This window comes from Paenibacillus typhae (assembly GCF_900099765.1).
GTDB classification, from domain to species: Bacteria; Bacillota; Bacilli; order Paenibacillales; family Paenibacillaceae; genus Paenibacillus_AQ; species Paenibacillus_AQ typhae.
Window position 1 is genome coordinate 57,672 of the sequence record NZ_FNDX01000001.1, and the last position, 57,671, is coordinate 115,342.

Annotated in this window: 57 protein-coding genes and 1 other RNA gene (2 of these 58 cut by a window edge); 44 read left to right on the forward strand and 14 right to left on the reverse strand. The window is 53.1% G+C overall.

Going from position 1 to position 57,671, the window contains the following annotated elements:
• The 7 genes from BLR64_RS00175 to BLR64_RS00205 form a co-directional block, all read left to right on the forward strand.
• On the forward strand, positions 1-339 hold the final stretch of the coding sequence (locus BLR64_RS00175) for a metal ABC transporter ATP-binding protein (protein ID WP_090711048.1). The gene continues 369 nt to the left of window position 1, outside the view; the window shows 339 of its 708 coding nt (coding positions 370-708); the start codon falls outside the window, past its left edge; it ends in the stop codon at positions 337-339.
• On the forward strand, positions 285-1,148 hold the full coding sequence (locus BLR64_RS00180; protein WP_090711049.1) for a metal ABC transporter permease: 864 nt from the start codon (positions 285-287) through the stop codon (positions 1,146-1,148). The genes BLR64_RS00175 and BLR64_RS00180 overlap by 55 nt, the downstream gene beginning before the upstream one ends.
• A gap of 36 nt (positions 1,149-1,184) precedes the next feature.
• A complete protein-coding gene (locus tag BLR64_RS00185; protein ID WP_090711051.1) occupies positions 1,185-2,417 on the forward strand; it encodes a metal ABC transporter solute-binding protein, Zn/Mn family in 1,233 nt (410 codons plus the stop codon).
• A gap of 39 nt (positions 2,418-2,456) precedes the next feature.
• Positions 2,457-2,726 carry a 30S ribosomal protein S14 gene (gene rpsN / locus BLR64_RS00190; RefSeq protein ID WP_090711053.1) on the forward strand — a complete coding sequence of 90 codons (270 nt, stop codon included), beginning with the start codon at positions 2,457-2,459 and terminating at the stop codon, positions 2,724-2,726.
• A gap of 157 nt (positions 2,727-2,883) precedes the next feature.
• Positions 2,884-3,303 (forward strand): DUF6157 family protein, encoded by a 420-nt coding sequence (locus tag BLR64_RS00195; protein WP_090711055.1) that lies wholly within the window; start codon positions 2,884-2,886, stop codon positions 3,301-3,303.
• A gap of 22 nt (positions 3,304-3,325) precedes the next feature.
• On the forward strand, positions 3,326-4,078 hold the full coding sequence (locus tag BLR64_RS00200) for a GNAT family N-acetyltransferase (protein WP_167360557.1): 753 nt from the start codon (positions 3,326-3,328) through the stop codon (positions 4,076-4,078).
• Between the two features lie 38 nt (positions 4,079-4,116).
• A complete protein-coding gene (locus BLR64_RS00205) occupies positions 4,117-4,743 on the forward strand; it encodes a class I SAM-dependent methyltransferase (protein WP_090711058.1) in 627 nt (208 codons plus the stop codon).
• 97 nt (positions 4,744-4,840) lie between these two features.
• Here the strand turns inward: BLR64_RS00205 and BLR64_RS00210 are convergent, their stop codons facing one another.
• The gene (locus BLR64_RS00210) at positions 4,841-5,425 is read right to left on the reverse strand and encodes a helix-turn-helix domain-containing protein (RefSeq protein ID WP_068725334.1); all 585 of its coding nucleotides are present in this window, start codon (positions 5,423-5,425) and stop codon (positions 4,841-4,843) included.
• A 164-nt stretch (positions 5,426-5,589) separates the two neighbouring features.
• On the opposite strand from BLR64_RS00210, the gene BLR64_RS00215 reads away from it, so the two are divergent.
• The 18 genes from BLR64_RS00215 to BLR64_RS00300 all read left to right on the forward strand — a co-directional run bounded on the left by BLR64_RS00215 (position 5,590) and on the right by BLR64_RS00300 (position 25,081).
• The gene (locus tag BLR64_RS00215; RefSeq protein WP_068725332.1) at positions 5,590-5,877 is read left to right on the forward strand and encodes a Dabb family protein; all 288 of its coding nucleotides are present in this window, start codon (positions 5,590-5,592) and stop codon (positions 5,875-5,877) included.
• 214 nt (positions 5,878-6,091) lie between these two features.
• On the forward strand, positions 6,092-6,532 hold the full coding sequence (locus BLR64_RS00220) for a DUF86 domain-containing protein (RefSeq protein WP_090711060.1): 441 nt from the start codon (positions 6,092-6,094) through the stop codon (positions 6,530-6,532).
• 73 nt (positions 6,533-6,605) lie between these two features.
• Positions 6,606-7,283, forward strand: a complete 678-nt coding sequence (locus BLR64_RS00225; protein WP_090711062.1) for a helix-turn-helix transcriptional regulator — start codon at positions 6,606-6,608, stop codon at positions 7,281-7,283.
• A gap of 100 nt (positions 7,284-7,383) precedes the next feature.
• Positions 7,384-7,848 carry a YtxH domain-containing protein gene (locus tag BLR64_RS00230; RefSeq protein WP_167360558.1) on the forward strand — a complete coding sequence of 155 codons (465 nt, stop codon included), beginning with the start codon at positions 7,384-7,386 and terminating at the stop codon, positions 7,846-7,848.
• 348 nt (positions 7,849-8,196) lie between these two features.
• Positions 8,197-9,003 carry a glutamate racemase gene (racE, locus tag BLR64_RS00235; RefSeq protein WP_090711066.1) on the forward strand — a complete coding sequence of 269 codons (807 nt, stop codon included), beginning with the start codon at positions 8,197-8,199 and terminating at the stop codon, positions 9,001-9,003.
• A 781-nt stretch (positions 9,004-9,784) separates the two neighbouring features.
• Positions 9,785-10,999: a M14 family metallopeptidase gene (locus tag BLR64_RS00240; RefSeq protein WP_090711068.1), complete on the forward strand. Its 1,215-nt coding sequence runs from the start codon at positions 9,785-9,787 to the stop codon at positions 10,997-10,999.
• A 313-nt stretch (positions 11,000-11,312) separates the two neighbouring features.
• On the forward strand, positions 11,313-12,689 hold the full coding sequence (locus BLR64_RS00245; protein WP_090711070.1) for an FAD-dependent oxidoreductase: 1,377 nt from the start codon (positions 11,313-11,315) through the stop codon (positions 12,687-12,689).
• Positions 12,686-13,624 (forward strand): carbohydrate ABC transporter permease, encoded by a 939-nt coding sequence (locus BLR64_RS00250; protein ID WP_090711072.1) that lies wholly within the window; start codon positions 12,686-12,688, stop codon positions 13,622-13,624. The genes BLR64_RS00245 and BLR64_RS00250 overlap by 4 nt, the downstream gene beginning before the upstream one ends.
• A 24-nt stretch (positions 13,625-13,648) precedes the next feature.
• On the forward strand, positions 13,649-14,485 hold the full coding sequence (locus BLR64_RS00255; protein WP_090711073.1) for a carbohydrate ABC transporter permease: 837 nt from the start codon (positions 13,649-13,651) through the stop codon (positions 14,483-14,485).
• Between the two features lie 103 nt (positions 14,486-14,588).
• Complete coding sequence (locus BLR64_RS00260) at positions 14,589-15,944, forward strand: ABC transporter substrate-binding protein (RefSeq protein ID WP_167360559.1); 1,356 nt, start codon at positions 14,589-14,591, stop codon at positions 15,942-15,944.
• Between the two features lie 80 nt (positions 15,945-16,024).
• Positions 16,025-17,770: a sensor histidine kinase gene (locus BLR64_RS00265; RefSeq protein ID WP_090711077.1), complete on the forward strand. Its 1,746-nt coding sequence runs from the start codon at positions 16,025-16,027 to the stop codon at positions 17,768-17,770.
• Positions 17,748-19,352: a response regulator gene (locus BLR64_RS00270; protein ID WP_090711078.1), complete on the forward strand. Its 1,605-nt coding sequence runs from the start codon at positions 17,748-17,750 to the stop codon at positions 19,350-19,352. The genes BLR64_RS00265 and BLR64_RS00270 overlap by 23 nt, the downstream gene beginning before the upstream one ends.
• A gap of 33 nt (positions 19,353-19,385) precedes the next feature.
• On the forward strand, positions 19,386-20,738 hold the full coding sequence (locus tag BLR64_RS00275; protein WP_415841031.1) for an FAD-dependent oxidoreductase: 1,353 nt from the start codon (positions 19,386-19,388) through the stop codon (positions 20,736-20,738).
• 23 nt (positions 20,739-20,761) lie between these two features.
• Positions 20,762-22,867, forward strand: a complete 2,106-nt coding sequence (locus BLR64_RS00280) for a 3-keto-alpha-glucoside-1,2-lyase-like domain-containing protein (RefSeq protein ID WP_090711083.1) — start codon at positions 20,762-20,764, stop codon at positions 22,865-22,867.
• Between the two features lie 126 nt (positions 22,868-22,993).
• Positions 22,994-23,245, forward strand: a complete 252-nt coding sequence (locus BLR64_RS00285) for a hypothetical protein (protein ID WP_090711085.1) — start codon at positions 22,994-22,996, stop codon at positions 23,243-23,245.
• A gap of 135 nt (positions 23,246-23,380) precedes the next feature.
• Positions 23,381-23,683, forward strand: a complete 303-nt coding sequence (locus tag BLR64_RS00290; RefSeq protein ID WP_090711087.1) for a HesB/IscA family protein — start codon at positions 23,381-23,383, stop codon at positions 23,681-23,683.
• A gap of 38 nt (positions 23,684-23,721) precedes the next feature.
• A complete protein-coding gene (locus BLR64_RS00295; RefSeq protein WP_039871963.1) occupies positions 23,722-23,964 on the forward strand; it encodes a YuzB family protein in 243 nt (80 codons plus the stop codon).
• A 292-nt stretch (positions 23,965-24,256) separates the two neighbouring features.
• The gene (locus BLR64_RS00300; protein ID WP_090711089.1) at positions 24,257-25,081 is read left to right on the forward strand and encodes an aldo/keto reductase; all 825 of its coding nucleotides are present in this window, start codon (positions 24,257-24,259) and stop codon (positions 25,079-25,081) included.
• A 107-nt stretch (positions 25,082-25,188) separates the two neighbouring features.
• Here BLR64_RS00300 and BLR64_RS00305 read toward each other — a convergent pair whose 3' ends face one another.
• A complete protein-coding gene (locus BLR64_RS00305; protein ID WP_068727920.1) occupies positions 25,189-26,328 on the reverse strand; it encodes a THUMP domain-containing class I SAM-dependent RNA methyltransferase in 1,140 nt (379 codons plus the stop codon).
• A gap of 191 nt (positions 26,329-26,519) precedes the next feature.
• On the opposite strand from BLR64_RS00305, the gene BLR64_RS00310 reads away from it, so the two are divergent.
• The gene (locus BLR64_RS00310; protein WP_090711091.1) at positions 26,520-27,149 is read left to right on the forward strand and encodes an O-methyltransferase; all 630 of its coding nucleotides are present in this window, start codon (positions 26,520-26,522) and stop codon (positions 27,147-27,149) included.
• A 16-nt stretch (positions 27,150-27,165) separates the two neighbouring features.
• On the opposite strand, the gene BLR64_RS00315 is transcribed toward BLR64_RS00310, so the two are convergent.
• Positions 27,166-28,386: an MFS transporter gene (locus BLR64_RS00315; protein WP_208607102.1), complete on the reverse strand. Its 1,221-nt coding sequence runs from the start codon at positions 28,384-28,386 to the stop codon at positions 27,166-27,168.
• Between the two features lie 239 nt (positions 28,387-28,625).
• On the opposite strand from BLR64_RS00315, the gene hemE reads away from it, so the two are divergent.
• The 10 genes from hemE to BLR64_RS00365 all read left to right on the forward strand — a co-directional run bounded on the left by hemE (position 28,626) and on the right by BLR64_RS00365 (position 39,211).
• Positions 28,626-29,687, forward strand: a complete 1,062-nt coding sequence (hemE, locus tag BLR64_RS00320) for a uroporphyrinogen decarboxylase (RefSeq protein WP_090711093.1) — start codon at positions 28,626-28,628, stop codon at positions 29,685-29,687.
• Positions 29,688-29,705: 18 nt separating this feature from the next.
• On the forward strand, positions 29,706-30,656 hold the full coding sequence (gene hemH / locus BLR64_RS00325) for a ferrochelatase (RefSeq protein WP_090711094.1): 951 nt from the start codon (positions 29,706-29,708) through the stop codon (positions 30,654-30,656).
• Entirely contained in the window at positions 30,653-32,104 is a 1,452-nt protein-coding gene (gene hemG / locus BLR64_RS00330) for a protoporphyrinogen oxidase (RefSeq protein WP_090711096.1), read from the forward strand. The genes hemH and hemG overlap by 4 nt, the downstream gene beginning before the upstream one ends.
• 344 nt (positions 32,105-32,448) lie before the next feature.
• A complete protein-coding gene (locus tag BLR64_RS00335) occupies positions 32,449-33,741 on the forward strand; it encodes a CapA family protein (protein ID WP_167360560.1) in 1,293 nt (430 codons plus the stop codon).
• Positions 33,742-33,830: 89 nt separating this feature from the next.
• The gene (locus tag BLR64_RS00340) at positions 33,831-34,562 is read left to right on the forward strand and encodes a glycerophosphodiester phosphodiesterase (protein ID WP_090711100.1); all 732 of its coding nucleotides are present in this window, start codon (positions 33,831-33,833) and stop codon (positions 34,560-34,562) included.
• A gap of 39 nt (positions 34,563-34,601) precedes the next feature.
• Entirely contained in the window at positions 34,602-35,225 is a 624-nt protein-coding gene (locus BLR64_RS00345; RefSeq protein ID WP_090711102.1) for a fumarylacetoacetate hydrolase family protein, read from the forward strand.
• An 18-nt stretch (positions 35,226-35,243) separates the two neighbouring features.
• Positions 35,244-36,044 (forward strand): DUF92 domain-containing protein, encoded by an 801-nt coding sequence (locus tag BLR64_RS00350; protein ID WP_090711529.1) that lies wholly within the window; start codon positions 35,244-35,246, stop codon positions 36,042-36,044.
• A gap of 60 nt (positions 36,045-36,104) precedes the next feature.
• A complete protein-coding gene (locus BLR64_RS00355; protein WP_090711104.1) occupies positions 36,105-36,704 on the forward strand; it encodes a TetR/AcrR family transcriptional regulator in 600 nt (199 codons plus the stop codon).
• A 48-nt stretch (positions 36,705-36,752) separates the two neighbouring features.
• The gene (locus BLR64_RS00360) at positions 36,753-38,663 is read left to right on the forward strand and encodes an ABC-F family ATP-binding cassette domain-containing protein (RefSeq protein WP_090711107.1); all 1,911 of its coding nucleotides are present in this window, start codon (positions 36,753-36,755) and stop codon (positions 38,661-38,663) included.
• 44 nt (positions 38,664-38,707) lie between these two features.
• Positions 38,708-39,211 carry a tetratricopeptide repeat protein gene (locus tag BLR64_RS00365; protein ID WP_090711109.1) on the forward strand — a complete coding sequence of 168 codons (504 nt, stop codon included), beginning with the start codon at positions 38,708-38,710 and terminating at the stop codon, positions 39,209-39,211.
• 629 nt (positions 39,212-39,840) lie between these two features.
• Here the strand turns inward: BLR64_RS00365 and BLR64_RS00370 are convergent.
• From BLR64_RS00370 to BLR64_RS00390, 5 genes are all read right to left on the reverse strand, one after another.
• Complete coding sequence (locus BLR64_RS00370; RefSeq protein ID WP_090711111.1) at positions 39,841-40,671, reverse strand: hypothetical protein; 831 nt, start codon at positions 40,669-40,671, stop codon at positions 39,841-39,843.
• Positions 40,655-41,698, reverse strand: a complete 1,044-nt coding sequence (locus BLR64_RS00375; protein ID WP_090711113.1) for a M42 family metallopeptidase — start codon at positions 41,696-41,698, stop codon at positions 40,655-40,657. Before BLR64_RS00375 ends, BLR64_RS00370 begins: the two co-directional genes overlap by 17 nt.
• A 48-nt stretch (positions 41,699-41,746) precedes the next feature.
• Entirely contained in the window at positions 41,747-42,046 is a 300-nt protein-coding gene (locus tag BLR64_RS00380; protein ID WP_090711114.1) for a LapA family protein, read from the reverse strand.
• A gap of 96 nt (positions 42,047-42,142) precedes the next feature.
• The gene (gene pepF, locus BLR64_RS00385) at positions 42,143-43,933 is read right to left on the reverse strand and encodes an oligoendopeptidase F (protein ID WP_090711116.1); all 1,791 of its coding nucleotides are present in this window, start codon (positions 43,931-43,933) and stop codon (positions 42,143-42,145) included.
• Between the two features lie 375 nt (positions 43,934-44,308).
• Entirely contained in the window at positions 44,309-44,542 is a 234-nt protein-coding gene (locus BLR64_RS00390) for a hypothetical protein (RefSeq protein ID WP_039872008.1), read from the reverse strand.
• 171 nt (positions 44,543-44,713) lie between these two features.
• Between BLR64_RS00390 and BLR64_RS00395 the strand changes: the two genes are divergently transcribed.
• Positions 44,714-44,911, forward strand: a complete 198-nt coding sequence (locus tag BLR64_RS00395) for a cold shock domain-containing protein (protein ID WP_039836470.1) — start codon at positions 44,714-44,716, stop codon at positions 44,909-44,911.
• Between the two features lie 171 nt (positions 44,912-45,082).
• Here BLR64_RS00395 and BLR64_RS00400 read toward each other — a convergent pair whose 3' ends face one another.
• Complete coding sequence (locus BLR64_RS00400) at positions 45,083-46,390, reverse strand: MFS transporter (protein WP_090711117.1); 1,308 nt, start codon at positions 46,388-46,390, stop codon at positions 45,083-45,085.
• A 203-nt stretch (positions 46,391-46,593) separates the two neighbouring features.
• On the opposite strand from BLR64_RS00400, the gene BLR64_RS00405 reads away from it, so the two are divergent.
• Both BLR64_RS00405 and pfkA read left to right on the forward strand, forming a co-directional pair.
• Positions 46,594-47,676, forward strand: coding sequence for a tetraprenyl-beta-curcumene synthase family protein (locus tag BLR64_RS00405; RefSeq protein WP_167360561.1), 1,083 nt, complete (start codon positions 46,594-46,596; stop codon positions 47,674-47,676).
• Between the two features lie 66 nt (positions 47,677-47,742).
• Positions 47,743-48,714, forward strand: coding sequence for a 6-phosphofructokinase (gene pfkA, locus BLR64_RS00410; RefSeq protein ID WP_068727881.1), 972 nt, complete (start codon positions 47,743-47,745; stop codon positions 48,712-48,714).
• Between the two features lie 134 nt (positions 48,715-48,848).
• Here the strand turns inward: pfkA and BLR64_RS00415 are convergent, their stop codons facing one another.
• The 4 genes from BLR64_RS00415 to BLR64_RS00430 form a co-directional block, all read right to left on the reverse strand.
• Positions 48,849-50,219: an MATE family efflux transporter gene (locus tag BLR64_RS00415; RefSeq protein WP_090711119.1), complete on the reverse strand. Its 1,371-nt coding sequence runs from the start codon at positions 50,217-50,219 to the stop codon at positions 48,849-48,851.
• Positions 50,220-50,338: 119 nt separating this feature from the next.
• Positions 50,339-51,565, reverse strand: coding sequence for a putative glycoside hydrolase (locus BLR64_RS00420; RefSeq protein ID WP_244157563.1), 1,227 nt, complete (start codon positions 51,563-51,565; stop codon positions 50,339-50,341).
• Positions 51,566-51,803: 238 nt separating this feature from the next.
• Positions 51,804-51,998: a hypothetical protein gene (locus tag BLR64_RS00425; RefSeq protein ID WP_068727877.1), complete on the reverse strand. Its 195-nt coding sequence runs from the start codon at positions 51,996-51,998 to the stop codon at positions 51,804-51,806.
• Positions 51,999-52,162: 164 nt separating this feature from the next.
• On the reverse strand, positions 52,163-52,996 hold the full coding sequence (locus BLR64_RS00430; protein ID WP_260509746.1) for a YitT family protein: 834 nt from the start codon (positions 52,994-52,996) through the stop codon (positions 52,163-52,165).
• 316 nt (positions 52,997-53,312) lie between these two features.
• On the opposite strand from BLR64_RS00430, the gene cshA reads away from it, so the two are divergent.
• The 5 genes from cshA to BLR64_RS00455 all read left to right on the forward strand — a co-directional run bounded on the left by cshA (position 53,313) and on the right by BLR64_RS00455 (position 57,499).
• Positions 53,313-54,959 (forward strand): degradosome RNA helicase CshA, encoded by a 1,647-nt coding sequence (cshA, locus tag BLR64_RS00435; protein ID WP_090711123.1) that lies wholly within the window; start codon positions 53,313-53,315, stop codon positions 54,957-54,959.
• 224 nt (positions 54,960-55,183) lie between these two features.
• Entirely contained in the window at positions 55,184-55,468 is a 285-nt protein-coding gene (locus tag BLR64_RS00440; RefSeq protein WP_090711125.1) for a hypothetical protein, read from the forward strand.
• A gap of 292 nt (positions 55,469-55,760) precedes the next feature.
• The gene (locus tag BLR64_RS00445) at positions 55,761-56,612 is read left to right on the forward strand and encodes a YesL family protein (RefSeq protein WP_090711127.1); all 852 of its coding nucleotides are present in this window, start codon (positions 55,761-55,763) and stop codon (positions 56,610-56,612) included.
• A 104-nt stretch (positions 56,613-56,716) separates the two neighbouring features.
• Positions 56,717-56,909: non-coding RNA, 6S RNA (gene ssrS / locus BLR64_RS00450), on the forward strand.
• Between the two features lie 200 nt (positions 56,910-57,109).
• Entirely contained in the window at positions 57,110-57,499 is a 390-nt protein-coding gene (locus BLR64_RS00455) for a DUF1499 domain-containing protein (RefSeq protein WP_068727867.1), read from the forward strand.
• A gap of 159 nt (positions 57,500-57,658) precedes the next feature.
• Here the strand turns inward: BLR64_RS00455 and tpx are convergent, their stop codons facing one another.
• Positions 57,659-57,671, reverse strand: partial view of a thiol peroxidase gene (gene tpx / locus BLR64_RS00460; protein WP_090711129.1) — the 3' end only. It continues 506 nt past the right edge of the window; 13 of the gene's 519 nt are visible here — the last part of the coding sequence; its start codon lies off the right edge, out of view; the stop codon is at positions 57,659-57,661.

Genomic DNA, 57,671 nt, shown 5'->3' on the forward strand with positions numbered 1-57,671 from the left:
CAGGTGGAGATGTGGGATTACCGGAACCGCAGGATCGGCGAGCTGTCCGGCGGACAAAAGCAGCGGATCTGCATCGCCCGGGCGCTGACCCAGCAGCCGCAGGTGCTGGTGCTGGATGAGCCGACAACCGGGATGGATGCGGCTAGCCGCACAGGCTTTTATAAGCTGATGCGCCATTATGTTAATGCGCATGGCCGGACTGTCATTATGGTCACACACGGTCTGGAGGAAGCGGGTGCCTATCTGGACAGTGTAATCAGTCTGGAGCGCAAGGAGAAGGAGGGCTGGACATGCTTGGTTACGAATTCATGCAGCGCGCATTTTGGGCCGGAGGACTGATCGGCATTATTGGCCCCTTGCTGGGGGTCTACCTGATGCTTCGCCGCCAGGTGCTGATGGCCGATACCCTGTCGCATGTGTCGCTTGCCGGAGTGGCCCTCGGCTCGGTGCTCCAGCTTAATCCCGCGCTCAGCGGCTTTGCCGTCGCGGTTGCCGGCGGACTGGTCATCGAGCAGCTCCGCCGTTCTTACCGTACATATAGTGAGCTCCCTGTGGCCATTATCATGACGACAGGGCTCGCACTGGCTGTTGTGCTGATGAGTCTGAAGCAGAATCTGAGCAAAAGCTTCAGCTCATACCTGTTCGGCTCCATTGTCGCCGTCAGTGATACCCAGCTGAGGCTTATCGCGGTTGTTGCGGCTGTTGGCCTGGCTTATTTCATTGTGCTGCGCCGGCCGCTCTATAGCCTGACTTTTGATGAAGAGACTGCCAGCATCAGCGGTGTCCGTACAGGACTGCTGTCCTTTTCGTTCGCGGTGCTTACAGGCATGACCGTTGCCGCTGCCATGCCTGTTGTTGGTGTGCTGCTGGTATCTGCGCTGATCGTTCTCCCGGCGTCTCTCGCCCTGCGCATTGCCTCGGGCTTCACCGCAGCCATTCTGATTGCGGTATCTGCCGGACTGCTCGGCGTGTTCAGCGGTCTGACTGCCTCCTACTATATAAATACGCCTCCCGGAGGCACGATTGCGCTCATTTTGCTGCTGTTCCTGCTGGCAGCCATTGCTGCACAAAGGCTGATCAGGCTGAAACGCCGCCACAGTAAATACCGGAATCCCCTGCACAGCGGGAAATCCGTTCAGGAAATATAGAAATCATATAAAAGAAAAGGAGTGTTAAACCTCATTATGCTAACGTTCAAAATCCGTCATCTTGCGGCCCTGTCCCTGTCGGCCCTGCTGATTGCCGCGGGTTGCGGCAGCAATAACAGTCCCACTGGCAATGCTGCTGCCACAAACGCCGGCGGTAACGCCAATACAGCCGCTGCTGATACGGGCGCAGCTCCCGCTGACAAGCTGGACATCAAAGTAAGCTTTTACCCGATGTATGAGTTCACCCGGCATGTTGCCGGCGATCTGGCCGATGTGGAACTTCTGGTACCGGCAGGTGTCGAGCCGCATGATTGGGAGCCGACAGCCCAGGACATGGCCCGGATTACAGACGCGGATATGCTTATCTATAACGGGGCCGGGATGGAAAGCTGGACCGCCCAGGTACTGGACAGTGCATCCGGCAGCAAGCTGATTGCTGTTGAGGCAAGCAAAGGGCTGGAGATTATGGAAAGCGCCGAAGGGGAAGAAGCCGGTCACGATCATGAGCACGCGGAAGAAGCTCACAGCACTGATGATCACGATCATGAGCACGCGGAAGAAGCTCATAGCACTGCTGATCACGATCATGAGCACGCGGGAGAAGCTCACGGCACTGATGATCACGATCATGAGCACGCGGAAGAAGCTCCAGGCACTGCTGATCACGATCATGAGCATACGGAAGAACCCCATGGCACTGATGATCACGACCATGCTGAGGCAAGCCATACTCATGATCATGGCGGACTCGATCCCCATGTCTGGCTGGCGCCTTCCCTGGCGATTCAGGAGGTGCGTACCATAGAAGCGGCGCTATCCGCAGCGGCCCCGGCGCATGCTGCTGCATTCAAAACGAATGCCGACAGCTATATTGCCGAGCTTGAGCAGCTGGATAAGGACTTCAAAGACGGGCTGGCGAGTACCAAGCGGAAGGATTTCATAACCCAGCATGCCGCCTTCGGCTACCTTGCCAAGGAATACGGCCTGACTCAGGTGCCGATTGCCGGCCTGTCTCCGGAGCAGGAGCCCTCCGCTGCCCAGATGGCTGAAATTGTTGAGTTTGCCAAGGCCAACGATGTCAAAACAATCTTTTTCGAAACTCTAGTGTCATCCAGTGTAGCCGAAACTATTGCCCAGGAAATTGGAGCGAAGACAGCCGTTCTGAACCCGATTGAGGGTCTTACAGATGAGGAACGCAGCAGCAATATGGATTATATATCCGTTATGCGCCAGAATCTTGAAGCGCTGAAGATAGCATTAAATGAATAGAGCAGCCGGGTTATCCGGAATAGAGAGGAGTTCATATGTATGGCAAAGAAATCCAAGGTGGTAAAAGAGCTTAAGCGCCAGGAGCTGGTCGCCAAATACGCGGACAAACGCAGAGAGCTGAAGGCAAAGGGAGATTATATGGCTCTGCAGAAGCTGCCGCGCGATTCCTCGCCGACACGCCGGAAGAACAGATGCGCTGTTACAGGCCGGCCAAGAGGGTACCTGAGCAAATTTAAGGTATCCCGGATAGTGTTCCGTGAGCTGGCGCTGAAGGGTCAGATTCCCGGCGTCACCAAATCCAGCTGGTAGTATGGCGGTACGTCAGCAGGCTTAAGACAAAACAGTATACCTGTTATGAGAAAAACAGCCATTTCCGGTATTTCCGGCAACGGCTGTTTTTACTGTATGTAAATTCCTTTACCTAAGCAGTCCTGTAAATTAAGATAGGAGAAAAGGAGGCGGGAAAATGAGCTATATCAATACGTTTATCCGTGTCGCCGCAGATTGTCCGGTTGAGACAGGCATCGTACCGGTCACCTCAAAACCGCAGCTGCCTGCACATATCATCCAGTATGAGCTGCTTGCAGAAGAACCCTACCGCTATACGCATGAGGAGCTGCTGTATGAGGTCCATGTGCGCCACAAGCAAATTCCCGAGGATGAGCGCATCTCCCGCCAAACTGAAATATGGGCAGAGCTTTTCTCCAGGAAGCATCCCTGCCTGCGCGCCTCCATGCTGCCCAAACGCTACGGCTGGGGTGTCCATTATGATGCAGAGGGCAGAATTGCCATCTATGCAATGGAATCGCCGGAATACGACCGCTATACTTCCGGGGAGGACAGCGGGCTGACCCTGCTGAATGCAATGCGGAGCAAACGGGGCTAGTGCCCGAAAGGAGAATACAGCTGTGTATAAAAATATTGAAGAGCTGACCCTGAACACCTGGCCGGCGGAACAAAGTGTGCTGCTTGAGGGCTGGATTCTGCGGTCAGCCTCGGGTTATACGAAACGGTCGAATTCTGTTAATCCCTTATACGGGCCATCAGAGACGGGGCATGGCCATGATGTGAAACAGAAAATCCTGCTATCTGAGCAGTATTATCAGCGGGCCGGGCTGCAGGCGGTTTTCAAAATCACCCCCTATATCCGCCCTGCCGGCCTGGATGATCTGCTGGAGGAGCTGGGCTACCGGATGGACAGCCCCTCATCCGTGCGGATTCTTGACCTGGAGCAGCTGCCGCCGCTGCAGAGCCGGCATACGCTCGTAATCAGCGGGCAACTGACAGAGGACTGGCTCGCGGCCTTCTCCCGCCAGGCGAAATTGACCGGCACAGAGCCGGATACCCTGTGCCGGATGCTGGCCGCATCCAGCCTGCAGCAGGGATTTGCGCTGCTGCTGAAGGACGGCGTGCCGGCAGCCTGCGGTCTTGGTGTAATACAGCATGGATATATCGGGCTGTACGATATCATTACAGCACCCGAATACCGGAGGCAGGGACTGGCAGAGGAGCTGATTCTCGGACTGCTGCACTGGGGGTGTTCGCAGGGTGCGTCAGCTTCATTTTTACAGGTGGTGCTGGCAAATGCCGGCGCTTCCGCATTATATGACAAGCTGGGCTATAAAGAAGTCTATCAATACTGGTACAGGATTAAAGACTAGATTCCAACAGCAAAATTCAGGCAGCAAAGGAGATAACCATGTCACAATATTGGAGCGGACGCTTTGCCCGGGAAGGCATGATATGGGGGAGTGAGCCCAGTCCGACGGCCTGGCAGGCGGAGAAGCTTTTTAGAGCGGAAGGTGTGGAATCGGTGCTGGTTCCGGGTGCGGGCTACGGACGCAATACCAAAGTGTTCTCGGCAGGGTTTACAACCTACGGGATTGAGATGAGTACGGAAGCCCTGGAGCTGGCGGCGGAGTGGGACCCGGAGACTACTTTTATTGCCGGATCGGCACTGGAGCCGCAGCTGAATGTACAAGTGGATGCTGTATACTGCTACGATGTGCTTCATTTATTTCTGGAGGCGGAACGCAGGCAGCTGATTGCCGCATGTCTTGCCCAGCTCAAGCCCGGCGGACTTCTGTATTTCACCAGTTTTTCTGATGAAGACACGAACAACGGCCGCGGCCGCAGGCTTGAACCGGGGACCTATGAGTACAAGGAAGCAAAGTACGCCCACTTCTTCAGTGATGCTGATTTGAGAGACCATTTTACCGGAACCGAAATAAGAGAGACCGGATCGTTCCCCGAGAGTCTGCACAGCAGCCAGGGCGGGTCCCATGAATACATACTGCGGTACATCATCGCACGCAAAACAGACTAGCCGCAAAAGACGCCAATAGGCCCTCCTTTTATAGAAAGAAGGGCCTTAAGTATAGTTGTCTCCAAGGTGTAAAAAGATCATCCGGGCGCTCAGTCCGCTATCTCAGCTCACAATCAGCGAATAAAATATGCCGCGGAATCCGGAAAAAGCTCTCGGCCTTTTCCTGCAGGGCCAGGGTTGGAAGATGGCATTGGTGCAGCCACTTGCGGAAGGTGCCCGGGTGAACGCCGATCCAGATGCTGACATCGGTTACAGAGAAGTCATACACCATGCACAGCCCTGTCAGAATGACGTTATTCTGCGGAGAATGGGCTAGCGTTCTTTTCATAAAGCGTGACGGGGTAGGCTGGCAGACAATCGGACTTTGCCGCAGAAGTGCTTCGTTGAACAGGATATGGGACGGATACCCCAGCAGACGGCAGACCTTGTCCAGATTGTTTCTGGAAGGGATGCGGCCCTCGTACACCCAGGCGCTTACACTGCGCGAGGAGACGGAGAGCTCTTCCGCAAGCTTGGATAATTTAATGTCCTTGGCCATCAGAACGGCCAGCAGCACCCGGTTGCGGATCTGGCTGCGCTTAGGTCTGCGGAACCGTTTTACACGTACGCCCTGTCCAAGATATTTGCGGTTGATCAGAGACCAGGCCTGAATTTTGTGAGGTTCTTGTTGATTCTTAGGCATACTTCCTCCGAATTTTTAACGTTATACTACAATACTTTCCGGTACGCTGCAATGGTTAATGCTGTAATTGCTGACATGGGGGTTAAGTTTCTTTCAGAAGTGTTACCGTTATGATATATTTTTAGTAATCAAATTTACAATACTCACAGCAGGGAGCGAAATAGATGATCAAGCATATCGTATTTTTCAAACTGAAAGACCGGTCTCCGGAGAGTGTGGCCACTACAGTCGGAGTACTCCGCAACATGGAAGGCAAAATTCCGCAGCTGCTATCCATTGAGGTTGGTGCCGATGTGATTCATTCGGAGCGGTCTTTTGATATCGCACTGGTGACCACTGTTGCTTCACTCGAGGATCTGCAGGCTTACCAGGTTCACCCGGCCCATAAGGAAGTTATCGCCCACATTAACGAGGTTAAAGAGCTTTCAGTCGCTGTGGACTACGAAATCTAAAGAGCTGCCGGCTGCGGCAGGGTTCCCATTTTATACCGGAAGCGGTGATGTAAATGCGTGAGCTTGAGTATCCGATGGAAGCATTGACGTACCTGGTCGTTTTTCTGGCCGCCTGCTTCATCATGCTGTTCTGGCTGAAACGCCGGGGCAGACGCGGCAAGTAAGTATAGCACATTAACATTCTTCCATACCACCTGACTTGGAGGGTTCAGCTGTGTACTATGTTAACCGGAAGCAAATTGAGAATATACTGGATCAGATTCCCGCGATCGGGGCCGGTCTGCGCAGTGCTGCGGATTCCTGGGATGGGGGCATTATGAACGGACTTGTGCAGGAGCGTTGTCTGCATCTGGGGATCGAGGTAGTGACGGATGTCGGAAGCTGCCTGATTGACGGCTTCATTATGCGCGATGCGGGAAGCTATGAGGATATCATTTCGATTATCAATGACGAAAAAGTGCTCGGGGACAGCGGAATCTACGATACCCTGATTGAACTGGTAGCGCTCCGCAAGCCGCTGGTGCAGGATTATTATGTCTGGGAACGGAGCAGGCTGCACCCGCTGACCGTGAAGATTCCGGATGTTCTGGACCGTTTCGCCCTGGAAGTGCGCCGGTATCTGGATCAGGAGCTGGGTGCTGAGCTGACGGTCTGAGCCGTATCCGTCGATGGAACGTCAGAGCCGGAATACACGGCTTACAAGCCGTAAGGAGAGGAGGTGCCTGAACATGAAAAAAGGGCAGGAGAGCGGTTCGACAAGACGCAATATAATGACGCTGCTCAAAATGAAGGGGCCGTTGACCATCGGCGCACTGGCCGAGGAGCTGGGGATTACCGAAATGGGGGTCCGGCGTCATGTTTTGCAGCTGGAGCAGGAATCATTGGCCAAAACCAGAGTCGTCCGCCAGGCAATGGGCAGGCCCCTGCATGTGTATTCGCTGACGGAGCGGGCCGAGGAGCATTTTCCCAAAACCTATCACAATCTGGCGCTGGAGCTGCTGCGGGAGCTGGATCATACGAGCGGGATTGAGGCGGTCAACGTGCTGTTTGAAGGCCGGCGCAGACGGATGCTTGCCCAGTACACGCCGATGATGGAAAACCGGAATCTGGAGGAACGGGTAGCTGAGCTGTCCTCGATCCAGAATTCCGGCGGATACATGGCCGAGTGGAGCAAGGAGGAGGACGGCAGCTTTGTGATGCGGGAGTATAATTGCCCGATCCGCCAGGTTGCATCCCAGTACCGCAAAGCCTGCCAGTGTGAACAGAGCCTGTTCGAGGAGCTGCTTGGGGCAAAGGTGACGCGCAGTGAATGTATGGCTGAAGGCGGCCAGTGCTGCCGGTATGCAATTACACCGGATCCCGGTCATCCGGCCAAACGGGACAAAACCTACGAAAAGTCTTCCTGAACCAGTCACAGGACAAACTCTCTATGCTTATGATATAGCAGAACTAGGCGAACGCCCGGGGGTGACGGGCAGAGGCACTTTGAATCCAAAGGAGAGATTGATGATGAAAAAGGATACCAAAAGCTTGCTGTGGGGAATTCTGGCAGGTAGTGTGGTCGGTTCAGTGACTGCGCTGCTGTTCGCCCCTAAACCGGGAAAAGAGCTGCGCCAGGACATTGTGGACGGAACGAACGGTGCCATTGATAAAGTGCAGGAAATTGCAGGTGCAGCAAGTGAAAAAAGCTCGGAGCTGTACGGGAAAGCCAAAGACGCAGTGGAATCTGTCGTCAGCGAAGTGAAGGAATGGAGCAAGCAGTATACCCAGATTGATGCGGAGGAAGAGATTGCCGTGGTTAGCGGTATTGTTGCCGAAGAAGCTGCCGTGAGCCTTGATGAAGCTGAAACCGCTGAAATTATTGCGGCTGCTGCTGAGGATGCCCAGGATACGGCTGACGCCGGAGACAGTGCGAATGCTGTGCTGGAAGACGGTTCTGCTGCAAAAGATGACAAGGACGGCGTTCTCTAATATCAGGGCAGAGCAGCCGGTGTATGGTTAACTCAGGGGGAACCGGTTGCTCCCTTTGCCGGAAAATAAGGCTGGCTGAGTATCAAATAAATAGGCTGAAGCCGGCCTCCGGCCGCTTGCCGCCGCTTCTCGCATATCTTGCGGGAGGCGGCTTTGTATGTTTCCGGGGTCCGGGTAAAGTAGCTGAGCCAGTTTCTTTCAAGACCCGCTTTGTGGGGTTATTTTTAATCCTTCCTTGAACTGGAGCCCTAAAAAGAGTATTATCTGCAATTGGGGCTCAAAGTCAGGTACACTTGTGTCTGACCTTACATAAGCTACACAAAACAAGTAAAAGGAAGCGGTGTGTTCGTGCAGCAGGCTATAGCTATACTAGACTCAGGTGTGGGGGGGCTTACGGTTGTCAAGGAAGTCATGAGACAGCTTCCCAGGGAAAAAATCATTTATTTCGGTGATACTGCCCGTGCCCCTTACGGACCCCGTTCGACAGAAGAAGTGAAATTGTTCACTGAACAAATCGTTGACTATTTAATTCAATTCAATCCCAAAATGATAGTAATTGCCTGCAATACTGCAACAGCAGCAGCGCTGGATTATATATCGGCGAAGGTGTCCATTCCGGTTATCGGTGTGATCCATCCCGGAGCCCGCGCCGCAATCAGCGCCACCAAAACGGGGCGGGTCGGTGTTATCGGGACGGTCGGTACGATCAAGAGCGGGGCGTATACCGCTGCGCTGAAGGAGCTGTCTCCATTCGTAGAGGTGGTCAGCCAGGCTTGTCCGGCGCTGGTGCCCTTTGTGGAGCAGGGCATGTTCCGTTCCGAGGAGAGCCATATTGCGGTAGCAGAGTCGCTGAACGGCATGAAATACGAGCCTATCGACACTATGATTCTCGGCTGCACTCATTATCCTTTTCTCGTAGAGCCGATTGGCAAAGTAATGGGTCCGGGAGTGAAGCTGATCAGCTCGGCGGATGAAACCGCGCGTGAGATCAGCACGATTCTCTATGACAAAGGCCAGCTGGCGCGGGGGGATGAAACCCCGATTCACCAGTTTTTCTGCAGCGGCGACGCCGAGATGTTCCAGCGGATCGCCCGTGACTGGCTCGGCGAGCAGCTCAAGCGGACGCCCGTAGTCTGGCAGGTGTCCTCTCTGTAAGCTTAGGTGTTTGGAATAGGGACAAACCTCTAAGCGCAGAAGTCATTAAACCGGGAGATGATCCCGGTTTTTTTGAATTTTAGGGGTGTTGGAGGAGAAAGAGTAAAGAGGCTTTGTTTCTAGCAGAAGCGGGCAAACGTGCAATATGAGAGGAATGAGAGGGAAACATCCCTTTGATTTCGATATCGCCGTTAGACAACGTCCCGTCGCCAGACTCATTCCACTTATCGAACCAACGCCTTCCAAACAGACCCATTCCAGTTAACCGAACCAACGTCCTACAAACAAACCTATTCCAGCCACTCGAACCAGTCCCTCAGAGTTACCGGTAATTATACCCCCGAATTGATATAAAACGAGTTAATATTGCCGAGAGGACAGTATCCAATTTAACGAACTTTCCGCCACAGACACCGTCTCAATAAACTACCGCTTCGCTATTTTTCACAACCTAGCTACTAACAGACCGTTCGCGACACCTTACAAACTAATCTATCTATGTTAATTACTGTATTTATTGTTTACTCCACCACAATCCGGCGCCTGTCCCCAGTTGATCCCGCAGCAATCCCCAAGACATCCCGCAGCAATCCCCCTGGCACCGCCTTGCTTTATTCCTTTCCGTCCTTTGAATGCGGTTACATTTTTTTGCCGTGGTCAGGCTAACCGGAGTGCTTTTCGTTCATGCCGGGTAATGGGGGCTGCATACAATAGAGAGAGGCTGTGTCCCTTAGACTTGGCAGGGATGACGGCAACCAGAGGGTCTGAGAGGATGAGGCATATGCAGCAATATATTGCCCGCAAGGGAGATACAGTCAGCCGGATTGCCGCCAGGCATGGACTTACGCCGGAGCATGTCATTCAGGGCAACCCGTGGGCCGGGAAGCAGCCCTACCTGTACCCGGGGCAGATCTTGTTTCTGCCTTCTGCACCGCGTAAACGCTACTCCGTACAGGTAGGCGACGATGCGGCATCCATCGCTGCCTTGTTCGGAGTGGATACAGCTGAGCTTGAGCGGCTGAATCCGGGGGTTACTACCGGACGCTATTGTAGTCCTGGAAAAGTGCTGGTTATTCCGCAATCCACATCAGGCAGTATAGTGGCGGTCAACGGTGAATATGGTCCCGTTCAGGCCGATGAGGATGTCAGGCTGCTGACGCAAAAATATCCCTTTATCACCTCCAGCAGCATTGGAAGAAGTGTGTTAGGCAAGCCCCTGCAACTGCTGCGGATCGGCAGCGGCCCCCGCCATTTGCATGTGAATGCCGCTCTGCATGCCAATGAATGGCTGACCTCCCCTTGTCTGATGTCGTTCATTGAGCAGTATGCGGAAGCCTATGCAACCGGCAGGGGCTGGAACGGGCATGATCCCGCGCTGTGGTACCGGGACTGGACGGTGCTGGCGGTGCCGATGGCCAACCCGGATGGTGTGGAGCTGGTGCAGGAAGGGGCACTGCCGGATCATCCCTATTACGCGGAGCTGATGAAATGGAACTGCGGCCGCCGCAGCTTCCGCCACTGGAAGGCCAACATCCGCGGGGTGGATCTCGGCGACCAGTTCCCCGCCCACTGGGAGGAGGAACGCCAGCGGCGGCAGATACCCGGCCCTGCACCGCGTGACTACAGCGGCCCTGCACCGCTGAGTGAGCCTGAAGCAGCGGCGCTTGCAAAACTTGCCGAGTGCTACCCTGGTGAAGCAGCCGTCTCTCTCCATAGCCAGGGAGCTGAGATCTACTGGAACTACCGGGGATATGAGCCTCCGGGAAGCAGGGAGCTGGCGGCGCGGCTGGCGGCGGCAAGCGGCTACAGGGCGGTAGAGCTTACCGGAAGCGATGCCGGTTACAAGGACTGGTTCATCCAGCAGTTCCGCAGGCCGGGCTTCACGGTTGAGCTTGGAACCGGCAAAAACCCGCTTCCGCTGGAGGATTTCGAAGACGCTGCCCTGGAAACGGGACTTATTATCGCGGAAATTCTTTCGAATTTGCATAAAGTTTGAAACAAAAGCTGCAAATTTGCGTAATATAACAGCAAAGGGTACGGCCGCAAATCTAATTTTGGGTTGCTTCGCGGCCGTGTCCTTTTCTATGTTTCTATTTCTAAAAGCCGGCTGTACACCCTTTAAAGGTGCACAGCCGGCTTTTTTGACGCTTTGGGGCAGAGCCGAGGTCAAAATATTGCACATTAACGCGTATGAAAGCTGTACCGTATTCTCAAAAGTCTCTTGCTAAAATGAGATTTATAGAAGAACGGCAGCCGGAGGATTCCAGTGGAGAACGGAGAAAGCCGGCTGCCGGGGAAGAGAGGACTGCATGATCAACGATACGTATACGCTGAATAGCAAAACATTACCGCTGAATTCCTCCTTTGACGTAATTGTCGTCGGAGGCGGTCCGGCGGGCTGCACCGCTGCAGCTGCGGCTGCGAGAGAAGGGGCGAGAACGCTGCTGGTGGAGGCGACCGGCAGTCTTGGCGGAATGGGAACCTCGGGTCTCGTGCCGGCCTGGTGCCCGTTCTCTGACAAGGAGAAGATGGTTTACAGGGGACTTGCAGCCCGGGTGTTCGACACTTTAAAAGCACAAATGCCCCATGTACAGAAGGAAGCTATGGATTGGGTGCCGATTGATCCGGAGAAGCTCAAGGTGGTTTTTGACGGTCTCGTAGCCGGAGCGGGCGCCAATATCCTTTTTCAGACGATGCTGGCCGGTGTCGAGAGGGATGAGGAGGGCAATATTACAGCGCTCCTCCTGTTGAACAAGGCCGGATTGCAGGCATTCCGCGCAGCTGTCTATGTGGACTGTACAGGCGATGGTGATGTGGCGGCCTGGGCAGGCGCCGAGTACGCCAAGGGGGATGAGGAGACCGGTGAGCTTCAGCCGGCCACACATTGCTTCATTCTCGGCAATGTGGATGATTATGCGTACCTTAATGGTCCGTTACTGCATGCCGAGAACCCGCACAGCCCTATACATGAGGCAGTCGCCTCCGGAAGCTATCCGGGTATTCCTGACACTCATATCTGCAACAACATGATAGCCCCGCGCGCCGTGGGCTTCAATGCCGGGCACCTCTGGGGAGTTGACAACACGGACCCGTTCTCGGTATCGGAGGCGCTGGTACAGGGCCGCAGGATGGCGGCCGCATACCGGAATATGCTTGCTGCTGTCCAGCCGGCTGCCTTTGGCAATTCGGTTGTGATGAGCACAGGCACACTGATTGGAACACGCGAATCCCGGCGGATTACCGGTGATTATATCCTCACGGCTGAGGATTACATGGCCCGCCGAAGCTTTGACGATGAAATCTGCCGCAACAGCTATTTCATTGACGTACACGGTACGCAGAAAGAGCAGCAGAGCGGTGAAGGATCAGGCCTGTCCATTACCCTCTACGGACCCGGAGAGTCGCACGGTATTCCTTACCGCTGCCTTACGCCGCGCGGATTGCGTAATGTGCTGGTGGCCGGCCGCTGCATCTCCAGTGACCGCCGGGTACTGGGCAGTGTCCGGGTCATGCCGGTCTGCCTGGCCATGGGGGAAGCGGCCGGGCTGGCTGCAGCGCTCGCTGTGAAGCACAACGGCGGCGATGTTCATGCAGTTGATGTAGGCCGGCTGCGCAAACGGCTCAGAGAAGAAGGCGGCTATTTACCGCCAACCGATGCTGAGAAGACAGAGGGGGGAATGCAATGAGCCAGCACGCGATCCTAACGGAGACAACCAAACCGCAGCCGAAAGTATTCTGGACACGCAAAAGACGCGAGCAGCTGGCCGGATGGCTCTTCATCGCCCCGGAAGTCATCGGGATGCTGGTCATCGCTGTGTTCCCCCTCGTGTTCAGCCTGATCCTTAGCCTGACGGAATGGAATCTGGTCGGCGGCTTGTCTGCGATCCACTTTGTGGGACTGGATAATTTCGTCGAATTATTCAGGGACAACCGTTTTTTGCAGGCGCTGAAGAACAATGTGCTGTTCACCCTCGGGACCGTACCGGTCACCATGCTGCTCGGGGTGGTGTTCTCTGCACTGATCCATAAGAAGCTGTACGCCAAGACCTATTTCAAAGTGGCTTTTTTCGTGCCCTATATCTGTTCTACGGTCGCAATAGCCGCCGTCTGGCAGGCGCTTTATCACCCGTCCAAGGGTCCGGTCAACCAGATTCTGATGCAGCTCGGGCTGTCTGATCCGCCGCGCTGGCTGGTGGATACCAGCTTTTCGCTGATTGCAATCATGATTATCTATATCTGGCAGCTGCTCGGCTATCAGATCATTATTTTTCTTGCCGGTATGACGAATATACCTGAAGAGCTATATGAGGCCGCGACAATTGACGGGGCAAGCGGGATCGGACAGTTCCGGCGCATAACACTGCCGCTGCTTGGACCGACCACCTTTTTCCTGGCGATCACTAGCACGATTTCATCATTCAAAATTTTCGATATGATCAAATTCCTGACCGACGGGGGACCCAATTATTCCAGTACGGTCATTGTGTACCAGATCTATGAGGAAGGCTTCGAGCGGTTCAAGATGGGGTACGCCTCGGCCATGTCCTGGGTACTGTTCCTGATCATCATGCTGGTCACGTCAATTACCTGGATAACCCAGAGCCGTAAAGTCCATTATTAGACGACAGGGAAAGGAACAAACGTTATGACCCAAAAAAAAGTAAAACCCGGCAATCTGCTCCTTACAGCCCTGTTCGCGGTTCTCTCCGCATTCTTTCTTATGCCGCTGGTATGGATGCTGTCCGCTGCTTCCAAGACGGAACGGGAGGTCTGGACCTTTCCGATTCAATGGATTCCGCAGGACTGGAACCTGATTGCAAACTTTAAGGCTGTGTGGATGGGCGATGTTGCATTTGGATTATTTTATATGAACTCTGTCAAAATCGCCCTGATATCCACTATAGCGACCATTGTGATTTCAGCCATGGCCGGATACGCGCTCGGGAAGCTTGATTTCAAGGGAAGATCGCTGATCTTTACCCTGATGCTTGCCTTTATGATGATTCCCGAGCAGGCGACGCTCGTTCCGCGCTATATTATGATTAAGGAGCTTGGACTATATGATTCCCACACTGCACTAATTCTGATGGGCATGTTCTCCAGCTATTTCACTTTTCTGCTGCGCCAGTTCATGGTCGGCATCCATAATGACATGCTCGAAGCAGCCGAACTGGACGGTGCCGGTTTCTTCCGGATTTTCTGGAGCGTAGTGCTGCCGCTTAGCCGGCCGATTCTGGCTACAGTTGGGATAATTAAGTTCATCTGGACCTGGAATGATTATCAGGGACCGCTGATCATGCTGAATTCAACGAAGCTGTACACCATTCCGCTGGGCATGCAATTTTTCAAGGAAGAGTTCGGAACCCGGATCTCGGTCATGATGATGGCTTCGGTAGCTGCGATTGTACCGCTGCTGGTGCTGTTTCTGGCGCTGCAGAAGCAGGTCATAGACGGGATTGCCATCGGCGGAGTCAAGGGCTAGAAGGTCAAAAAAGTGTACGCCAGAACCGCAAAGCTGTACACGGTATCAGCTTCTTTAAGATTGTATAATGAGCCTGCAGCAACCAAATCAAGGGGGAATTGCTTTGAAAAAACTATCATTAGCGCTAGCCAGTATGCTCCTTATGCTCTCCGTCACCGCGTGCGGCGACGGCAGCAGCAATTCATCTGCCGCAACCGATGCGCCTGCACCGGCTGCCGGCAGCGGCAGTACTGAACAGCCAGCGGGCAAGACAAAGATCAGATTCTACACATTCAAGGCAGATAAACCGGAGGAGCCTATCTATCAGGCGGTTCAGTCGTATAATGAATCCCAGGACAAGGTGGAAGTGGAGTATAAATCGCTGGTGCAGAACAGCGACAGCACCGAGTTCATGAAGAAGCTGGATATTCTGGTTGCCGGAGGCGAGGTCGTTGATGTATTTATGACCGGCAACGAGGATGAGCTGCTGGAACGCGCATCACGCGGTGTTGTGGAACCGCTTAACTCTTTCTTTGAGCAGGAGAACATCACTCCGGAGGATGAATATTCCAAGCTTTTGAAGCTGGATGATCAGGTATACGGCATTCTGCCGAGCTCCACGCAGTGGCTGACGGTATTCAATAAGGATCACCTGGAGGCTGCGGGCCTGACCCTGCCTGAAATGGGCTGGACCTGGGATGATTTCCGTGATTATGCCAAGAAGCTGACTACAGATGAACACTATGGGACTTATTTTCATACCTGGGGTGAATATCCGAACATCATCGCTTATACCGAACGGCCGCATCCGCAGCTGAACGCTGATTTGAAGCCGATTTTTGATGACCCGTCCTTCGAGTATTTCTTCAATCTCCGCCGCGTTATGGAGCAGGAAGACAAGAGTGTCGAGCCGTATGCGGATGTGCTGGCCTCCAACTATCATGTGCTGCAGCAGTTTTTTGCCGGAAATGCCAGTATGCTGGCTGTCCCGAGCTATGCGGTCAGAGCAGCATTGAATCTGGAGAAATTCCCGCATGAGTTCCAGACGATGTACGCTCCGCTGCCGCGGTCTGTTGATACGCAGGAGGTAGGCATGACCAATATTTCCGGCGGTGGGCTGGCGATGGGTGCCAAATCGGAGAACAAGGAAGCGGCCTATGATTTCATCCAGTGGATGGCCAAGGAATCCTATAAATTCACGAAGGAAATCCCGGCGTTCAAGGGTGTGGACGGAGCGGAATTAATCAAGGGCTTCTTCGGCGAAAATGAAGATCTGATCGATACTGCATCCTTGTCCAAAACGCTGTTTGATCCGAATATTAAAATGCCGGATACGTTTAATGTACCTTACGGCAACGAATTAAAGGCTATTGTCGAGAACGGCTTTGCCAGCTATATCCTGGATAACCGCAGCTTCGAAGACATTAAGAAAGAAATGACAGCGGAAGTGGAAAAGGTCGTTTCAGCCAATAAACAATAAAGAAATCATCAGAAGGCGGCAGCGGTTATGGATTATAATAGGAACGTTAAATCTACATCAGAGCACAAGGTGGAGACAATATGAAATGGTTAAGCCGTTTTTCCTTCCATCGCAGACTGCAGTTCACGTTCCTGGTCCTGATTCTGCTGCCTTTTATTGTAGTCACCTTCTGGTCTTACACCTCGGTAAGAGAAAACGTTAGTGATAAGATCACCCGCTCCAACGAAGAGACCCTGAAGGTAATCGCCAATCAGCTTGAAAAGACCGTGGATAACATTTCATTTGTCTCCGTCTATTTCTCCGAGGCCTATGATCCGGCGGTACTGGAAAGCCTGCGCTATCTTAAGGATGCCGGACATTTCGGCAGCTATGGGGTGTATACCCACTACAATAAGCTCAAAACTACGGCCAATATACTATCGGTGCAATCACTCGATGCCGAGCTGCAGATTATGCTGGTCAACCGGGACAACCGGATTCTGATCGGCAATCAGGATATCCCCGTATTTTCGGAGCTGCCGGAGCGTCTTCTGCAGGAAAGCAGCAAGCTGGATGAGCAGGAGAAAATCACGCTGCAGTGGTTTCCCTACGGCGGAGACCCTGCTGCACCCGACTATTATTATGCTGTGCGCTTTATAACCGACCCGCTTAATCAGGAGAAGCTTGCGACACTGTACGCGGGGATTCCAAGCCGCTATTTTGAGGAGCTGCTGGATACAGGCAACAGCGCAAATCTCATCTCACTCGTGGATCAGGCCGGCAGACCTATCGCGAGGCTGGGTTCAGCCGGAGCTGCGCAGGAGAAATCTTTTCTGGTCAGCGAGGTGCGTATTCCTAAGGTAGGCTGGCTGCTGTCCGGGCGGACACCGCGCAGCTCTGTTGACAGCCACATTAACAGGGAGTTTCTTATTTCCATTTCGGTTGTCGGCTTGTTCTTTTTGGCGTTTCTGATTCTGTCCATGCTGTGGGCGGGGCATATCAACAAACCGATCAGTCTGCTGCGTACAAGCGTGAAGCAATATGTCGGCGGCAACCGTGCAGTAAGAATACCGGTCAAGGGCAAGGATGAGGTGGCCGTATTATCAGCCGCCTTCAACCAGATGCTGGAGGATATGAATCAGCTTCTGCAGCAGGTGGAGAGTGAGCAGGAGGAGAAAAGACTGCTGGAGCTTCAGGCGCTGTCGGCACAGATCCGGCCGCATTTTCTGCTCAATACCCTCAATTCCATCAAGGTGGATCTTCTGCTCTCCGGTGACCAGTCTCACGGGGCGATGATCGATGCGCTGATGAAGCTGCTGCGCGTCTATGTTCATGTCGACAAGCCGCTGGAGCTGGCTGAGGAGTGCAAGGTGCTCGGGAGCTATGTCCAGGTAATGCAGATCCGCAACCGGCTTGACATCACCTTTGATTGTGTCCTTGATGACAGGGCTGGAGCAGTGCTGCTGCCAAGGCTGCTGCTGCAGCCTGTGGTCGAGAATGCAATCAGCCACGGCTTCTCTGCACGTCCGGACAATCCGGCAATCCGGCTTGAAGCCTCGCTGGAGCAGGACATGTTAACCATCAGTATAAGCGATAACGGCCGGGGCATGCCGGACGATAAGCTCCAGCGTCTGAACCGCAGGCTGCTTGGTGATGAGGAGGAGACGCTCTGGCCGGAAAAAGGGGTAGGGCTGATTAACACTGCACGGCGGCTGCAGGTATTATACGGGTACCGTTCGCGGCTGACGGCGCAGCTGCGCGCAGCAGGCGGCATGACCTTTACGTTTATGATCCCGGTTACAGCTGAGAAGGAGGCGGAAGCCCATGATGACCCTGATGTTGATTGATGACGATGTCCCGATGCTGGAATATGTGGAATTTCTGCTGGGCTCACTCGGCCTGGAGCTGCAGCTTGCAGCTTCCGCCTGCAGCAGTGAGGAAGCGCTGGAGCAGTTCCATACCGTTCTGCCTGATCTTGTCATTATTGATATCGGCCTGCCGGGGATGGACGGGCTGGAGCTTGCGGATGCATTCCGGATCACCAAGCCCGAAGTGAGGCTCATTTTTTTGACCTGCTATGAGGATTTTCATTACTCGAAACGGGCTATTCAGCTGGAAGCGGACGACTATCTTATCAAGGATGAACTGTCACCGGAGCAGCTGAAAACCAGCCTGGGCAAAGCGATGGGCCGCTTCCGGAGCCGCCAGGAGCTGCTGGAACGGTATTCTCTCCGCCAGGCTATTGAGCGCAACAAGGAAGTATTGAAACAGAACTTCCTGAAACAGCTGCTGTCCGGAACGGCAGACAGGGAGGATACGCTGCAGTTCGGCGAACGTCTGGGCATTTCATGGAAGCACCCTTTTCTGCGTCTGGGGTTTCTTCATATGGATGCCGCATCAGTAACTGAACGTTACCGGTACAAGGATTTCCCGCTGATTCACTTTGCAGTGAATAATATTGCGCTGGAGCTGTCTGCCGGAGATTCCTCCATAACTCCGGTTATGAGCCGGGATGCCGACATTTTTCTGCTGTGGAATGTTGCTGATCCTGCCTGTCCTGCAGACGGCATTACGAGATATATGGATTCACTGGTCTCAAAGGTGGAGCAGTACCTGAAGGTTACCGTCCGCGGCTTCTACTCTGCGGCTACCGGTTCAATCCGGCGATTTGAAACGCTGCATCTGGCGTTTACAGAGAGCCGGGATTACAACTTTTACAATGCGGTTACACCCGTGGCACTGCTCGGAGAGCATACGGGTTTCGGGCAGACGGCGGAATGGAGGGGCGACAAGGAGCGCGGTATGCTGTCACTGGCGCTGGAGGACCATAATGCCGCCTGGATTGATCTGGCGGTCAACCAATGGACTCATCACGTTTCGGAGCAGCGGCTGCTGCCCCGGCTGGTGAGGGAGTTATATGCCAATTTCGTACGCCAGATGGCCTTTGAGTCGGGAGGCCTTGCCGAGGAGGATTATTTCATTCAGCTGGAGCAGACGGTCCATGTCACTGAGGCGGCCCGCCTGACCAAACGGGAGCTGAGGAACCTGTGGAGACAGCATACGCTTGCGCCGGCGGCCGCTGAACAGAAGGATATCAGGCTGCAGGCGGTGGACAGCTTCCTTGAGGAGCATGCCGACAAAATGGTGACTTCCCTTGATATGGCGGAGCATCTGCATCTGAATCCAAGCTATTTCTCCAGATACTTCAAGAAGCTGTCCGGTGTTAATTTTACCGATTACGTCAATCAGTACAAAATGAATATGGCGATCACGATGCTCTCACGTCCTCACGAGACGGTAGAGAATGTTGCCTACCTCCTCGGCTTCTCCGACCGGGCCTATTTCTCCAAGGTTTTCAAGAAGTACAGCGGTAAGAACCCCAGTGAATTCAAGGTCCAGCCGCTTGATGCGGAAGGAACAGACAAATAAAGCAAACGGAATAAGCTTCGGGAGGGGAAAATATTGAACAGAACATCTTTTACATTACCGGCGGAAGAAGTCAGCATATCACAGGAAGTGGATGTGCTGGTGGCGGGCGGCGGTCCGGCGGGCATCGCTGCGGCAATGTCTGCAGCGAGAGCAGGCGCGCGGACACTGCTGATTGAACAGCGCGGCTTCCTGGGCGGAATGGGTACCGTTGCCCTGGTGCCGGCCTTCTGCCCGTATAGTGACGGGGAGAAAGCTGTCGTGCGCGGCATCGGACTGGAGCTGCTGGAACAGATGAAGGCAGCGTGTGAACCAGGCTTCCGGGAACACTATGGCACCGAGCTGGATTGGGTGCCTATCGATCCGGAGGTGCTTAAGCGGGTATATGACCATGCGGTTCTGGAGAGCGGGGCAGAGATCCTGCTGCACACCGTTGTGAGTCAGACTCTGAAGGATGAAACAGGGCGTAAGCTTGAAGGTGTGGTTATAGTCAATAAATCGGGCAGAAGTGTGATCCGGGCGAAGACGGTAATCGACACAACCGGTGATGCGGATCTGGCTGCCCTGGCGGGAGCCCCGTTTCATAAGGGCGGAGAAGCCGGTGAGCTTCAGGCTGCGACCATGTGCTACTTGCTGGCCAACGTTGACCGCCGGAGGTTTGAGCAATACAGGAATGAAAGCGGTGACACTGACCAGCTTCACCGGGCTGTACAACGGGCCCAGGCTGACGGTAACCTTCCCCCCGGCCGGGACTCCGTCTCCGGGCTGGCCTGGGTCGCGGATTATCTGGTCGGCGTGAATTTCGGCCATGTATTCGGCGTTGACGGTACGAGCGCGGAGGACTTGACCCGGGGGGCGGTGGAAGGGCGGAAGCTGGTCAGCCTCCAGCTGGATTTCTTCCGCAAGTATGTCCCCGGGTTTGAACATGCTCATCTGGTGTCCAGCGGGGAGCAAATCGGTATCCGTGAAACAAGGCGGATAGTGGGTGATTATATTCTGACCCAGGAGGATTTCATGAATAGGGTCTCCTTTCCGGATGATATTGCCCGCAACAGCTATTTCATTGATATCCATATGGCCCGCAGCAGCGGTGCCATGCATATCCACCATCTGCCGCCCGGCAAATCCCACGGTGTACCTTACCGCTGCATGCTGCCGGCCGGTCTGGACAATCTGTGGGTGGCGGGGCGTGCAGCCTCCTCTGACCGTGTAGTTCAGGGCTCGCTGAGGGTTATGCCCAACTGCTTTGCAATGGGGCAGGCGGCGGGTCTGGCAGCAGCTATAGCCAGCAGCACGGACGGCTTGAGCCGCGGGGTTAATATATCTGCTCTTCAGCACAGGCTGGTTCAAGAGGGGGCCTGGCTGGGTGAGGCGTTGTCGGCACACTGACTAATTACGGGAGAGTGATTAGAATGACAAGAAAAGGAACGTCCCGAAGGCTATCCTTGCTTACCCTTGCCGGAATTTTGCTGTTCAGTCTCCTAGCCGGTGCATCCGGACCGGTTGCTGCAGCCGCAGGGAACACTTATTACGTGGATTCAAGCCTGGGCAGTGACAGTGCTTCGGGTACAAGTGAAGCCGCTGCATGGAAAACGCTGGATAAAGTGAACAGCGTAACGTTCAGCCCGGGCGACCGGATACTGCTGAAGGCGGGTGGCGTATGGAATAACCAGTACCTTGATCTGAAGGGCTCAGGCTCTGAAGGGAATCCGATTACCGTAGACCGTTACGGCACTGGTGCCAAGCCGCTGATTCATTTCGGGAACACGGCCGTGAACGGGGAAGGGTTCGGGGTAAGGCTGCGCAATGTCTCCTACTGGGAAATCAGTAATCTGGAGATTACGAGCGGCCAGCAGCCGGCAGATATGAGAAGAAGCGGAGTTCTTGTTACGGGGGAAGGAACAGGCGCCGGAGCTTTCCGGCATATCTATATCCGCAATCTGGATATTCACGATATCTTCGGCACCGACCGCAGAACAGGCGGCATCAACTTCCATGCCCGGGGAGCCAATACGGCACCGGAAAGCACCTGGGACGGCGTTCTGATAGAGAATAACACCGTCATTAACGTGGCTGATACGGGGATTCAGACGATGACGGACGCTTTTTTCAACAGCTCATGGGTTCATAAATTCGACGCTTTCCGCAATGTGGTCATTAGAGGCAATGTCGTGGAAAAGATACACCGGGACGGGATCCTGGTCAGAGCAGGCGTCTCGCCGCTGATAGAGTACAATAAGACCAAATCCATCGGGGAAGCCTGCGACGTCAACACCGCGGTTGTATCCTACCTTGATAATATTGCTGTGGTGGCAGCCCAGTGGGCCTACTATACGACGGGGGCGGTGTTCCAGTACAATGAGGCCTCTGATACCCGGATGCTGGACGGGGACGGGCAGCCGTGGGATTTTGACATCGAAGTACATGACAGTATCTACCAGTACAACTACAGCTATAACAATGAGGGCGGTATACTGCTGGTCATGAACAATACAAATAATAATATTTTCCGCTACAACATCAGCCAGGATGATCTGGACGGCAACGGGGCGTTTCATCTGGTTAACGGCGGAGGGAATCTGCATGTCTATAACAATATTATTTACCGGTCAGGCACGCAGAACCGGGCGCTTACCCATGCCAGCAATACAGGAATGGCTTATTACAGGAACAATATCTTCTACAACGCTGCAAGCGGCCAATACACGAATAGTCCGAGAATGACTTATGACCACAATAGCTTCTACGGGCTTAATTCAAGTGTGCCGAATGATCCCCACAAAATGGTCGGAAATCCCGGTTTTGTCGCTCCGGGTACAGCAGCGGGGCGGGAATCGGCGGACGGGTATATGCTGGCGCCCTCCTCTCCTCTGATCAATGCCGGTGCAGTGGTTGCAGGCAACGGAGGGCAGGACTACTTCGGGAATGCGCTGTATAACGGTGTGCCGGATATCGGGGTATTCGAGTATCAGGGAGCGGTTCCGCAGCCGGCCATTTTGTTTCAGGATGATTTTGAAGACGGCAATTACAGCGGATGGACGACTTCCGGAGGAAGCTGGAGTGTGGACGATGACGGTACGAAGGCTTTGTCCCAGACGGGATCATCAGGTGAAGCACTGGCCTATTCCGGCGAGGCATCCTGGAGAGACTATACGTATTCTGCCAGAGTCAAGCTGCTGAATGCGTTTGCCAATGCGGGCCTGCTGTTCCGGTATGCAGACGCCGATCATTATTATATGTTCAGGCTGAATGATGCGGGTGATAAGGCTGAATTGTTCAAAAAAACAGCCGGAGTACTGACGATGGTCGGCAGTGCCGGTATAGCGGTAACGCCCGGCCAGTGGACTGAGCTGAAGGTGAAGGTCAGCGGCAATACGGTTACAGCCTCTGCCGGCGGTGCCCAGCTGATCCAGTGGACGGATACGGCAGCTCAGCCGGCCGGCGGAAAGATAGGCTTCCGGATGCACTCCAGCACCGCCCGGTTCGACGATGTTAAGGTTACCGAAATTTTTAATTAAAAGTGAAACGATATCTGCAAATTTGCGTAAATGAACAACAAAGGGTACAGCCGCAATCCTTCAACAGGTGCCAAAGCGGTTGTACCCTTTTCACTAGATGCAAATTAGCAGGGAGGAACTTAATCTATGAAACTAAGAAAACTGCTGTCACTGAAACAGTGGTCTCATATATTCAGCAATACCTGGAGGTACATCAGCTCGCCTGCAGTCTCAATAGGGGATAAGCTGCTTTTCACGATTCCCGTGCTGCTGTACTGGATTTTGCCGGATGTGATGCCCTTTATGCCGATTGATGATATAGGGGTGACGATGCTGGTGATGGGCTGGTTTGTCTCGCGTATGGACCGTAAATATCCGGCGCTGCGGAACGGAAGATGAAAGTTTAAAGAATTTTTGTCCGAATTCTGTCATAAGGCGCTCTTCTATTTGTCCGGGAAGGTTGCTTTTGCAGGCTACTTTCCTTAAAATGAATTATTGAGGTTTTGAAGCAGATGCAAAAGGAGATGGATGAGGATGAACGTCAAAATTACCCGCAACGCGGCTAAAGTGATAAAAAAAACCATGGAACTTGAAGGCAACAGCGAACTCAAGCTGCGCGTAGCGATTACGCATGCCCACGGCGACCACGCCCACTATGGTCTTGATTTGGACACGCCTAAGGAAAATGACATCGTGGTTTCCACTGATAAAGAAATCGATGTTATTCTTGATCCGAACCAGCCGCTGCTGGACGGTGTGAAGATTGACTACCTGTACTTCCCGGAAGAAGGCTTTGTCATCACTAATCCGTCCAAAGGTAATCACGGCGAGCACTAAACCGCCGCTGTAAATAAGGACAAAAGAAGGGTTGCTCCATGGCTAACGAAATACAGATTTGTGATCAGTGCAATCACACCAGAATGAAGACGATTATGCCCAAGCTGCGCAAGATGGCACCGGATGCAGAGATCAAAGTCGGCTGCAAGTCCTACTGCGGACCCTGCGGCAAACGGGCCTTTATCTATATTAACGGACGTTATGTAAGTGCTCCAACCGAGGATGAGGTGCTGGCAAAGGCGGAAGCTTTTGTAAAGAAGCCGGCGGCAGTAAAGGAATAAATTCAGATATCGGGCTGCCGGATGTGCCGGCTTGTCTGAGCAAGAAGTCTCCGCTTTTGGGCGGAGGCTTTTTGCTGCATATACAAACGCAATGATTTTGGGCCACGTCGCGGCCCGTGTTATAATGGACAGGTTGTTAAATGGATTTTTAAAATATAAGGATTTCAGGTTGCCCATCATAAATGATCCTTATATTTCTCGCAGAAACGGATACCGTCCCTTAAAGGACGGCAAAGCCGTTTCTACTTGCATAGGCGGCAGCCGCCAATATACGAGAAGGGAATGAAACGGTATGAAGCATCTTACGGACAGCACGGTTCTGAATAACGGGGTTCATATGCCCTGGTTTGGTCTTGGCACGTACAAAGCAGAGGGAGCCGAGGTGGCTAATGCGGTAACAACCGCACTTGAATTGGGATACCGGAGCATTGATACTGCAGCAGTATATGGCAATGAGGAAGAGGTAGGCCAGTCTATTGCATCGAGCGGAGTGGCGCGTGACAGCCTGTTCGTTACCACCAAAGTATGGAATTCCGATCAGGGCTATGACACTACGCTGAAGGCCTTTGACACCAGCTGCAAAAAGCTAGGTCTTGATATAATCGACCTGTACCTGATTCATTGGCCTGGCAAGGATAAATATAAAGATACCTGGCGCGCACTCGAACGCCTGTATGAAGAAGGCCGCGTGCGGGCAATCGGCGTCAGCAATTTCCAGATTCATCATCTGGAGGAGCTGCGCAAGGACAGCGGTATCGTGCCTGCCGTCAATCAGGTGGAGCTGCACCCGCGGTTTATCCAGAAGGAGCTGCATGACTATTGCGTACAGCACCAGATCCAGATTGAGGCCTGGGCGCCGCTGATGAAGGGCAGACTGCAGGATAACGAGCTGCTGCAGGATATTGCCGGTAAGCATGGCAAGACCGTGTCTCAGGTGATTTTGCGCTGGGGGCTGCAGAACCGGATCGTAATTATTCCGAAGTCGGTCACTCCGTCCCGGATCAGGGAGAACAGTGAAATCTTTGATTTCGAGCTGTCGGCTGAAGAAGTAAGTGCAATCAGCGCGCTGGATGCCGGTGAGCGGATCGGGACTGATCCTGACAAGCTGATGTTCTAGCAGGGAATCGAACCGAGTGAGCTTTGAAATACAACTAACATTTAGATTAAAAAGAGCCTTAGACCCGAACAGCAAAGCTGCGGTGGTCTAAGGCTCTTCTCTAATTCTTATTGCGGGTTGCGCGGCGGGAGCGGTCCCAGGTACTGATAGTACTGGCATTCGATCCGGCCGTTGTACAGCTTGCGGCGCTTGTCCGCTTTGCGGCCATAGTATTGCTCGAATTCCTTGTAGGGGCTGATCGCGAAGAAGGACCAGGTCGGCAGATACAGCATCATCTCGCCGAACTGGCGGGTCAGCTTCTCCACTTCCTTGTCGTTACTGATGCGCTCGCCGTATGGAGGATTCGTGATGATGCAGCCGTATTCGCCTTCAGGGCGGGCTTTGGCAGCGGCCATATGCTTGAACGTGATCTCTCCGGCCAGGCCGGCGCTCTTGGCAGCAGCTTCGGCAATTTCAATTGCAGCCGGATCAATGTCGGTACCGGTCAGCTGCAGCGGGTAATCGTCACGCACAGCATCAAAAGCCTCATCGCGGGCTTCTTCCCACAGGCGTTTCGGAATCTCCGGCCAGTGCTCGGACGGGAAGGAACGGCGCAGTCCGGGCGCGATGTTCCAGGCGATCATTGCCGCCTCGATGAGGATCGTGCCGGAGCCGCAGCACGGATCGTACAGCGGACGGTGGCCGTTCCAGCGGCTGAGCTGGATGAGGGCGGCCGCCATAGTCTCCTTCAGCGGCGCTTCGGTCGCCTGGCGGCGGTAGCCGCGCTTGTGCAGTGCAGGACCAGTGGTGTCCAGCGTAATTAACGCGATGTCATTCAGCAGAATGACTTCAACGACATAACGCGGCCCGTTCTCAGGGAACCACTCGGTGCGGTACGACTGCTTCAGCTTCTCGACAATCGCCTTCTTGACAATCCCCTGGCAGGCGGGTACGCTGGTAAGCTGGGATTTGTGTGAACGTCCCTCTACCGGGAACTCGCCGTTCTCCGGAATCCAGTCCTCCCAGTTAATAGCCTTGACGCCTTCGAACAGCTCGTCAAAGGTCCGTGCAGGGAACTGGCCCATTTTGATCAGAACCCGGTCAGAGGTCCGCAGCCATAAATTACAGCGGCAGATATCGATAAGATCCCCGCTGAACAACACCCGTCCGTTCTCGGTGGTGGTCTCATAACCCAATTCGTTTAATTCGCGTGCTACTACAGCCTCCAGCCCCATAGGGGCGGTGGCGATCAGTTGTAATTTACCCAAAATGCGCTCAACTCCGTTTAGCTTGTAGATGGTTGCACCCAGCCAGTACAATAAGAAAAGCAGATAAGCAAAGAGGTACCCTGTACCGTCTTTATCCCATACATGCATACGCTTAGTAAAGCTTGGCCTAGCCAATCCTTTTCAGTATAGGGGAATGAGCGGGACTTCACAACATGATAAGGAGAATACATATGCCAAATCAGGAAGAATACAGTGAACAGCTGTACACAGAAGATGAATTATTGCTGGAGGTAAAAGAAGCGATCGCCGCCAACGGGATGCCTGAGGTGTCCATCGCCCCCGGCTATGGCCGGCTGCTGACGATGCTGGTCAGCCTCTCACGGTCCACGCGCATCCTGGAAATCGGCGCACTGGGCGGATACAGCGGCATCTGCCTGTGCCGCGGCTTCGCCGGCGGCGGGCAGCTGACCTCGCTTGAGCTGAAGCCGGAGTATGCACAGCTGGCTAAGAGCCATTTGGCCAAGGCAGGCTTTGCTGATAACGCCGAATACAAAATCGGCCCCGCGCTGGACAGTCTCAAGCTGCTCGAAGCGGAGGGCCGGACCTTTGATTTCTTTTTCATCGATGCGGACAAGGAAAACTATCCGAACTATCTGGAGTATGCGATCCGGATGGCCTCACCGGGGGCGATCATCGCCGGGGATAACATTTTCCTGCGCGGACGCACACTGAATACGGACAAGAACGGGCCGGCAGTACAGGCAATGCGCCGGTTCAACGAGATGATGGCCAGCGACGAACGGCTGACCAGCACCCTGCTGCCTGCATATGACGGCCTGGCTCTTGCTATGGTGAAGTAAGCCCGACACCACAGCATTAGCGGAACAACTGGTGACGGCTCGGCTTGTACAGCTTGAACCTCACCCAGACTGTGTTGATCAGCAGAAAGCCGCCGGAAATGATAAACAAGCCTTCGATTCCGATATAACCCGATAAAAACCCGCCGATTACCGCACCAAGCATATTGCCCAGGGCCAGCGTGCTGCTGTTAAAGCCGAAGGCCCTGCTTTCCTTACCGTCAGGGGTATAGGAGCGGATCAGCGCATTCACACTCGGCAGCAGCCCTCCCATAAACACCCCCATCAGGAACCGGACCACAATCAGCTGCCATACACTGGTCACAAAAGCCTGCGGAATCAGGAACAGCGCCGCTCCAATCAGCGCATATGTCAGAATGCGTTGGGCCCCGACCTTATCACTTAGCTTACCCAATAGCGGTGACGCCAGCATGTTGGAGATCCCGGTTACCGCACTGACCATTCCCGCCCAGAAGGCAATATTAACAGCTGATCCGTGCAGCTTCTCCACATAGAGCGGCAGCAGCGACATCGGGCTGATCATTGCAAACTGCAGCAGAAAGGTCACACCGAACAGTGCAGGCAGCTGCGGGACCTTGGCCAGCTCCTTAAAGCCCTCAAGTACAGACACCTGCGGAACTTTGGCAGCCTCTACACGGTTGAATTTTTCTTTTACCAGGAATAAGGCGAGCAGTGAAGCAACGAACAGCAAGGCACCGACAACATAAAAAATCGGCCGGAAGCCGATCCAGTCAGCAAGCAAGCCCCCGATGAGCGGTCCCAGAATGGTCCCGGCCACCGAGCCGGACTGCATCAGGCCCATGGCGAAGCCCATGCGGTGCTTGGGTGTCGTTCCTGACACCAGGGCGATAGATGCCGGGTTGAACCCGGAGATTGTCCCGTTCAGCAGCCGGAGCAGCAGCAGCTGCATCGGGGTCTGGGCGAAGCCCATCAGCACAATGACAATGGCCATGCCGAAGCTGGAGCGCAGCAGCATGATTTTGCGGCCGTATTTATCGGCAAGCTTGCCCCACAGCGGCTGGAATATAAATGAGGTCAGGAAATTTGCGGCAAAAATAAGTCCGGCCCAGAGACCGATCTCCCTGTCACCCGTGACCCCCAAATCTTTCGCGAGATAAAGCGACAGGAAAGGGGTAATCATAGTCATACCGGCATTTACAAGAAACTGGCCAAACCAAAGCACCATGAGGTTGATTTTCCAGGTCTCCCAATTCTTCAAAGTGCTTTCACTTCCTTTCAGCAGATTCAGATTATTTGCAAAAAAATTCACAAAAAATTGACATTCTATCAGTATATCATATATTTTCCTCTTTCCGGTGCAACACTTGTCATAGTAATGTCATTGGATTGTCATTCTAGGGCGGCGAGAACGGTTGTTACCAACTTTTAAAAGGGGCATAATAAGTTATATGCGTGTGCAACTATTCTATCAAATCTAAATTCAATGGAGATCTTATCATGACCTACAATGACACTTTTATCCGCGCCTGCAGACGGCAGGAGACGGACCACGTTCCCGTATGGTACATGCGGCAAGCCGGCCGTTATGATCCCGAGTACCGTAAAATCAAGGAGAAATATTCGCTGCTCGAAATCTGCAGCCAGCCGGAGCTTGCGGCCGAAGTAACCTTGATGCCTGTGCGCAAGCTGGGTGTGGATGCGGCTATCCTGTATTCCGACATTATGAACCCGGTAGCTTCAATCGGTGTGAAGTTCGACATCGTGAAGAATATCGGCCCGGTCATCGAGAATCCCATTGCGACCGCTGCCGATGTCGACCGGCTGAAACCGATCGACGTAGAGGGTGATCTCGGCCATGTGCTGGAGACCATCGCTATCCTGGACAAGGAGCTGGATGTGCCGCTGATTACGTTTGCCGGCGCTCCGTTCACGATTGCCAGTTACCTGATTGAAGGCAGACCTTCCAAGAGCTATCACCGTACCAAGGAAATGATGTTCAGCCAGCCGCGCGTCTGGGAAAAGCTGATGGATAAGCTGGGCGATATGGTTATCGCTTACCTGCGGGCCCATGTAAAGAGCGGCGGCAAGGCATTCCAGCTGTTCGACAGCTGGGTCGGAGCGCTGGCCCCGCGTGATTTCGAGCGCTACGTGCTGCCGACGATTTCCCGTATTTTTGCCGAATGTTCGGATCTTGATGTACCGAAAATTTATTTTCCCGGCGTCAGCTCAGGAGAGCTCCTGCCAAGCCTTAAGGGTCTGCAGACCGATGTAATCGGACTGGACTGGCGTGTAAGCCTGACCGAGGGCAGACGCAGAATCGGAGAAGGCTTTGCTGTTCAGGGCAACCTCGATCCTTACCTGCTGACTGCACCGATGGAGCTGCTCAAGGAACGGGCGAAGGATCTGATCGACGAGGGCATTCAGCAGCCGGGATATATTTTTAACCTGGGGCACGGCTTATTTCCCGAGGCTTCGCTGGATACGCTAAGAGAGCTGACGGAATATATCCATGACTATTCGAAGCAGGCGCTGAAACAGGCGGCCAAGCCGCAAATCTAATACAAGGAGCTGGAAACCATGACTGCAAAAATTGGTGTACTAGTAATGTCCTACGGCACACCCGAGAGCCTGGACGGAGTAGAGGCTTATTACACCCATATCCGGCGCGGACATGCCCCTACTGCAGAACAGCTCAAGGAGCTGAAGGACCGCTATGAAGCGATTGTCGGTGGCGTATTCCCGCTGCGGGAAAATACGAACCGCCAGGTTGAAGCACTGCAGGAGGCGCTGAACAAAGCCGGCGGTGATGTAGAGTATGTGTGCTATCAGGGACTGAAGCATGCCAAGCCTTTTATCGAGGACGGCGTGGAGGAGATGGTGCGTGACGGTATTCATCATGCTGTTGGTGTAGTCCTGGCTCCGCATTATTCGGTTATGAGCGTGGGAACATACATTAAGCGGGCAAAAGAAAAAGCGGAAGCCTGCGGAATCACCATGGAATTCGTGGAAAGCTACCACCTGCATCCTGAGCTGGTTGATGTGCTCAGCCGCCGGGTATCAGCGAAGCTGGACCAGTTCGAAGAGACAGGAGCGGCCCGCGGGGATGTGCGGGTGCTGTTCAGCGCGCACAGTCTGCCTGAGCGGATTCTGGCCATGGGCGACCCTTACGTGGATCAGCTGCTTGCAACCTCGGAGGCCATTGCGGAGCAGACCGGTGTAACCAACTGGCAGTTTACATGGCAGAGCGCCGGCAGAACGGCAGAGCCGTGGCTTGGCCCGGATATTCTCGATACGATGCGCGAGCTGGCCAAGAGTGAAGTGAAATATGTTTTGTCGGCACCGATCGGATTCGTATCCGACCATCTCGAAGTGCTGTACGATCTGGATATAGAGGCCCAGGCGCTGGCTTCCGAGCTGGATCTGCGGCTCATGCGCATTGAGTCTTTGAACAGCGACCCGGCCTATATGTCTGTTCTCAGCGACGTGGTCCGTGCCAAAGCGGGACAATTAAAGGTGAACCAGCCATGACCGGTTCCCGACGCAAAGTCGTGATTATCGGCGGAGGCCTCAGCGGCCTCAGCGCCGCTTTTTATGTGCGCAAGTATTACCGGGAGGCGGGCGTACAACCCGACATCGTGCTCCTGGAAAAAGAAAACGTCCTGGGCGGCAAAATTGAGACGCTGCAGCGGGAGGGCTTCGTTATCGAGAAAGGCCCGGATTCCTTTCTGGCCCGCAAAACAGCCATGGTCGAGCTGGCCCAGGAGCTGAAGCTTGATCACGAGCTGGTGACTACCAACCCGAATGCCAAAAAGACGTACATACTGCAAAAGGGCAAGCTGCATCCGATGCCGGCAGGGCTGGTGCTCGGTATTCCGACCGAGCTGAAGCCGTTCCTGCAGAGCGGTCTTATCTCCTTCAGCGGCAAAATGCGGGCCATGCTGGACTTCGTGCTCCCTCCGCGCCGCAGCAAGGAGGATGAGTCGCTGGGCGAGCTGATCGAGCGCCGCCTGGGGACAGAGGTGCTGGAGAACATGACCGAGCCGCTGCTGGCCGGTATTTATGCCGGCGACATGCGCAAGATCAGCCTCCAGGCAACCTTCCCGCAATTCGGCGAGGTGGAGCGCAAGTACGGAAGCCTGATCCGGGGAATGACCACCGGCCGCAAGCCGGTGGAGACCCATACCGGAACCAAGAAAAGTGCCTTTCTTACCTTCCGGGGTGGATTGCAGAGTCTTGTGCAGGCGCTGATTCGTGAGCTGCACGATGTTGAGCAGCGGACCGGAACGGCTGCAGCGGCTATTAAAGAGAGCGGAATAACGGGAGCCTCGCGTTATTTGGTGCAGCTGGACAGCGGCGAAGTTCTGCAGGCGGATGATATTTTCGTTACGGTGCAGGATTTTGCTGCCGCAGGCCTGCTCCGTCCGCATGTAGATGTGGCACCGCTGGAGGATGTCAACTATGTCTCTGTAGCCAATGTAGTATTGGCCTTTGCCAAGAAGGACATTGTTACTGAATATGACGGCTCGGGCTTTCTGGTTCCCCGCAAAGAGGGACGGAATATAACAGCGTGTACCTGGACCTCGACCAAGTGGCTGCATACCAGCCCGGATGATAAGGTGCTGCTGCGCTGCTATGTCGGCCGCTCAGGGGACGAACAGAATGTGGAGCTGCCCGACAAGGCGCTGACGGAGCTGGTGCTGAAGGATTTGAGGGAAATCATGGGAATTACCGCCAAACCGCTATTCTCGGAGATTACCCGGCTCCGCCGTTCCATGCCGCAATATCCGGTCGGCCATCCGGCGCGGATAGCCGGCCTGCGCAGTGAGCTGGGGCAGAAGCTGCCCGGCGTTTATGCTTTTGGAGCAGGCTATGATGCCATCGGCCTGCCGGATTGCGTCAAGCAGGCGAAGGAGGCCGCCGTGGCCTCAGCTGCCGGTTTAAAAAACCGGCCTGAGCTTGAGCCGGCGGTCCGATAAGAAGAAACGGTGAAGCCTGGCTTCACCGTTTTTTTGTATTTCGCCCGGGGTATGGCCGGGTCAGATTAACGAAAAATCCCTTTGATTCACGCGCATGCGACGCTGTCCGTCCCAGAGCCACTCCTAGATATTATTTTACTAGATTATATACTGCGCTTGTGTGGTTTGGAGGGCTGTGTATCAGATATGCTATAATAGAAACACTTTATATATAAAGGAGATTATTTGTACCCATGTATCCACCGCGATCTCAGAGCCGGGAGAAAGATAAGCATAGCAGCAAACGCCGACGCAGAAGGGCTTGGGCATGGATCAATGTAAGTCTTTTATTGTTGATTACCGCTATGCTAACTTATTATTTTGCCAAGGATGGCGGCAATTCACCTGCAGCACAGCCTCCGCCGGCGGAGAGCACCGCCTCACCGCCGCCGTCAACAACGCCGGAGCTCCCGGCGGTTCAACCCTCACTAGCGGCTGATTTGCAGCCGGAAGCTACAGTCACGCCGGAGCCGGTGCAGACGCCGGTTTCCGCTGAGGAAGCGACACCGGCTCCATCTCCGTCCCCGGAGACGGCAGCAACGCCATCACCCCTGCCGTCACCGGATAACAGCAAGCCGGATGATGAGCAGGGGAGCGGCGCTGCTCAGGGCGGTGCAGCCTCGGGACTGCCTGAGGATGCCGGCGGACAGACCGTTACCCTCAATTTTGCCGGAGACGTGATCTTTGCCGGCAAAGTGGCTGAGCTGCTGCAGAAGCAGGGCTACAATTATTCCTACTCCGCACTGGACGGGATGTTCAAGAAGGATGACCTGACGGTTGTGAATCTGGAAACGCCGATTACAACCGGCGGAGTTGGCGCAGCAGATAAGCAGTTTGTGTTCAAGGGAGCCCCGGAGGCGCTGGATGCGCTGAAATCTGCCGGTGTGGATGCAGTCAATCTGGCCAACAACCATACGCTGGACCAAGGCGAACAGGGGCTGCTGGATACCTTGAATCACCTCAATACAAGGGGCATCCCTTATGTAGGTGCCGGCAAAAACAGCAAGGAAGCCTACACCGCCCAGTATTTTGAGCGAAATGGAATCAAAATTGCCCTGCTGGGCTTCACCCGGGTCATTCCGCGCAGTGACTGGGCAGCCGGTTCCGGCAAACCGGGCCTGGCCTCGGTTTATGACAGCACGGAAGCGCTCAAGACGATCGCAGCGGTGAAGCAAAAAGCCGACATCGTTGTGGTGATGGTCCACTGGGGGAAGGAGCGGGTGGAGCAGTATGATTCCACGCAACAGACGCTGGGACGCAGCTTCATAGATGCCGGAGCGGATCTGGTCATAGGCGGGCATCCGCATGTCCTTCAGGGAATTGAGCCGTACCAGGGCAAGTGGATTGCTTACAGTACAGGCAATTTTATTTTTACCCGTTCCGCAACACCTGCCACCTGGGAAACGGCGGTCTTTCAGGCAGAGTGCAGCATCAAGGGCCAGTGCTCGCTGACGCTGCATCCGATGTATGCCGAGCTGGGCCGGCCGGTGCCGATGAATGATGCTGACGGGCAGCTGCTGCTGAACAAGGTTCAATCCTTGTCTGCAGGCCTGATCAGAATCGGCAGTGACGGGCGTGTTTCCCAGGCGGGCAGATAAAATCGGCAGGTTCCTGCATGAGCTGCCGGCCTGACGGAACCTTTTCCGGTGACTGGTTCAGACTACATCTGCTGGAGGGATAAATACTTATGCAAAACATATGTGTAGCCCATCGCGGGTTTTCCGGCAAAGCACCGGAGAATACATTAGCAGCCGTACGCATGGCGCTCGCGCTGCCTTTTGTCAGCTGGATGGAAATCGATGTGCAGCTGACCAGGGACGGAGTGCCGGTCGTCATTCACGACTTCACGCTGGACCGGACGACCAACGGGCACGGCAAGGTAAAGAATATGGATTTTGAGCCGATGCGTCGTCTGGATGCGGGAAGCTGGAAGGGGCGTGCTTTTCGCGGAGAAAAGGTGCCCTCACTGGAAGAAGTGCTTGACCTGGCGTCCGGCAGGCTGAAGCTGAACATTGAACTGAAGACAAGCGGCGATATGTACCCCGGTCTGGAAAAGGCGGTTATCGACCTCGTCTCCTCCAAAGGCATGCGGGATGAGGTCGTTCTGACCTCGTTCGATGCCGGAGTCCTGAAACGGATTAAAGAGCAGGATCCCCGCTTCCACACCGGATTGATTTTCGATTCACGGCTGGGTGACCCGGCGCGCAAGGTGAAGGAGCTGGACTGCTCCTTTCTGTCGATCAGCTTTGCCAGGTTAAGCCCGGGGCTGGCCCGTCTGCTTGCCGAGCGGGGGATTAAAATGATGGCATGGACTGTGGATAAAGCCAAGGAAATGCACCGCCTGGCCGAGATGCATTCGGAGATTATGATCTGTACGAACCGTCCGGACGTCTGGGGCGACACTTTTCTGAAAGCCTGAACAGAATTCAAATTTAACGGGAAAAGAGCTGAAGCTATAATGTGCGCTGATATTAATAATGTATATTGCGTTGGACGGAACTACAGATTACACGCGGAGGAGCTGGGAAACAAAGTTCCTGCGGAGCCGCTGATTTTTCTAAAGCCTTCCCATGCTGCCGTGCCTCTGGATAAAGCCATTATCCATCTCCCTCAGAACGCCGGCCAGATCCATTATGAAGGTGAACTGGTTCTGCGCATTGCCCGTGATTATGTTCCCGGGATGAGTGTGGAGGAGCTGGTGGATGTTATGGCGCTTGGCCTGGACTTCACGCTGCGTGATGTACAGGAGGACCTGAAGAAGAAGGGGCTGCCCTGGACAGCGGCAAAAGGCTTCAAAAACGCTGCCCCGCTGACGCCGTACATCGCCCTGCCTGAACAGGAGGAGCTGGAGGCTACTGACTTTACTGTGCGTAAAAACGGGGTAGAGGTACAGCGCGGCAATGTGAGGGATATGATTTTCTCGCTGCAGAAGATTGTTGAATTTATAGCGTCCCGGTACGGGCTCGGCAAAAATGATCTGATCTTCACAGGGACACCGGCAGGGGTCGGCCCCGTTGTTTCCGGAGATTCCTTCGAGCTGTTCTGGGGCGAGCGGCTGCTTGGCACCTGCATCATCGGATAAAGGAGCTGGCAGGAAATGGTGTCTTGGATCATTGGCGCCCTCGGCGCTATGCTGGTGGCTGGCGCGGCTTACCGCAAACGGTCACTCAGCTTCTCAGGGATGATCGCAGCCTTTGTTATGGGGACCGTTTATTTCGGGGCGGGCAATGCGTTCTGGTTTGGAATTCTGCTGATTTTTTTCATCTCCTCCAGCCTGCTTTCGAAGCTTCACCATGAGAACAAGGCGGAGCTTGAGCTGACCTATGACAAAACGGGAACGAGGGATGCCGGGCAGGTGTTTGCCAACGGCGGGATGGGGATGCTGCTGGTTCTGTTGAACGCAGTGTATCCTCTGGAGCTGTGGGAGCTGCTGTTTATCGGCGTTATGGCTACTGTTACATCGGATACCTGGGCAACAGAGATCGGCACGCTGGCCGGGCGGCCGCCGCGGTCCGTGCTGACCGGCAGGGTGGTGCCGGCCGGCACCTCGGGCGGCGTCTCGCAGCCGGGCACGCTTGCCGCCGCAGCCGGCGGAGCCCTGATCGGCGCAGCCTCCTGGCTGCTGCGGGCGGTCTCCGGCATGGAGGAGCGCTCCTTCCTGCTGCTGACGCTGGCAGGCCTCCTGGGCGGGCTCGCCGGCGCGTTCTCCGACTCGCTCCTCGGGGCAACGGTGCAGCGGATGAACCGCTGCACCGAATGCGGCCGCGAAGTAGAAGCCTCGCGGCACTGCGGCCGGCCTACTGTGCACGCCAGAGGCTGGCGCTGGATGAACAATGATGCCGTCAACGCGCTCAGCACACTGGCCGGCGGCGCTGCCGCCCTGCTGGTCAGCCTGCTCTGACAAAGAGCCGGCAGAATGCTCCTCAAGGGGTACAGAGATTAAGATGTGGAGGTGAACTGGTTGAGCAGCTCAGTAAGTCACAAGCATACAGCCATTCTGGATGCCGCTTATGAACTTTTCGGTTCAGGGGGCTTTTACGAGACGAAGATGTCAGAAGTAGCTGAGAAGGCGGGTATCGCCAAAGGGACGGTCTATCTGTATTTTAAAAGCAAGGAAGAGCTGTTTCTCGCTGTCACTCGCCGTGATTGCGAAGGATTCCTCGAGCAGCTGGATGTGAAGCTCAAGGCATGCGGCAGCCTGCAGGAACAGCTTACGGTGATTGCCGGGCATCATTTGATGTACTATTATGAGCGCAAGCAGCACACGAAGCTCTTCTTCCGGGCCCCTAATAATCATTCCGAGCTGGTAGCTTACATGACGCAGTTTATGGAAGAATACATGCGGGCAGTTATGAGAGTGATGCAGGACAGCGGTGCTGCCGAGCCGGAGCTGCTGGCTGAGTCCTATATCGGCACGCTCGACAGACTCAAAATGGACATCATGCTGCGTCCCGGCTTCACAGAAGCGGATGCACGCAAACGGGCTGAATTTGCTGCAGGCCTGTTTATCCACGGTGCACTCGGCAGCCGCCAGGAACAGACCGCACCAGAACGGGATTAAGACGAAGCGTAAACTGCTATTAAACTATAAGGCAAGTGAGGACAGAGCATGAATATTATGACAGTAGAGCATCTCTCCAAAAGCTACGGGGAGAAGGTGCTGTTCCAGGATGCCTCGTTCGGCATGGATGAGCGGGACAAGATCGGTGTTATCGGTGTGAACGGAACCGGAAAATCAACCTTTTTGAAAATAATCGCAGGTCTTGATACCGCAGATGAAGGGCAGATTGCCATCGGCAATAATGTACGTGTCCAGTATCTGGCCCAGAATCCGCCCTATGAGCCGGACAATACCGTCCTGCAGCAGGTGTTTGCAGGCGATGACCCGGATCTGCAGACGATGCGTGAATATATGGAGCTTCTTTCCGGTCTTGAAAAAGACCCCGGAAATGCCGCTCTGGAAGCGGCCATGGTCCGGGTCGGCCAGAAAATAGACGCCGCCGGCATCTGGCATCTGGAGAGTGAAGCCAAAACCGTGCTGACCAAGCTGGGGATTACCCGGTTTGACGCACAGATGGGCACGCTGTCCGGCGGACAGCGCAAGCGTGTAGCACTTGCTGCTGCCCTGATTACCCCGTCAGAGCTGCTGATTCTGGATGAGCCTACCAACCATATTGATACCGACTCGGTAGCCTGGCTGGAGCAGTATCTGCAGAAGCGCCGCGGTGCGCTGCTGATGATTACGCATGACCGCTACTTCCTGGAGCGGGTAGCCAGTGTAATGCTCGAGCTGGATGGAGGCCGCCTGTTCCGCTATGAAGCCAACTATTCGCGGTTTCTGGAGCTGAAAGCTGAACGCGAGGAGCGTGAAGCGTCTGAGGAGCAGAAGCGCAAAAATCTGCTGCGAACCGAGCTGGCCTGGATCCGCCGCGGAGCCAAGGCGCGCACGACGAAGCAGAAAGCGAGAATCGACCGGTTCGAGAAGCTGAAGGACAGTGTAGGCGGCAGTTCCGCCGGTTCTATGGATATTTCGGTGGCCTCGACACGGCTGGGGCGCAAGATTATTGAAATGAAGGATCTGACCAAGGCGATGGACGGCCGGACCCTGATCAAGGACCTGACCTATATTGCCGTTCCGCAGGACCGGGTCGGGATTGTCGGCCCGAACGGCAGCGGCAAATCGACGCTGCTTAACCTGATTGCCGGGAAGCTGCAGCCGGACAGCGGCGAGGTACAGCTGGGGGCAACGGTCAAGCTGGGCTATTTCACCCAGGAGCATCAGGATATGGATGATACGATGCGTGTCATTGAATATGTAAAAGAAGAAGCGGAAATCGTCCGCACGGCTGACGGCAGCGTCATTACAGCCGGACAGATGCTGGAACGCTTCCTGTTCCCGCCTGCAATGCAGTGGACACCGATAGCCAAGCTGTCCGGCGGCGAAAAAAGACGGCTGTACCTGCTGCGTGTTCTCATGGGTGCCCCCAATGTGCTGCTGCTGGATGAGCCGACAAATGATCTGGACATCGGCACTTTGGCGATCCTCGAAGATTATCTGGATGAATTCCCGGGAGTAGTCTTCACGGTATCTCATGACCGCTATTTCCTCGACCGCACCATTGATAAGCTGATCGCGTTCGAGAATGGGACCATCCGGCTGCATGTCGGCGATTATACCGAATATGAGGAATGGCTGGCCAAGAATGTATCTGCCGGCAACGACGGGGCAGCCAAGAAAAGCGCAGTCCAGGAACCCGCTGCTGCAGCTGCACCTCCGGCGAGGGAAAAGGTTAAGTTCACCTTCAAGGAGCAGAAGGAATACGAGACCATCGACGAGATGATAGAGCAGGCCGAGCAGCATCTGGCTGAGCTTTCTGCGAAGATGGAGGCGGCTTTCGCCGATTCAGCAACACTGCAGGAGCTGGTTGAACAGCAGAAGCAGGGTGAGGCGGAGCTGGAGCGTCTGATGGAGCGCTGGACGTATCTCAACGAGCTGGCAGAGCGGATTGCCGGCAAATAAAATTCCGGTGCATGCAGCACTTTGCAGATCAGGAGGCAACAATTATGGATACCAGGATGCAGGAGGCCATAGCCTTGCGGGAGGCCGGTCGGGCAGAAGAGGCAAGGGTACTTCTGCTGGATTTACTTGCAGCAAACAGCAGGGATGCCGGCGCTGATACGGATGCCGAATTGCTGTACCAGCTGGCCTGGACGCATGATGTGCTGGGGCTTGAGCGGGAGGCGGTTCCTTATTACGAGCAAAGTCTTGCCGCAGGACTGCCGCCGGAGCAGCGGGCAGGCGCGTTACTTGGCCTGGGAAGCACATACCGGACATTAGGTGAATATCAGCGTGCCAGGACCGTGCTTCATCAGGGAGCCGAGGAGTATCCTGAGCGGGCAGAGTTCCCGGCTTTCCTGGCAATGGCGCTGTATAACCTGGGGGAGCATAGCGCAGGTATGGGGATCTTGCTGAAGCTGCTAGCTGATACCTCTGTTAATTCAGGCATACAAGAATACCGCAAGGCTATTTCTTTTTATGCAGACAAACTGGATAAGATATGGCCTTAACCTTTCGTTGGCAATCCAAAGAACAAGCTGAGACTGGAGCACCCGGAATTCAGCTTGTTTTTGCTGTCCGGAAATATCCGGTTTGGCAGGTCCTGCTAAAGGCAGCGGCAGCCACCAAAAGTCCATTGTCCTGCTAAGGACAAATCAATCACACTGTTCGTGAACTTCATTACACTGCTTCAGAATTGAACAATGTTGTAGGATGGTTTCGACGTATTAAGACGTATGATTAGGAAGGCTTCAGCGGGTTGCCAAAGACCTAACTAAGGTGGAAAAATGCCAACTATTCTTTGGATACGCGGCAGGTAAGAGAAGTTTAGGTGGAAAAAGGTAACTTAATATTGTTGTTTTACCCCCAAAAGGGGGTTTTGGACAAAATTAAGTGTCGATTTGATAACTAAACATTAGAAATCGCCAGAAACGGTGGAAATAGACGGCGAAAATCCACCTAATCAATAAGACGGCATTGTATCACCATAATTTGAAAAAACACGAAGGCTTCCTTCAATGTTACGTTACACAAGCGTAAGTATGGTTCACTAAATACTCCATATTTGAAGGCAAAAAAATGCAGGACCTGCAGCCATGCTGTCCGATCCTGCATTTTACAAATTCTCTATCTCACACCGCTATTCCCCGCCCGCCACCGCGATCATCTGCACGACCGGACGGGAATCGCCGGTCAGCACAGCCTCATCGGCGTTCAGCTGCGAGGAGCCGTCGCCGTCGAGGAAGATGCCTTCCCGGCCTTCACCGGGAACGGCGTCCAGCACAGCCAGGCGGAACTCCTCGGCCGTACAGAGCGTAGGTGTGACGATCAGCCACAGCTTCCCGTCCCTGTTGTAGACAAGCCCCGAGCGCATGCGCTGCTCCTCAGCAAAGGGCAGATGCTCGGCCGTGCTTGCGGCCTTCCACAGCTCCTCCTGCTGCAGGTTCATGCTGATTCCGCCCTGGGCCCAGTAGCGGCTGCGGTCTGTGACAGCCAGCTCATCCCCGGAGGAGACGGTCTGGACCGATAGCGTGCCGGCAGCGCCGTCCCAGATCAGCGTGCCGCGGGCATACTTGGCATTGAACCAGCCGGAGCCGTAGGCTCCCTTGTCCCCGTTAACAGGGACATCATTCATGATTGCCACAGACAGAAGGTCTGTGCCGTAGAAGAAGCCGCCGTTGATGCCGTAGGCGGCAATCTGGCGCAGCGGCAGGTTGGCTGTCCGCAGGATAACATCCTCTGGAGCCACAGCCAGCATATGCAGGCGCACCTTTCCCAGGCTCTCCGCTTCGAGATACTCATAGCTATGCGGGAGCCCGCTGAAAACCTCCTGCGGCTGCTTGTCCGGCTTATTGAGCAGAGCCGCCACAGCCAGAATCAGCAGCACCAGCAGGGTAGAGCCAAGCTGCCAGCGTCTGCGCTGCCACAGCTTCCGCCATTTACGGTCTGCTGGTTCAGTTGGTGCCGACATAGGCAGCCAGCAGCTTGGCTGTGTTCAGGACAGCCTGCTTGTGCGTGCGCTCCATGGAGTGGGAAGCATGAACGCCCGGGCCGATCAGCGCGCCGCGGATATTGTTGCCGCCGCGCAGTGCAGCCGAAGCGTCTGAGCCGTATTGCGGATAGATGTCTACCGCAAAGGGGATAGCCAGGCTGTTCGCCAGCTCAATCAGGCGCCCTGTCATCGCGTAGTCATAAGGTCCGGAGGAATCCTTGGCGCAAATGGAGACATCCGTTTCCTTACAGCTGAGGTCATCGCCCATGGCGCCCATGTCTACTGCGATAAATTCGCTGATGTCACCCGGAATCCAGGCCGTGCCGTGGCCGACCTCCTCATAGTTGGAGATCAGCAGGGCGAGGTTGTGCAGCGGCTTCCAGCCTTCGCGCTTAATGCTTTCCAGCAGTCCGAACAGGGCGGCTACGCTGGCTTTGTCGTCCAGATGGCGCGATTTGATGTACCCGCTTGGTGTAATAACCGCCCGCGCATCAAAGGAAATGAAGTCCCCGACAGCAATGCCGAGCTTAAGCACATCGTCTTTGGTCGACACCAGCTCGTCGATCCGGACCTCCATATTTTCTTCGGCACGCTTGAAATCACGTGCATCGGCGTAGACATGCACAGAAGGGTGGCTGGTCAGAATCGTTCCGGTGTAAGTCAGGCCGCTGCGGGTATGAATGACGCAATATTCATTTTCAATGCTGTTCATTGTAAAGCCGCCGACAGAGGTCAGACGCAGCGTTCCGTTTGGCTTGATCGAGCGGACCATGGCGCCAAGCGTGTCCACATGGGCGCTGATGCCGATGGTGCGGGAAGGGTCGAGTCCCGGTACGGTGAGGATGACGCCGCCTTTTTCATTCCAGCTGAGCGGAACGTTCAGAGCTGCGGCTTCCTCTGCCACCACCCGCATGACTTCTGCGGTAAAGCCGCTGGGGCTCGGGGTGTCGAGCAATTTTTTGAGCAGGGATAGAATGTAGTCTTCATTAGGCTGAATTGTAAGCATGGGTTAAAATCCTCCAATCATCATTTAGGATATGGTGGTAACAGGTAATCAGACAGTCTCATCCGGCAGCGGCGGCATGGAGTCAAGCGAATGATCCGCATCGCGCAGCTTGGACAACTCTGCATTAAGCGCCTTGATCTGTTTCTGCAGCTTGTACTGGCGGAAAATCCCGTAGGAACCGACGATAATGCCGCCGATCAGGGCACAGCCCAGTATGACGAGAATCAGCGGAATGCTGATCTGATCGAAGCCGAAATTAACCTGAACCGGATCGACATTAATGACTGCAAACACAGCTGTAATCAGTGCGAAAATCAGACCGAGAATAAGCGACCATTGAAATTTCATAATCTTTTTTACCCCCCATGGACGAGTATGACAATATAAATCCCCTGCCCGCAGAGGGCAAGGGATTACAGCAGAATTAAGCGGCTTGTTCAGGCTTTATTTGGTCAATTGCTCCATCTGCTCGATAACACTCTCGAATACACTCATTGCTTCGCGGATCGGCTCCGGAGAGGACATATCGACACCGGCCTTGGCCAGAATGTTGATGGAATAATCGCTTCCCCCGCTTTTCAGGAAGCCGAGGTAACGGTCTACTGCCGGCTTGCCTTCCTCCAGGATTTGCTTGGAGAAGCTGGTTGCTGCCGAGAAGCCTGTAGCATATTTGTAAACGTAGAAGCTGTTGTAGAAATGCGGAATCCGCGCCCACTCCATCTCAATGTCTTTATCTACAACCATATCCGCGCCGTAATACTTCACATTAAGATCGTAGTAGATGGCCGACAGATCCTGCGGAGTCAATGATTCTCCTTCCTCTGCACGCTGGTGAATAATTTTCTCGAATTCAGCGAACATCGTCTGGCGGAACACTGTGGTCCGGAACTGGTCGGCGTAGTAGGTCAGCAGGTACATTTTTTCCTTAGGATCAGTCGACTTGTTCAGCAGATAGTCCATCAGCAGCGCCTCATTGGTGGTAGAAGCCACTTCCGCAAGGAAAATGGTATATTGTGCATCCCGGTATTTCAGCGCATTGTCCGAATAGTACGAATGCAGGGCGTGGCCCATTTCGTGCGCCAGTGTGAACATGCTGTTAAGGTTGTCGTTATGGTTCAGAAGGACATAAGGGTGGGTGCCGTAAGCCCCCCAGCTGTATGCGCCGGTGCGTTTGTTCTCATTCTCGTAGATGTCGATCCAGCCGTTGTCGTATCCTTCCTGCAGCACGCTCAGATAATCATCGCCGAGCGGCTTCAGGCCTTCCTTGGTGATCTGCTTCGCTTCTTCAAAAGTAATATCCAGCTTATATTCGTCCACCAGCGGAGCGAACAGGTCGTACATATGTAGTTCATCAACGCCGAGCAGCTTCTGGCGCAGCTTCATGTAACGGTGCATTAGCGGCAGGCTTTCGTGAATGGTGTCAATCAGATTAGTGTATACTTCCTTCGGAATATTATCGCCGTACAGCGACATTTCCAGTACAGACGGATATTTGCGTACCCGTGAGTAAAAAACATTCTTGTTCACGTTCGCGCTGAGTGTAGCGGCAATCGTGTTCTTTTGCTTGGCATAGGTTTCATACACAGCTTTAAAGGCATTCTTACGCACTTCGCGGTCCGGGCTTTCCAGGAACTGAATATAGCTGCCGTGAGTCAGCTCGACTTCCTTGCCTTCCTCATTCTTGATCTTGGGGAATTTCAAGTCAGCATTGTTCAGCATGCCAAAAATATTCTGCGGCGCCTGCGAAATGTTTCCTACCTGGGCCAGCAGTGCTTCTTCAGCCTTGGAAAGGACATGGGCCTTTTCACGCTTCATCTCAGTCAGTGTAAAGGTGTAAGCGGAGAGGGTAGGGTCAGCAATGAACTGATCCAGCTTTTCTACCGGCAGGGACAGGATTTCCGGTGTTACAAAAGACAGTGCTTCTCCGGCTTCGACACTGAGCTTCTTGGCCTTTTGGGTAAGAGCCTGATAAGTAGGGGCTGCAGTATCCTCATCCTGGCGCATATGCGCGTATACATAGAGCCGCTCTGTCAGCTGCGAGAGCTCATCATCCAGCTCAAAGCAGGCTTTGAGCTCTTCTGCCGAATCCAGCTTGCCCTGAAAGGCGGAGGCTTTCTTGATCAGCGCTTTTGCTTCATTGTATTCCTTATCCCACTGTTCCTGTGATGCAAACATATCTTCCAGCTTCCAGCGGTTCTCGGCAGGCACTTCACTTCTCTTCAATAACTGTTCCATGGAAATCCTCCTTAAATGATGGGATGTAGCAGGCATAGAGTTCTGTGCAGCAGCGTTTGAGGAGCCGACCGGCAGCAGGCTCAGTGCTAGCAGAAGACGAAGAGATCTGGCGGTAAAGGACATTACTTAGGCCTCCTGGATCATAGAGTCGGCTTAGTATGCCCTGCCAGTTTCTGATTATGATCTTCTTAACAAGAGTTATGCCAGCAGGCTATAAATAATGAAGATAAAGGCGAGAGCAATCAGAATGACTGCAGTCAGAGCCATGCCGCGCTTCAGGCGCGGCGGCAGTTTGTCCTTACTCATAATAAGAACGGCTCCGAGGCAGAGGACCACAACGATATAAATAACCAGACTTTCGTTATTCATACCAGCCTATACCTGTTTAAACGCTGCGATAATATTTTTGTATTCTTCTTCGTTGTCTTTATAGGACTCTTTATTGAAGCGGTTGTTCACCCATTCCATCATGGCCGGACGGCTCATAAAGGTATGCGTTTCTTCTCCCCACTGGTCGGAAATTTCCCTGAGGATAATGTAGCGTCCCTGAACCTCGACGGTCATCATATTCCATTTGTCTGTTTTGTATATTTCGTGTTTTTTGATCATGTCATTACCACCCTGGCGATTTTTGGCTTTTGGGTCAATGATAACGCACCGAGGAAGTGAAAAGCAAATGAATTCAGTAATATAGGAAAATCGTGGATTGCTTTGCAGGAATAGTTGGGGTATAATGTAAGCATACGCCATATATGGCGGTATTTTTAGGAGGTTGTTCACTTGAAAGGTACAGTAAAATGGTTTAACGCAGAAAAAGGTTATGGTTTTCTTCAGGTAGAAGGCGGCGAAGATGTATTCGTTCACTTCTCAGCTATCCAGGGCGAAGGCTTCAAGACTTTGGATGAAGGCCAAGCGGTTGAATTCGACATCACTGACGGTAACCGTGGTCCTCAAGCAGCAAACGTAGTTAAATTATAAGAAACGGCTGGACAGTTTGCTGTCAGCTGCAATATATATTTGATTTATGGCAGGCACTTGCAAGAGTGGTAACCATCAACTTACAAAGTACACAGTTCTCTCGGGAACTGTGTTTTTTTGTGCCATAAAAGTCCTTGCCGCCGCTGGTGGACAGCAAGGACCGTGATATGTCTAAAGTGTTGCCTTTTGTGAAGGAAGAACTTCTGGCGGCGGTACGATGGCGGGCTCTGATTCCGGCGGTACTGCGGGAATGACTCTTTTGCGGAAGTGGCCGCGTGAAGGTCCTCCGATATCCAGCAGATGCTTGGTGAAAAAGCCAATGAATGCAAGCACAGAGAAAAAGGTTGCCACCAGATAGAAAATGCGGCGTCCGGCATCCTCGTAGATCAGACCTCCGAAAGTTCCGCTGAGCAGACCGGAAGCACTGGACCAGACTACGGTGAATAGCGCCAGGCCGGTTGCCCGGAGATGGTCGGGAATCACTCTTGTAATGTAGCGGACCGCTGTCACATAGAAAATGCCGAATGAAATGCTGTGCAGTGCCTGAATCGCAATGATGGCACCCGGGTGGACGGCAAGCGACATGAACAGAAAGCGCATTCCGTACATGAGACTGGCAAAAGCGAGCAGCGGCAGCTCCTTGAACCGTTCACCGTATTTACTGAGCAAAAAGAAGATGGGGATCTCACTCAGCGCAGATGCGAGCAGCGCCCAGCCGATTACGTCGTCGCCGGCGTTCATGCTCTTGAGGCTAAGAGTCAGAAAAGCTTCATTCATCCGGTGACCGAGGGCCAGAATAAAGACACAGCCGAAGAACCACAGCACTTCTTTTTGCAGCAAAATCTCCTTAAGGCCGTTGCTCTTTACAGCAGATTTAGGAGAAGGGCCTGTATTACCGTCCGCATCAGGAGAACGTTTGACATCCTTTAATCCAATGGATAAAAGCAGGGCTGCGATAATAATAACGATACATACGCCAATGCTGTAAGAGGAACCGAGCGCTCTCAGCACATACCCTATAGTCAGGGCAAAAAAAGAATAACCGAGTGAGCCGAACACGCGGATCGCTATAAAGTTCCTCCCATGCCGCTGGGCAACTTTTATCGCCATGGTGTCCGCCAGAGGGAAAACAGGGTAATAGAAGAAATAGAATAAGGATATTATAAGCATTACCATTGAAAAATCAGTAGCTTTCGCCAGCAAGATAGCGGTAACTAATTGTCCTGCCAGCAAAATGGCCATAATTTTTTTGATTGTTCCGAGCCGGTCGCTCATCATGCTCCAGAACAGATTGGACAGGATGGATATCAGCGGTCCGAGGGAATACAGCAGTCCCACCTGCGTGCTGCTGAAGCCGAGATGGGTGTAGAAAAGCGGAAAATAAGAGACCACCAGTACACTGGTGCCGAAAAGTGTGAAGATGAAGGAACGCAGCCAATTCTGATCGCTGTACTGGCTGCCGGTCCGTCCTGATTCCATGTGTTTGCACTCCTTGGGGTATCAAATACGCTCAGTATAGCATAAAGGCTGTACCTGATGTTTGTTAAAAGTTTGTTAAACTGTGGTGATTTCTGAATATTTCAAGGTTTTGCGAAAGTGATTTTGTTGTTTGTACAAAAACGTTCCGCATATTATAATAATGATGATTTGGATAAGGAGACAACAATGTGGAGGCACTGTCATTGAATGAATTTGAGCAAGGCCGTAACCTAAGTCCGCGGGGCCCGATAGGGCTTATGAGCCGGGTTTATAAGTACGTGCTGCCGGAAGTCCGGGAGTGTCTGCACTCCTGGCGTGAGGATGCAGAAGGGATTCCCGATCCCGAGCTCCGGAAACAAGCGCTTGCCAGCATTGAAACCAAACAGTTTCATTGTGAAGGCGGCGGAATTTATGCCGCCGGCAATTTGTCGATGAGACATATACTGATTCCGCTTATTGTCGCCTATCAAACGATCAGTGATTATCTGGATAATCTGTGTGACCGCAGCACCTCGCTTGATCCGGCCGATTTCAGGCTGCTGCATCAGTCGATGCTGGATGCAATCAGCCCGGATGCCGAACCCGTCAATTACTATGCGCTGCGCAGCGAGCAGAATGACGGGGGATACCTGCACAGGCTGGTCCGCAAGTGCCAGGAGATGACGGCGCTTTTACCGGGCTATGCTGCAGCTGTTGAAGAGATTTATGATCTCGCTGTGCTCTATACAGATCTGCAGGTGTACAAGCATATCCGCCCCGAGCTCAGGGAAGATGCCCTGAAGGAATGGTGGGCTGTGGAAGGCAAGCGTGCCCCCCATCTTCATTGGAATGAATTTGCGGCGGCAACCGGCTCTACGCTGGGGGTGTTTATGCTGTTTCTGTCTGCGTGCGACCCCCGGCTGGACAAGCCGAAAGCGGCTTCGATCCGCGCTGCTTACTTTCCGCATGTCTGCGGGCTGCACATTATGCTGGACTATCTCATTGATCAGGATGAAGACCGGGCCGGCGGTGACCTCAATTTCTGCAATTATTACGACAATACTGATACCATGCTGAATCGGATTGCTTCAATCGTGGAGTGGGCCCGCAAGGATGTCCGGAGTCTGCCTGAGAACTCAATGCATCGGATGGTTATCGAGGGGCTTCTGGCACTTTATTTATCCGATCCAAAAGTCAGCGAACAGCGGGAGGTTCGTTCGGTATCCAAGCGCTTGATGAGAAGAAGCCCGCTTACCAGATTGTTCTTTTTCGTCAACAGCCGCTGGATCCGCAAGCACATGTATTAAGGCTGCGGGGCTTAATTTCCGCTTAAGGGAACCATGCTTCGCACAATTTAAGGAGGAACTAAAAGGATGTCAAACGTAAAAAAAATCGCAGTACTTACCAGTGGTGGAGATTCACAAGGCATGAACGCGGCTGTCCGCGCGGTAGTGCGCAGCGCAATCTTTTATGGAATTGAAGTGTACGGGATTCAACGCGGCTACCAGGGCCTGCTGAACCGTGATATTTTCCCGATGGATCTGCGCAGTGTAGGCGACATTATTCAGCGCGGCGGTACGATTCTGCAGTCGGCACGCTGTCTGGAGTTCATTAAACCGGAAGGCCAGCAGAAGGGTGCGGATATCCTTAATGAAATGGGTATCGACGGTCTGGTTGTTATCGGCGGTGATGGTTCCTATCAAGGCGCCAACAAGCTCAGCAAGCTTGGTATCAAGACAATGGCTTTGCCGGGAACGATTGACAACGATATCTCCTTCACTGACTACACCATTGGCTTTGATACAGCGGTTGGCGTTGTTGTGGATGCCATTAACAAGCTCCGTGACACGATGTCCTCTCATGAGCGTTCTTCCATTGTCGAAGTTATGGGCCGCCACTGCGGAGATATTGCTCTGCACGCCGGTCTTGCTTCAGGTGCTGAAACCATTCTCGTACCGGAAATGCCGTATGATCTTAATGAAGTCGCAGACCGTATGAAGGACAACTTCGCCAGAGGCAAACGCCACAGTATCGTAATCGTTGCTGAAGGTGTAGGCAAAGGCGAAGATGTAGCCCAGGCGCTCAAAGACCGCCATGCTTCACTCGACGCCCGCGTAACGGTGCTGGGCCACATTCAGCGCGGCGGTACGCCTACTCCGGCTGATCGGAACCTGGCAAGCCGTCTCGGCGACTTTGCCGTACGTAAGCTGATTGAAGGCGAATCCGCCAAAGCTTGCGGAATCATTAAAGGTGAATTGACTATTACTGATATTGATACAGTAGTAAATACCAAGAAGGCTTTTGATACTGAATTGTACGAGCTGGCTTCCCGTCTGTCCCAATAACATCAGCATATGCCTTTTAAGCCGCCTAGTGATAGGCGGCTTTTTACATTTCGGAAACATAATGCAGAAGATGAATAAACGGCCCTGTCCTTCCCGGAGTCAGGAGGAGGACAGGGCTGCTTGCTAGAGTGCGGTCAGCCGTTATTTTGCTCAAGGATCCGGGCGGAAAAATTCCGCTGAACCTTAACGAGGCGGCCCAGCAGCAGGATGGCCCCGATGGCGAGACCGGCGATCAGCCCGATCCAGTAGCCGTATGCTCCCATGTCTGTATAGGTGGCCAGCAGATAACCTGTCGGAAGACCGATTACCCAATATGCAATAAAGCAGATGATGAAGGCCGGGTTTACATCTTTGTAGCCTCTGAGCACACCTTGGGTTGGTGTGGCTATTGCATCAGAAATCTGGAAGAAGATTGCATAGATCAGGAAATGCTGAATTAGGCCGATCACCTCGGACTCATCCGAATAAAGACCCGCTACGTGATTGCCGGCGAATAGCAGCACGAGTGCAGTCAGCAGGGACAGTGCAGCAGCGGAGCCGATACCCATAATGCTGTATTGGCGGGCATCCTTCAGCCGGCCGGACCCGCTCTCAAAGCCGACAAGAATGGTCAGGCTCATGCAGATGCTCAGCGGAATCATGTACAGGGTGGAGGCGAAATTAATGGCTGCCTGATGGGCAGCGATGGTTACGGTATCGAAGCGGCTCATCAGCAGGGTGACGGCTGAGAACACAGCTGTCTCAAAAAAGATGGAGAAGCCGATCGGCACGCCGATCTTGAGCAGTTCCTTGAAACTGCTTAATGAAAGCCCGTAGAACTTGCGGAACAGCTGCAGGCTCTTGAACGGCTCAAACCGGTAAATGAAATGCAGGGCTACTGCAAAGATAACCCAATAGGTAATTGCCGAGGCAACACCCGCCCCTACGCCGCCCAGCTCAGGGAAGCCGAACTTCCCGAAGATCAGCAGATAGTTCAGGCCGACATTGACCGGAAGTGCAATAAGGGTAATAAGCATCGAAATACGGGTCTGTCCAAGGGCATCAATGGTGCTGCGCAGTACGGTATACCCGAACAGGGGGATAATGCCGACAGAGATGGCGCAGAGAAAACGGAAGGCGATATCTCTTACCAGCGGCTCCAGATTCATAAAGTTCAGTACCGGGGACAGAGCAAGGCTGCCTGCGGCCAGCACAAGCAGTGAAATCAGCAGTGAAAGCCAGATGCCCTGGGTTACCTGATAAGCTACATCATTATTTTTCCGGCTGCCGATCAGGTGGGATACGATAGGGGTGATACCCATTAGAATCCCGCTGAGGCCGGTCTGGATAGGAATCCACAGGCTTGTGCCGATGGCTACGCCGGCAAGATCATCCGTGCCGTATTTGCCGGACATATTGGTGTCGAAGAAGGTAATGGCCGATAAAGCGATTTGGGTAATCAGAATGGGAAAGAGAATATGTAAGAACTGCCCGGCCTTTTGTCTGAGTGAATGCGTTTGTTTCATGGATAACTGCCTCATATCTGGATAAGATTTTTAAAGATTTTTTTCAGGAAAAGACCCGGCATATGCCGGGTCCGGAATCCGCTTAACAGCCGGATATAATGGATATGATAGCTTAAATCTTATTGCTCGTAATCAACATCTGAGGTATAGCGGTTATTGGCGTTCCAGAGCAGGAACTCATCCACGTTCTCGTCCTTCAGCGCACGGATCTGATCTTCAACCTGCTGCTTGCCGTACTTAATGAAATGACCGCTTCCCAGCCAGCTGGCGGTAAAGTCCTGAATCCACGGCCGGATTACCGGCTTGTAGCTGCCCAGCGGGTCAAGCTTCTTATGGGTGTCAACCATGGAGCCCTTGATTGTCGCGTATGGATCCTTATCGGGATCTTTAACATCGAACCAGCCGGTGGAGTAATGGCTCGGATATACCATCGGACTGATTACATCGACATTCTTGGAGATTTTGACGAAATCCTGGCCGATGCCTTCTGCTGCAGGGACTGATGCCGCATAACCGAAGATATCAACAGATACTCTGACGCCGAGCGGGGCAAGTTCAGCCTTGGCATATTTGACGAAATCAGCAATGATTTCGACGCGGGGCCGGTCGCTCTTGGTATATTTCAGCGCATCGGCGCGTTTTTCAAAGCCCTCGGGGAAGCGGACATAATCGAATTGGATCTCCTTGAACCCGAGCTTTACTGCTTCCTTGGCAATGTCCACATTGTATTTCCATACATTCTCATTATACGGGTTAACGAAGCTGTCGCCGCCTTTGTTCTTCCAGACGCTGCCGTCAGCATTGACGAAGGACAGCTCCGGATGCTTCTTGGCCAGCACGGAATCCTTGAACACAACAATACGGGCGATCGGATAGACGTCATGCTCCTTCAGCCGTGTCATCAGCTTGTTGATATCGCCGATAAAATTCTGGGGTGTGCCCATTTCCTGCAGCTCGGCATTGTCAGTCTTATATGTGATATATCCGGCGTCGTCCTTAATGTCGATGACCATCGAATTGAGCTCAGTCTTGTCAAGGAGAGCGAGGAGCTGCTCCATCCGGGACCCGCCTGCGCTGTAAGCAGTGACGTAGATGCCTTTGACCTTGGGTGCATCAGGCTGCGGATCCGTATGAAGAGCGCTGTCCGCTGCGGGTGTAGCACTTGGGGCAGGGGATGGTGATGCATTGCCGGCTGGTGTATTCGAAGAAGTGGAACCGGCCTGTTCTACCGTGACAGGTGGATTAACAGCCGACTTCAGGGCTGCGGAGACGTCGGATTCATGTCCGCCGGACTGGACGCCAACGCTGCCCAGAGCCATCATAAGTAATGCCCAGGTGATGTTCATTGTGTATTCTCTCCCTTTATGTACATTCCTTTAAAGTATAATGGAACGGCAGCATCCAAAAAGAACAGACTTGTAACAATCCGTGTAATTTTGGAAAGCCAGGATATTTACCGCCCTTTGAGTTTTTAAACGGACTGTACCGATTCTAAACCTCCATATTAAAAGTAAATGCCGCCCGGAGCGGCAATTGCTGGCTCCGGGCGGCAACAAATCAAAACTTGCCATCAAGCGGTCGTGCTTATTGAAGATACGCAGGGTTCTGATGCTCACAAATGCTGTAGTGGATGATATCCATGGCATCCGCCGGTTCCAGAATACTTAAACCGTCGCGCAGCACGATTACAGAATTCAATTCGTCCTGCTTGAGAAACGGCATCATATCGGGATACCACCTCATGACGATTGCTGACAGTTTTACCGTTTCCATTTCCATAAGAGTCACCCTTTCCTTTTTCGAATGGTACTGAACGGTTCATTCAGGGAACATCCGTAAAACGAAGTGCCTGGAAAAAAGAGGGGTAAAGCACAATCCTCATGAATTTATTAGGTCCTGCGTGAATCTAATATATCACAATTTTAAAATACGCGCATTTTCTTTCAGCTGGATCTTCTCCGGAAGGAGCCCATGACGCCTACGGTTTCCACAATATTGACAAAGGCCTGCGGATCGCTGGCTTTGATGATCCGTCTCAGCTCAGCCAGCTCATAGCGTGTGGTCACAGTCATTAGCATGTCCCGTTCGATATGAGAATAAGCGCCTTCGGTCTTTATTTTGGTTACGCCGCGCTGAAGCGGAAGGAGCTGCTCAAGCAGCTCTTCGGTACGGGTTGTTACAATATATACGGTAACTTTGATGTGGCTGACGTGAATCAGATCGACTACCTTGCCGGTTACATAAATGGAAACCATGGAGGCCAGCGCCAGGTTCCAATTATTGTCGAAATAGGCGGCGGCCAGAATGACTAATCCGTTAAGTCCAACGAGGATATTGCCGATTGGAAAGTCCCGATAACGGGTAATAATGGAACCGAGAATATCAAAGCCGCCTGAAGATCCGCCCATACGGAAGGAAATGCCGGCTCCTACGCCAACAAGCACTCCGCCGAATACGGACGCCAGCAGCATATCGGAAGCTACAGTAACTTCAGGTATCAAGGCCATGAGCCAGGTGGTGGAGACGACAGAAAGGATGCTGAGAATGATAAATCTCCGTCCCAGCTGAAACCAGCCGGCAACGAGCAGCGGCACGTTGAACAGCAGATACAGCAGGCTGATATTGAACGGGGTAAAGTAACCGACCAGCATGGCTAGACCTGAAACCCCTCCGCTGAGCAGCCTGTGCGGGATCAGAAACAGATTAAAGCCGCAGGCAATCATTGCTGAACCGAAGATTACAGCAAGGCAACTGCCGATTTGTCTTAGTTTTAACAAGCGTTTCACCTCTGACATGTAATGTAAGTAATGAAAGAAAGGAATACACTGGTATTCCTAAATAGGTTTGTGATATAATGTATAGGATATTCTTGAGTAGAACGTTACAATGGTATTTTTGCATTGCTTCGGATGTGAAGCTACAATTGTTCAGGCCGTTAACCAGACCTGATCTAAGGACATTTTTTTCGTCCCATACGCGTAAACCCATGCAGAGATTACGGCATGATTGGACAGCCTATAAAGGTGTTTACCGCTACTTAAGAATACAGATAAGCATGTGGAATGTCCACTGTATAGAAGGAGCATGAATAATTTGAAAACATTCGCAGAATTCGGCCTGGAGCCCAAAGTGCTTCAGGCAATCACAGAGCTAGGATTTGAGGAGTCAACACCGATTCAGGAGCAGGCGATTCCGATCGCACTGACAGGAGCGGATATGATCGGCCAAGCTCAGACAGGTACCGGTAAAACCGCTGCCTTCGGTATTCCTCTTATCTCCAAAATCTCCCGGGAAGACGAAAAAATCACGGCGCTTGTTATGACGCCTACCCGCGAGCTGGCTATTCAGGTTGCTGAAGAAATCGGCAAGCTGTCCCGCTTCAAGGGTCTCCGTTCCCTGGCTATCTACGGCGGACAAGACATCGGACGCCAAATCCGCGGATTGAAGAAAAAACCCCAGATTATTATCGGTACACCAGGCCGTCTCCTGGATCACATTAACCGCAAGACCATCCGCCTGGACGATGTTCAAACCATTGTACTGGATGAAGCTGATGAAATGCTGGATATGGGCTTCATGGAAGATATCCAGAGCATCCTCAAGCTTGTACCGGAAGAGCGCCAGACTATGCTGTTCTCGGCCACTATGCCTCCGAACATTCAGCGTCTTGCTCAGCAGTTCCTGAAGAATCCGCAGCACGTATCAGTAATTCCTAAGCAGATCAGCGCACCTCTGATCGACCAGGCTTACATTGAAGTTCCTGAGCGTCAGAAGTTTGAGGCCCTGAGCCGCCTGATCGATATGGAATCCCCTGAACTGGCTATCGTATTCGGCCGCACCAAGCGCCGTGTTGACGAGCTTGCTGAAGGCCTGCAGAAACGCGGATACTCCGCTGACGGACTGCACGGCGACCTTTCACAGAATCAGCGTGATGCAGTTATGCGCAAATTCCGTGACGGCAGCATTGACGTTCTGGTAGCTACTGACGTAGCTGCACGCGGACTCGACGTATCCGGTGTAACACATGTAATCAACTTTGACCTTCCGCAGGATCCGGAAAGCTATGTACACCGTATCGGCCGTACCGGCCGTGCCGGTAAAGAAGGTACAGCTTGGTCGTTCGTAACACCGCGCGAAATTGACCACCTGCACCTGATTGAGCGCGTTACGCGTCACCGCATCACCCGCAAGCCGCTGCCAACAATGGCAGAAGCGATTGAAGGCAAGCAACGCATTACAGCAGAACGTCTGCTGGCAATGGTTGAAACCGGAGATCAGCTGAACGAATACAAAGGTATTGCGATCCAGCTTCTGGAGCAGTATGATTCCGTACAGCTTTTGTCTGCAGCAATGAAGCTGCTGACTGGCGAATCCAAGGATGCGCAGGTTGAACTGACACCTGAGGATCCGATCCGTGCTAAACGCCGCGGCGGAAAGTACGACATCCGCAGCGGGCGCAAGCCAAACGGCGGATACGGCGGCAACCGTTCCGGCGGAAGCGGCGGCGGATACCGCGGTAACCGTGAAGGCGGAAGCTACGGCGGCGGTTACAAAGGTAACCGTGACAATGCCGGCGCTACAACACGCGGCGGTTACAGCAGCGGCTATGGCGGCAACAGCAGCAGCGGCGGCTACAAAGGCAACCGTGATGATGCCGGCCGCAGTTCCGAGCGTAAGCCGTACAACCGTCCGAGCGGTACCGGCACACGTCCGGCTAAGCGCGAAGACTTCGATAATTAAGCAGCAGCCGGAATTCCGGCAGTAAGAAGGCGAGAGACCGCACAGCGGTTTCTCGCTTTTTTTTGCTGAGCAAATATAAATTGATGTTTACCTAATTGCAATATTTGGCCTCTATCACTCAGGCATTTCTATTAAAATGTGTGAATCTTCTAAGACATTCGCACCTGCAATTATAGAATCACTGAATATAATATTCTATCCAACAACAGAAGGAGGTTATTAAGATGGCTGTCGTCTTGCCTATCCAATATTTCAATCTCGGTCCAAATGTAGGTAAATCTTATTATGAGAATCTGGCAGGCGGAATTAACGCAGCAGTAACTGTCAATAACAATTCCGCAAATCCGATTTCACTCGTTTTATCTCGGGTCAATGCTCCGTTAATCACTTACGAAATTCCTGCAGTGAACAGTCTTACCCTGGCAGTGGACTTGCTGTTGTATGCCGCTCTATTGACTGGTGCCGGTGCAGCATTTGGTACGATTGAGATTACAACTTCCGATTTCTAAGGTACGGCCAGAGTATCTGCCAATACCTGATCATCCCTCATCTATGAAAAGTCCCTGGCTGCTCGGCAGCCAGGGACTTTTTTAGCGCTGACTGCAGAAAAAACGTTACAAAGCGCCAGATTGAATATATAATTCAGTTCAATTCTAAGGTTGATTTTCTAATATATGGTCAATTCCTTCAGTCTGCATAGACCATAACCCGGATTCTTAAGAATGGGCGCTGGAAAAGTCCGGGTCAAATAGGTTATAGTTAAGGTATGCAGTATGCGCGAGACAGACAGGAGGAAGGGAATTGGAGTTTAAAGGAGCTATGGGCGGTTTATACCGCATCACGGAATGGATTTCTCGTATTGCTTTCAGTAATATACTATGGGGGCTGTGTTCGATTCCGTTTTTGTTTATCGCTGTGATGAAGATTATTATGCTGGGTTCAGCAGCAGGCGGGCCCAACGAACAGATTACGCTTAACTGGGCAATGGGAATTCTGGCACCGTTTACGGTATTCCCGGCTACGGCTGCACTGTTTACGGTGGTGCGCAAGTGGGTGATGGGCAACACCGATGTCAGCACGTTCCGCACTTTTTTTCAGGGATACAAAGAAAATTATCTCAAGAGCATGCTTGGGGGACTCATCTATACCGTGCTGTTTGTTGTAATGTACGTAGATGTGACCGTATACATGACTCAAATGGCCAATTTCAGAATCGTCGGTATTCTGATGCTGGTGCTGATGATCATTCTGTTTGTGTCGATGTTTAACTTTTTCTCAATTGTCGTTCATTACCAGATGACCTTTAAGGAAGTTATTAAGAACTCTGTCCTGCTGACCATCGCCCGGCCTATTCGTGTGTTCTCAACACTGATCGGTTCTGCGTTGCTTGTATATATAGGTCTGCAGTACCCAGTACTGTATGTAATCTGCATTCCTACATTGGTTGCTATGCTGGCCTTCTTTAACTTCTTTGCTACATACAACAAGCTGCAGCTGCAGGCTGAGAAAAAGCAGCAGCAGGAGCTGGAAGCACAGGAAGCTGCGGAAAAAGAAGCGGCAGAGCGGCTGCTTGCGGATGACGATGACGATGATGACGACGATGATGATGATTTCGATGATAAGGATAATTCCAGATCACCTAAACGGATTTAACATCTGCGTTACAATCTAAGGCCAAAAGGGACGAGAATTTTATTCCAGTGTTAATTAAAGCGCATACAGGTTTACATTTTCGTCAAAACGCAATATAATAGTTATAAATCCTGCGATGTACGTTACGGTTGCTCGTTGTTTTGAACCAATGATAATGTCTCGGGAGACTTAATACGGAGCGCGGCTGAACAGCCCTGTCTATACGACTTGGGGAATTCAAAAACGACTTCTGCGGTCACCCACCTGCTCTCGCAGGTTCAGAAGACACTGTAGCCGGACGGCATAGGCGGGTTTTCTGCTGATTTTGACAAGGTGCCCTGTATCCCGCAATTGCGGATTCAGGGTACCTTTTTGTTTGCTGCGCCTTTTTGGAAACGGTGTCTGCAGATGCCTTTCTTACATAGAGGTCCAGGAAAGTGAGCTATGCTCTTTTGTTCCTGGGTTAAGAATGTTACACTGATAATAATGAACTTGGGACTAAAAGAGGGGGAAATATTTTGTCGCTCAAAAGAACATTGGTCGGTATATTCCGTAGTCATGACGGAACTAGCGACCGTGCAAAGGATCCGGCATTAAAGACACGTTATTACACTCTTTCGAAAGACAAGGCATGGGATGAAGTATCTTCAACACTGAAGAAGATTCCCGGTTACAAGGTTCTGCATGAGGTGCAGTCCGTAGGAGAAATTACCCTGGAGAAAAGAACGGGGTTTGGACGTACGCTGGACATAACAGTATCCGTACTGAATACCTCGCCGGTACGCTGCGGTATCGATATATATTCCGCATCCAGAGGCTCGCTTGGAGACCTGGGTGCCAATTACCGTGTAATTCAGCGCCTGTATGAATCGCTGGACAAGAAGCTGGGCAAGTACAAGACAGACTAATGACCTGGCGGGCTTGCTGTCCGGTGATTGTATGCGGTTTCCGGAATAACCCGGCTATATAATAGGATGCGTTATCTATAGCAAAAAGCGGCGGAAGGAAAGCCTTCTGCCGCTTTTTTAACATATCGTATTTCTTTTATATCGTCCGGCTAGGTGGAACTACAGCAATTCC

What these genes read in the sequence shown, in the direction of transcription:
- BLR64_RS00185 (WP_090711051.1), top strand. Translation starts at nt 1,185, where the DNA reads ATGCTAACGTTCAAAATCCGTCATCTTGCGGCCCTGTCCCTGTCGGCC.
- BLR64_RS00335 (WP_167360560.1), top strand. Translation starts at nt 32,449, where the DNA reads ATGCTAACTTATTATTTTGCCAAGGATGGCGGCAATTCACCTGCAGCA.
- BLR64_RS00215 (WP_068725332.1), top strand. Translation starts at nt 5,590, where the DNA reads ATGATCAAGCATATCGTATTTTTCAAACTGAAAGACCGGTCTCCGGAG.
- BLR64_RS00245 (WP_090711070.1), top strand. Translation starts at nt 11,313, where the DNA reads ATGATCAACGATACGTATACGCTGAATAGCAAAACATTACCGCTGAAT.
- BLR64_RS00230 (WP_167360558.1), top strand. Translation starts at nt 7,384, where the DNA reads ATGATGAAAAAGGATACCAAAAGCTTGCTGTGGGGAATTCTGGCAGGT.
- BLR64_RS00300 (WP_090711089.1), top strand. Translation starts at nt 24,257, where the DNA reads ATGAAGCATCTTACGGACAGCACGGTTCTGAATAACGGGGTTCATATG.
- BLR64_RS00280 (WP_090711083.1), top strand. Translation starts at nt 20,762, where the DNA reads ATGACAAGAAAAGGAACGTCCCGAAGGCTATCCTTGCTTACCCTTGCC.
- BLR64_RS00265 (WP_090711077.1), top strand. Translation starts at nt 16,025, where the DNA reads ATGAAATGGTTAAGCCGTTTTTCCTTCCATCGCAGACTGCAGTTCACG.
- BLR64_RS00415 (WP_090711119.1), bottom strand. Translation starts at nt 50,219, where the DNA reads ATGAAACAAACGCATTCACTCAGACAAAAGGCCGGGCAGTTCTTACAT.
- hemG (WP_090711096.1), top strand. Translation starts at nt 30,653, where the DNA reads ATGACCGGTTCCCGACGCAAAGTCGTGATTATCGGCGGAGGCCTCAGC.
- BLR64_RS00290 (WP_090711087.1), top strand. Translation starts at nt 23,381, where the DNA reads ATGAACGTCAAAATTACCCGCAACGCGGCTAAAGTGATAAAAAAAACC.
- BLR64_RS00295 (WP_039871963.1), top strand. Translation starts at nt 23,722, where the DNA reads ATGGCTAACGAAATACAGATTTGTGATCAGTGCAATCACACCAGAATG.
- BLR64_RS00195 (WP_090711055.1), top strand. Translation starts at nt 2,884, where the DNA reads ATGAGCTATATCAATACGTTTATCCGTGTCGCCGCAGATTGTCCGGTT.
- BLR64_RS00205 (WP_090711058.1), top strand. Translation starts at nt 4,117, where the DNA reads ATGTCACAATATTGGAGCGGACGCTTTGCCCGGGAAGGCATGATATGG.
- BLR64_RS00340 (WP_090711100.1), top strand. Translation starts at nt 33,831, where the DNA reads ATGCAAAACATATGTGTAGCCCATCGCGGGTTTTCCGGCAAAGCACCG.
- BLR64_RS00375 (WP_090711113.1), bottom strand. Translation starts at nt 41,698, where the DNA reads ATGCTTACAATTCAGCCTAATGAAGACTACATTCTATCCCTGCTCAAA.
- BLR64_RS00210 (WP_068725334.1), bottom strand. Translation starts at nt 5,425, where the DNA reads ATGCCTAAGAATCAACAAGAACCTCACAAAATTCAGGCCTGGTCTCTG.
- BLR64_RS00285 (WP_090711085.1), top strand. Translation starts at nt 22,994, where the DNA reads ATGAAACTAAGAAAACTGCTGTCACTGAAACAGTGGTCTCATATATTC.
- BLR64_RS00400 (WP_090711117.1), bottom strand. Translation starts at nt 46,390, where the DNA reads ATGGAATCAGGACGGACCGGCAGCCAGTACAGCGATCAGAATTGGCTG.
- BLR64_RS00370 (WP_090711111.1), bottom strand. Translation starts at nt 40,671, where the DNA reads ATGTCGGCACCAACTGAACCAGCAGACCGTAAATGGCGGAAGCTGTGG.
- BLR64_RS00270 (WP_090711078.1), top strand. Translation starts at nt 17,748, where the DNA reads ATGATGACCCTGATGTTGATTGATGACGATGTCCCGATGCTGGAATAT.
- BLR64_RS00365 (WP_090711109.1), top strand. Translation starts at nt 38,708, where the DNA reads ATGGATACCAGGATGCAGGAGGCCATAGCCTTGCGGGAGGCCGGTCGG.
- BLR64_RS00425 (WP_068727877.1), bottom strand. Translation starts at nt 51,998, where the DNA reads ATGGAAATGGAAACGGTAAAACTGTCAGCAATCGTCATGAGGTGGTAT.
- pfkA (WP_068727881.1), top strand. Translation starts at nt 47,743, where the DNA reads ATGTCAAACGTAAAAAAAATCGCAGTACTTACCAGTGGTGGAGATTCA.
- BLR64_RS00240 (WP_090711068.1), top strand. Translation starts at nt 9,785, where the DNA reads ATGCAGCAATATATTGCCCGCAAGGGAGATACAGTCAGCCGGATTGCC.
- BLR64_RS00380 (WP_090711114.1), bottom strand. Translation starts at nt 42,046, where the DNA reads ATGAAATTTCAATGGTCGCTTATTCTCGGTCTGATTTTCGCACTGATT.
- BLR64_RS00440 (WP_090711125.1), top strand. Translation starts at nt 55,184, where the DNA reads ATGGCTGTCGTCTTGCCTATCCAATATTTCAATCTCGGTCCAAATGTA.
- BLR64_RS00250 (WP_090711072.1), top strand. Translation starts at nt 12,686, where the DNA reads ATGAGCCAGCACGCGATCCTAACGGAGACAACCAAACCGCAGCCGAAA.
- hemH (WP_090711094.1), top strand. Translation starts at nt 29,706, where the DNA reads ATGACTGCAAAAATTGGTGTACTAGTAATGTCCTACGGCACACCCGAG.
- pepF (WP_090711116.1), bottom strand. Translation starts at nt 43,933, where the DNA reads ATGGAACAGTTATTGAAGAGAAGTGAAGTGCCTGCCGAGAACCGCTGG.
- BLR64_RS00345 (WP_090711102.1), top strand. Translation starts at nt 34,602, where the DNA reads ATGTGCGCTGATATTAATAATGTATATTGCGTTGGACGGAACTACAGA.
- BLR64_RS00225 (WP_090711062.1), top strand. Translation starts at nt 6,606, where the DNA reads ATGAAAAAAGGGCAGGAGAGCGGTTCGACAAGACGCAATATAATGACG.
- BLR64_RS00420 (WP_244157563.1), bottom strand. Translation starts at nt 51,565, where the DNA reads ATGAACATCACCTGGGCATTACTTATGATGGCTCTGGGCAGCGTTGGC.
- hemE (WP_090711093.1), top strand. Translation starts at nt 28,626, where the DNA reads ATGACCTACAATGACACTTTTATCCGCGCCTGCAGACGGCAGGAGACG.
- BLR64_RS00390 (WP_039872008.1), bottom strand. Translation starts at nt 44,542, where the DNA reads ATGATCAAAAAACACGAAATATACAAAACAGACAAATGGAATATGATG.
- BLR64_RS00360 (WP_090711107.1), top strand. Translation starts at nt 36,753, where the DNA reads ATGAATATTATGACAGTAGAGCATCTCTCCAAAAGCTACGGGGAGAAG.
- BLR64_RS00310 (WP_090711091.1), top strand. Translation starts at nt 26,520, where the DNA reads ATGCCAAATCAGGAAGAATACAGTGAACAGCTGTACACAGAAGATGAA.
- BLR64_RS00255 (WP_090711073.1), top strand. Translation starts at nt 13,649, where the DNA reads ATGACCCAAAAAAAAGTAAAACCCGGCAATCTGCTCCTTACAGCCCTG.
- rpsN (WP_090711053.1), top strand. Translation starts at nt 2,457, where the DNA reads ATGGCAAAGAAATCCAAGGTGGTAAAAGAGCTTAAGCGCCAGGAGCTG.